Origin of the sequence: Aeromonas sp. MR16 (assembly GCF_022549315.1) — a bacterium.
In the GTDB taxonomy this organism is placed as follows: Bacteria; Pseudomonadota; Gammaproteobacteria; order Enterobacterales; family Aeromonadaceae; genus Aeromonas; species Aeromonas aquatica.
Genome location: NZ_JAKZFK010000007.1, coordinates 1 through 55,844, shown reverse-complemented (window position 1 = coordinate 55,844; position 55,844 = coordinate 1). Strand labels below are relative to the sequence as shown.

Annotated in this window: 58 protein-coding genes, 2 other RNA genes and 2 pseudogenes (1 of these 62 running past the window's edge); 54 read left to right on the top strand and 8 right to left on the bottom strand. The window is 57.4% G+C overall.

The window, feature by feature from the left end; all coding sequences use genetic code 11:
* From MM194_RS07615 to MM194_RS07605, 3 genes are all read left to right on the top strand, one after another.
* Positions 1 to 722: the 3' portion of a porin gene (locus tag MM194_RS07615; protein WP_033131180.1), read on the top strand. It extends 313 nt beyond the left edge of the window; only the last 722 of its 1,035 coding nucleotides appear in the window; its start codon lies off the left edge, out of view; it ends in the stop codon at positions 720 to 722.
* Positions 723 to 932: 210 nt separating this feature from the next.
* The gene (locus MM194_RS07610) at positions 933 to 1,874 is read left to right on the top strand and encodes a hypothetical protein (protein WP_241343222.1); all 942 of its coding nucleotides are present in this window, start codon (positions 933 to 935) and stop codon (positions 1,872 to 1,874) included.
* Between the two features lie 171 nt (positions 1,875 to 2,045).
* Complete coding sequence (locus MM194_RS07605) at positions 2,046 to 3,236, top strand: amino acid aminotransferase (RefSeq protein WP_241343221.1); 1,191 nt, start codon at positions 2,046 to 2,048, stop codon at positions 3,234 to 3,236.
* A gap of 168 nt (positions 3,237 to 3,404) precedes the next feature.
* Here the strand turns inward: MM194_RS07605 and MM194_RS07600 are convergent, their stop codons facing one another.
* The 3 genes from MM194_RS07600 to MM194_RS07590 all read right to left on the bottom strand — a co-directional run bounded on the left by MM194_RS07600 (position 3,405) and on the right by MM194_RS07590 (position 6,093).
* Positions 3,405 to 4,934, bottom strand: coding sequence for a helicase HerA-like domain-containing protein (locus MM194_RS07600; protein ID WP_033131183.1), 1,530 nt, complete (start codon positions 4,932 to 4,934; stop codon positions 3,405 to 3,407).
* A 149-nt stretch (positions 4,935 to 5,083) separates the two neighbouring features.
* Positions 5,084 to 5,581 carry a DUF2062 domain-containing protein gene (locus tag MM194_RS07595; protein WP_033131184.1) on the bottom strand — a complete coding sequence of 166 codons (498 nt, stop codon included), beginning with the start codon at positions 5,579 to 5,581 and terminating at the stop codon, positions 5,084 to 5,086.
* Positions 5,578 to 6,093, bottom strand: a complete 516-nt coding sequence (locus MM194_RS07590; protein ID WP_241343220.1) for a DUF2062 domain-containing protein — start codon at positions 6,091 to 6,093, stop codon at positions 5,578 to 5,580. Before MM194_RS07590 ends, MM194_RS07595 begins: the two co-directional genes overlap by 4 nt.
* A 115-nt stretch (positions 6,094 to 6,208) precedes the next feature.
* Between MM194_RS07590 and MM194_RS07585 the strand changes: the two genes are divergently transcribed.
* Positions 6,209 to 7,570 carry a ComEC/Rec2 family competence protein gene (locus tag MM194_RS07585; protein WP_241343219.1) on the top strand — a complete coding sequence of 454 codons (1,362 nt, stop codon included), beginning with the start codon at positions 6,209 to 6,211 and terminating at the stop codon, positions 7,568 to 7,570.
* 256 nt (positions 7,571 to 7,826) lie between these two features.
* On the opposite strand, the gene MM194_RS07580 is transcribed toward MM194_RS07585, so the two are convergent.
* Entirely contained in the window at positions 7,827 to 8,573 is a 747-nt protein-coding gene (locus MM194_RS07580) for a helix-turn-helix transcriptional regulator (RefSeq protein WP_241343218.1), read from the bottom strand.
* 419 nt (positions 8,574 to 8,992) lie between these two features.
* On the opposite strand from MM194_RS07580, the gene MM194_RS07575 reads away from it, so the two are divergent.
* The 34 genes from MM194_RS07575 to MM194_RS07415 all read left to right on the top strand — a co-directional run bounded on the left by MM194_RS07575 (position 8,993) and on the right by MM194_RS07415 (position 29,927).
* Positions 8,993 to 11,203, top strand: coding sequence for a DNA-binding protein (locus MM194_RS07575; protein WP_241343217.1), 2,211 nt, complete (start codon positions 8,993 to 8,995; stop codon positions 11,201 to 11,203).
* Between the two features lie 49 nt (positions 11,204 to 11,252).
* Positions 11,253 to 11,975 (top strand): ATP-binding protein, encoded by a 723-nt coding sequence (locus MM194_RS07570; protein WP_241343216.1) that lies wholly within the window; start codon positions 11,253 to 11,255, stop codon positions 11,973 to 11,975.
* Positions 11,976 to 12,010: 35 nt separating this feature from the next.
* Positions 12,011 to 12,601: a hypothetical protein gene (locus tag MM194_RS07565; protein ID WP_241343215.1), complete on the top strand. Its 591-nt coding sequence runs from the start codon at positions 12,011 to 12,013 to the stop codon at positions 12,599 to 12,601.
* Positions 12,585 to 13,148, top strand: coding sequence for a transcriptional regulator (locus MM194_RS07560; RefSeq protein ID WP_241343214.1), 564 nt, complete (start codon positions 12,585 to 12,587; stop codon positions 13,146 to 13,148). Before MM194_RS07565 ends, MM194_RS07560 begins: the two co-directional genes overlap by 17 nt.
* Positions 13,149 to 13,204: 56 nt before the next feature.
* Positions 13,205 to 13,435: a hypothetical protein gene (locus MM194_RS07555; protein WP_042074593.1), complete on the top strand. Its 231-nt coding sequence runs from the start codon at positions 13,205 to 13,207 to the stop codon at positions 13,433 to 13,435.
* A 49-nt stretch (positions 13,436 to 13,484) separates the two neighbouring features.
* The gene (locus tag MM194_RS07550; protein WP_241343213.1) at positions 13,485 to 14,105 is read left to right on the top strand and encodes a DUF3164 family protein; all 621 of its coding nucleotides are present in this window, start codon (positions 13,485 to 13,487) and stop codon (positions 14,103 to 14,105) included.
* 13 nt (positions 14,106 to 14,118) lie between these two features.
* Positions 14,119 to 14,316, top strand: coding sequence for a hypothetical protein (locus tag MM194_RS07545; RefSeq protein WP_241343212.1), 198 nt, complete (start codon positions 14,119 to 14,121; stop codon positions 14,314 to 14,316).
* A gap of 2 nt (positions 14,317 to 14,318) precedes the next feature.
* Positions 14,319 to 14,388, top strand: an RNA gene (locus MM194_RS07540) — hammerhead ribozyme type II.
* Positions 14,389 to 14,393: 5 nt separating this feature from the next.
* Positions 14,394 to 14,606: a hypothetical protein gene (locus tag MM194_RS07535; protein ID WP_241343211.1), complete on the top strand. Its 213-nt coding sequence runs from the start codon at positions 14,394 to 14,396 to the stop codon at positions 14,604 to 14,606.
* Positions 14,605 to 14,667: hammerhead ribozyme type II (locus tag MM194_RS07530), an RNA gene on the top strand. Before MM194_RS07535 ends, MM194_RS07530 begins: the two co-directional genes overlap by 2 nt.
* Positions 14,668 to 14,707: 40 nt before the next feature.
* A complete protein-coding gene (locus MM194_RS07525; RefSeq protein ID WP_163156093.1) occupies positions 14,708 to 14,938 on the top strand; it encodes a hypothetical protein in 231 nt (76 codons plus the stop codon).
* 150 nt (positions 14,939 to 15,088) lie between these two features.
* Positions 15,089 to 15,682: a regulatory protein GemA gene (locus MM194_RS07520; RefSeq protein ID WP_241343210.1), complete on the top strand. Its 594-nt coding sequence runs from the start codon at positions 15,089 to 15,091 to the stop codon at positions 15,680 to 15,682.
* Complete coding sequence (locus tag MM194_RS07515; protein ID WP_241343209.1) at positions 15,675 to 16,115, top strand: Mor transcription activator family protein; 441 nt, start codon at positions 15,675 to 15,677, stop codon at positions 16,113 to 16,115. The genes MM194_RS07520 and MM194_RS07515 overlap by 8 nt, the downstream gene beginning before the upstream one ends.
* 114 nt (positions 16,116 to 16,229) lie before the next feature.
* Positions 16,230 to 16,562 carry a hypothetical protein gene (locus tag MM194_RS07510; protein ID WP_241343208.1) on the top strand — a complete coding sequence of 111 codons (333 nt, stop codon included), beginning with the start codon at positions 16,230 to 16,232 and terminating at the stop codon, positions 16,560 to 16,562.
* Positions 16,563 to 16,586: 24 nt separating this feature from the next.
* Complete coding sequence (locus tag MM194_RS07505) at positions 16,587 to 17,165, top strand: hypothetical protein (RefSeq protein ID WP_241343207.1); 579 nt, start codon at positions 16,587 to 16,589, stop codon at positions 17,163 to 17,165.
* Positions 17,166 to 17,188: 23 nt separating this feature from the next.
* Complete coding sequence (locus MM194_RS07500; protein ID WP_241343206.1) at positions 17,189 to 17,470, top strand: hypothetical protein; 282 nt, start codon at positions 17,189 to 17,191, stop codon at positions 17,468 to 17,470.
* A 118-nt stretch (positions 17,471 to 17,588) separates the two neighbouring features.
* On the top strand, positions 17,589 to 18,176 hold the full coding sequence (locus MM194_RS07495; RefSeq protein WP_241343205.1) for a glycosyl hydrolase 108 family protein: 588 nt from the start codon (positions 17,589 to 17,591) through the stop codon (positions 18,174 to 18,176).
* On the top strand, positions 18,173 to 18,475 hold the full coding sequence (locus MM194_RS07490; RefSeq protein ID WP_241343204.1) for a hypothetical protein: 303 nt from the start codon (positions 18,173 to 18,175) through the stop codon (positions 18,473 to 18,475). Before MM194_RS07495 ends, MM194_RS07490 begins: the two co-directional genes overlap by 4 nt.
* On the top strand, positions 18,468 to 18,689 hold the full coding sequence (locus MM194_RS07485; protein WP_241343203.1) for a hypothetical protein: 222 nt from the start codon (positions 18,468 to 18,470) through the stop codon (positions 18,687 to 18,689). Before MM194_RS07490 ends, MM194_RS07485 begins: the two co-directional genes overlap by 8 nt.
* Before the next feature lie 21 nt (positions 18,690 to 18,710).
* Positions 18,711 to 18,938, top strand: a complete 228-nt coding sequence (locus MM194_RS21930) for a TraR/DksA C4-type zinc finger protein (protein WP_277605070.1) — start codon at positions 18,711 to 18,713, stop codon at positions 18,936 to 18,938.
* Positions 18,919 to 19,221, top strand: a complete 303-nt coding sequence (locus tag MM194_RS07480; protein WP_168234779.1) for a DUF2730 family protein — start codon at positions 18,919 to 18,921, stop codon at positions 19,219 to 19,221. The genes MM194_RS21930 and MM194_RS07480 overlap by 20 nt, the downstream gene beginning before the upstream one ends.
* The gene (locus MM194_RS07475; protein WP_241343202.1) at positions 19,218 to 19,514 is read left to right on the top strand and encodes an ArsR family transcriptional regulator; all 297 of its coding nucleotides are present in this window, start codon (positions 19,218 to 19,220) and stop codon (positions 19,512 to 19,514) included. Before MM194_RS07480 ends, MM194_RS07475 begins: the two co-directional genes overlap by 4 nt.
* A gap of 2 nt (positions 19,515 to 19,516) precedes the next feature.
* Positions 19,517 to 20,092, top strand: coding sequence for a DUF3486 family protein (locus tag MM194_RS07470; protein ID WP_241343201.1), 576 nt, complete (start codon positions 19,517 to 19,519; stop codon positions 20,090 to 20,092).
* Positions 20,092 to 21,654: a terminase family protein gene (locus MM194_RS07465; RefSeq protein WP_241343200.1), complete on the top strand. Its 1,563-nt coding sequence runs from the start codon at positions 20,092 to 20,094 to the stop codon at positions 21,652 to 21,654. The genes MM194_RS07470 and MM194_RS07465 overlap by 1 nt, the downstream gene beginning before the upstream one ends.
* Positions 21,654 to 23,288 carry a DUF935 domain-containing protein gene (locus MM194_RS07460; protein ID WP_241343199.1) on the top strand — a complete coding sequence of 545 codons (1,635 nt, stop codon included), beginning with the start codon at positions 21,654 to 21,656 and terminating at the stop codon, positions 23,286 to 23,288. The genes MM194_RS07465 and MM194_RS07460 overlap by 1 nt, the downstream gene beginning before the upstream one ends.
* Positions 23,288 to 24,757, top strand: coding sequence for a phage minor head protein (locus tag MM194_RS07455; RefSeq protein WP_241343198.1), 1,470 nt, complete (start codon positions 23,288 to 23,290; stop codon positions 24,755 to 24,757). The genes MM194_RS07460 and MM194_RS07455 overlap by 1 nt, the downstream gene beginning before the upstream one ends.
* Positions 24,758 to 24,776: 19 nt before the next feature.
* Entirely contained in the window at positions 24,777 to 24,977 is a 201-nt protein-coding gene (locus MM194_RS07450) for a hypothetical protein (protein ID WP_241343197.1), read from the top strand.
* Positions 24,977 to 25,423: a phage virion morphogenesis protein gene (locus MM194_RS07445; RefSeq protein ID WP_241343196.1), complete on the top strand. Its 447-nt coding sequence runs from the start codon at positions 24,977 to 24,979 to the stop codon at positions 25,421 to 25,423. Before MM194_RS07450 ends, MM194_RS07445 begins: the two co-directional genes overlap by 1 nt.
* Before the next feature lie 224 nt (positions 25,424 to 25,647).
* On the top strand, positions 25,648 to 26,787 hold the full coding sequence (locus MM194_RS07440; RefSeq protein ID WP_241343195.1) for a phage protease: 1,140 nt from the start codon (positions 25,648 to 25,650) through the stop codon (positions 26,785 to 26,787).
* Positions 26,788 to 26,831: 44 nt separating this feature from the next.
* On the top strand, positions 26,832 to 27,740 hold the full coding sequence (locus MM194_RS07435; protein WP_241343194.1) for a Mu-like prophage major head subunit gpT family protein: 909 nt from the start codon (positions 26,832 to 26,834) through the stop codon (positions 27,738 to 27,740).
* Between the two features lie 209 nt (positions 27,741 to 27,949).
* A complete protein-coding gene (locus MM194_RS07430) occupies positions 27,950 to 28,321 on the top strand; it encodes a Rho termination factor N-terminal domain-containing protein (protein WP_241343193.1) in 372 nt (123 codons plus the stop codon).
* A 3-nt stretch (positions 28,322 to 28,324) separates the two neighbouring features.
* The gene (locus tag MM194_RS07425) at positions 28,325 to 28,738 is read left to right on the top strand and encodes a phage protein Gp36 family protein (protein WP_241343192.1); all 414 of its coding nucleotides are present in this window, start codon (positions 28,325 to 28,327) and stop codon (positions 28,736 to 28,738) included.
* Complete coding sequence (locus MM194_RS07420) at positions 28,735 to 29,181, top strand: hypothetical protein (protein WP_241343191.1); 447 nt, start codon at positions 28,735 to 28,737, stop codon at positions 29,179 to 29,181. Before MM194_RS07425 ends, MM194_RS07420 begins: the two co-directional genes overlap by 4 nt.
* Entirely contained in the window at positions 29,178 to 29,927 is a 750-nt protein-coding gene (locus tag MM194_RS07415; protein WP_241343190.1) for a hypothetical protein, read from the top strand. The genes MM194_RS07420 and MM194_RS07415 overlap by 4 nt, the downstream gene beginning before the upstream one ends.
* 95 nt (positions 29,928 to 30,022) lie before the next feature.
* Here the strand turns inward: MM194_RS07415 and MM194_RS07410 are convergent, their stop codons facing one another.
* Complete coding sequence (locus MM194_RS07410; RefSeq protein ID WP_241343189.1) at positions 30,023 to 30,403, bottom strand: hypothetical protein; 381 nt, start codon at positions 30,401 to 30,403, stop codon at positions 30,023 to 30,025.
* Positions 30,404 to 30,463: 60 nt separating this feature from the next.
* Between MM194_RS07410 and MM194_RS07405 the strand changes: the two genes are divergently transcribed.
* Entirely contained in the window at positions 30,464 to 30,679 is a 216-nt protein-coding gene (locus tag MM194_RS07405) for a hypothetical protein (RefSeq protein WP_241343188.1), read from the top strand.
* Between the two features lie 83 nt (positions 30,680 to 30,762).
* On the opposite strand, the gene MM194_RS07400 is transcribed toward MM194_RS07405, so the two are convergent.
* A complete protein-coding gene (locus MM194_RS07400; protein ID WP_241343187.1) occupies positions 30,763 to 31,527 on the bottom strand; it encodes a hypothetical protein in 765 nt (254 codons plus the stop codon).
* A gap of 36 nt (positions 31,528 to 31,563) precedes the next feature.
* A complete protein-coding gene (locus tag MM194_RS07395) occupies positions 31,564 to 31,869 on the bottom strand; it encodes a hypothetical protein (RefSeq protein WP_106843618.1) in 306 nt (101 codons plus the stop codon).
* 151 nt (positions 31,870 to 32,020) lie between these two features.
* Here MM194_RS07395 and MM194_RS07390 point away from each other — a divergent pair, with 151 nt between their 5' ends.
* From MM194_RS07390 to MM194_RS07350, 9 genes and pseudogenes are all read left to right on the top strand, one after another.
* On the top strand, positions 32,021 to 34,843 hold the full coding sequence (locus MM194_RS07390; RefSeq protein WP_241343186.1) for a tape measure protein: 2,823 nt from the start codon (positions 32,021 to 32,023) through the stop codon (positions 34,841 to 34,843).
* Positions 34,840 to 35,208: a hypothetical protein gene (locus tag MM194_RS07385; RefSeq protein WP_241343185.1), complete on the top strand. Its 369-nt coding sequence runs from the start codon at positions 34,840 to 34,842 to the stop codon at positions 35,206 to 35,208. The genes MM194_RS07390 and MM194_RS07385 overlap by 4 nt, the downstream gene beginning before the upstream one ends.
* Positions 35,205 to 38,828: a curculin (mannose-binding) lectin protein gene (locus MM194_RS07380; RefSeq protein WP_241343184.1), complete on the top strand. Its 3,624-nt coding sequence runs from the start codon at positions 35,205 to 35,207 to the stop codon at positions 38,826 to 38,828. The genes MM194_RS07385 and MM194_RS07380 overlap by 4 nt, the downstream gene beginning before the upstream one ends.
* An 81-nt stretch (positions 38,829 to 38,909) precedes the next feature.
* Positions 38,910 to 40,109, top strand: coding sequence for a hypothetical protein (locus tag MM194_RS07375; RefSeq protein WP_241343183.1), 1,200 nt, complete (start codon positions 38,910 to 38,912; stop codon positions 40,107 to 40,109).
* A gap of 2 nt (positions 40,110 to 40,111) precedes the next feature.
* A complete protein-coding gene (locus MM194_RS07370; protein ID WP_241343182.1) occupies positions 40,112 to 41,260 on the top strand; it encodes a LamG domain-containing protein in 1,149 nt (382 codons plus the stop codon).
* A 1-nt stretch (position 41,261) separates the two neighbouring features.
* Positions 41,262 to 41,666, top strand: a complete 405-nt coding sequence (locus tag MM194_RS07365; RefSeq protein WP_241343181.1) for a hypothetical protein — start codon at positions 41,262 to 41,264, stop codon at positions 41,664 to 41,666.
* A gap of 26 nt (positions 41,667 to 41,692) precedes the next feature.
* Positions 41,693 to 43,642, top strand: coding sequence for a hypothetical protein (locus MM194_RS07360; protein WP_241343180.1), 1,950 nt, complete (start codon positions 41,693 to 41,695; stop codon positions 43,640 to 43,642).
* Positions 43,639 to 43,863, top strand: a complete 225-nt coding sequence (locus MM194_RS07355) for a hypothetical protein (RefSeq protein ID WP_241343179.1) — start codon at positions 43,639 to 43,641, stop codon at positions 43,861 to 43,863. The genes MM194_RS07360 and MM194_RS07355 overlap by 4 nt, the downstream gene beginning before the upstream one ends.
* Positions 43,864 to 43,992: 129 nt before the next feature.
* Positions 43,993 to 44,361 (top strand): annotated as a pseudogene (locus MM194_RS07350) (MBL fold metallo-hydrolase); the annotation flags it as partial.
* Between the two features lie 207 nt (positions 44,362 to 44,568).
* On the opposite strand, the pseudogene MM194_RS07345 reads toward MM194_RS07350, so the two are convergent.
* Positions 44,569 to 44,912 (bottom strand): annotated as a pseudogene (locus MM194_RS07345) (transposase); the annotation flags it as partial.
* 69 nt (positions 44,913 to 44,981) lie between these two features.
* On the opposite strand from MM194_RS07345, the gene MM194_RS07340 reads away from it, so the two are divergent.
* From MM194_RS07340 to MM194_RS21925, 6 genes are all read left to right on the top strand, one after another.
* Positions 44,982 to 46,144 (top strand): IS3 family transposase gene (locus tag MM194_RS07340; RefSeq protein ID WP_241343178.1). Its coding sequence is split into 2 segments (ribosomal slippage): positions 44,982 to 45,237 and positions 45,237 to 46,144, totalling 1,164 coding nucleotides; the frame shifts between segments, so codons are not numbered across the junction.
* 897 nt (positions 46,145 to 47,041) lie between these two features.
* Positions 47,042 to 49,168, top strand: coding sequence for a type I secretion system permease/ATPase (locus tag MM194_RS07335; protein ID WP_241343177.1), 2,127 nt, complete (start codon positions 47,042 to 47,044; stop codon positions 49,166 to 49,168).
* Positions 49,165 to 50,541 (top strand): HlyD family type I secretion periplasmic adaptor subunit, encoded by a 1,377-nt coding sequence (locus MM194_RS07330; protein ID WP_241343176.1) that lies wholly within the window; start codon positions 49,165 to 49,167, stop codon positions 50,539 to 50,541. Before MM194_RS07335 ends, MM194_RS07330 begins: the two co-directional genes overlap by 4 nt.
* Positions 50,541 to 52,586 (top strand): type I secretion system permease/ATPase, encoded by a 2,046-nt coding sequence (locus MM194_RS07325; protein WP_241343175.1) that lies wholly within the window; start codon positions 50,541 to 50,543, stop codon positions 52,584 to 52,586. Before MM194_RS07330 ends, MM194_RS07325 begins: the two co-directional genes overlap by 1 nt.
* A 32-nt stretch (positions 52,587 to 52,618) precedes the next feature.
* Positions 52,619 to 53,107 (top strand): hypothetical protein, encoded by a 489-nt coding sequence (locus tag MM194_RS07320; RefSeq protein WP_241343174.1) that lies wholly within the window; start codon positions 52,619 to 52,621, stop codon positions 53,105 to 53,107.
* A 12-nt stretch (positions 53,108 to 53,119) separates the two neighbouring features.
* On the top strand, positions 53,120 to 55,844 hold a 2,725-nt coding region (locus tag MM194_RS21925; RefSeq protein ID WP_277605069.1), incomplete at its 3' end, for a calcium-binding protein.

Here is a 55,844-nt window from a genome sequence, read left to right as displayed (position 1 = left end):
ACGGTACCCAGTACGGCAAGATCATCTTCGGCCAGACCGACACCGCGTTCTACGACGTGCTGGAGCCGACCGATATCTTCAACGAATGGGGTGACGCCGGTAACTACTACGACGGTCGTCAAGAAGGCCAGATCATCTACTCCAACAGCTACCAGGGCTTCAAGGGCAAGCTGTCCTATCAGACCAACGACGACACCGCTGTCATCGTTTCTGACGTCGGTGGCGACAGCGTCAGCACCGTGTTCCCCAACCTGAAGCGTAACTACGGCTATGCAGTTGCTGCCGGTTATGACTTCGACTTCGGTCTGGGCCTGAACGCCGGTTATGCTTACTCCGACTTGGAGAACAAGCTGAACGGTGATTCCGGTGATAAGAACGAGTGGGCTCTGGGCGCACACTACGCCATCAACGGCTTCTACTTCGCCGGTGTGTACACCGAAGGCGAGATCAGCAATGACGCCAACGGTAACGGCGGCAAGGGCCACGGTTACGAGCTGGCTGCCTCCTACAACGTAGACGCCTGGACCTTCCTGGCTGGCTACAACTTCAAGGAAGGCAAGGACAAGCTGGCCGGTTCTTCCTACGAAGACCAAGTTGACGAAACTCTGCTGGGTGTTCAGTACAACTTCACTTCCAAGCTGAAGGCGTACACCGAGTACAAAATCCAGGGTATCGACGACCTGGACGACGAGTTCACTGTTGCTCTGCAATACAACTTCTAATCCAGTCCTGGCACTGAGTTAGTGGATAAACGGCCAAGCTTGCTTGGCCGTTTTGTTTTATCTGTTGTCCGCGGTCCTGTGGCCTCGTTTATCCCGCTATTCCCCCTGCGCCAGTTCACGTTGTCTCTTTTTTATCCTTGGCTCGCTTCCCAAAAATCGCTAGATTATTCAATTCGTTGAAAGATGGTCGACCCACAGGGAAGGATGCGTTTGATCGATTTCAGTCACCCCGAATGGCAGGCTCTGGCCCGGCAACTGCTGACCGAGGCCCCGCTGGCTCTTCGTGGCCGCCAGTGGCAGCCGCTGATCGGCATGCTCAGGGACAACCAGCTGCTGATCACCCTTGGTAATCATCGCTATGAACTGACCCCGGCCGGCCGTCGCTACCTCACCCGCGAGCTGATGCTGGCGGAGATGAGCTGCACGCCCCCTGAGCCGGAGGAGTGGTTGCAGGCTCAGGGTTGGCAGCTGGGAGAGCGGGTCAACGAGCGGGTGTTGGCGGCGCTCTATCGCAAAGGCGAGGGGGCGTTCAGCCCCGTTGAGCAGATCAACTTTGAAGACAAGGGCATCAGGTTGTGCGGCGATCAGTCGCTCAGGCTGCGTGCAGCTCGCCCTTTCAGCCTGTTCTTCAGCGGCGGCACCCTGCTCGATGCGACGCCCTGGCTGCAGACCCTGGGGGAGGTGGCGTTGCCTGCGCGCACCCTGGCGGGGCTTGGCAAGATCCTGTGGGGAGAGGGGGGCATCCAGCGGGTGATCAGCACAGATTCCGTCGGTACCTTCACCGAGCTGGCACTGCCTGAAGATGCCCTGCTGGTCTGGGCCCCGGCGCTGGAGCCCGGTGCCCTGCAATCCCTGGTCGCCGCGCTGCCGCCCCACACCCTCTGGAGCCATCTCACCACCCTGGATCCTGCCGGCGTGGACAGGGTACTAGTGCTGGCCCAGCGGCTGGGCCGTCCGGCCAGCTGGTGGCTGCCCCGGGCGCTTGCTTCCATCAAGGCGGCCTATGCCACTCCCTTGCTCGGCTCTCGCCCCTGGGAGCCTAGCCGGATCCCGCGGCCATTGTTGGCACTTTGCAGCGATCTGGTTGAATCAAACCGTGGTTTGTCGGCCGAGGCGTGCGCCCTGGCACCCGACTGGCACGCCGTTGGCTGACATGGCCACAGACCCTCTCGAAAAAGCGGTTTTCCCCTATTGAAGGCGATGGTATAAAGAGTTGACGGAGCGCTTGCCAATCTGGCGTTTTTGTCCGCCGCTTTTCGTTTGCTGCTTTTGTTTCAAAAAAGCGCCTGACACCCACACATTCAATGGAATACAGGGACTACCATGTTTGAAAAGGTTGTTGCCGCCCCAGCGGATCCTATCCTGGGCCTGACCGAAGCTTTCCGTGCCGATACTCGCAGCCACAAGATCAATCTGGGGGTCGGGATCTACAAGGATGAGACCGGCGCCACCCCCATCCTTCATTGCGTCAAGAAGGCCGAGCAGAAGCTGCTCAACGACGAGAAGACCAAGAACTACCTCGGCATCGAGGGCAACATCGAATACGGTCGTATCGTGCAGCAACTCTTGTTCGGGCAAGACTCTGCGCTGGTCGCCAGCGGCCGCGCCAAGACGGCGCAAGCGCCGGGTGGCACTGGTGCCCTGCGCATCGCTGCCGAGTTCGTGGTGCGCAATGGCCTGGCCAAGACCATCTGGATCTCCGATCCCACCTGGGCCAACCACGTCAGCGTGTTCCAGTCCGCCGGCCTCACCGTGAAGTGGTACAAGTATTACGATGCCGCCACCAAGGGGCTGGACTTTGCCGCCATGCAGGCGTCCCTCTCCGAGGTGCAACCCGGGGAACTGGTGCTGCTGCACGGCTGCTGCCACAACCCGACCGGTATCGATCCCACCACCGAGCAGTGGTGCGCTCTGGCCAAACAGAGTGCGGCCGCCGGCTGGTTGCCACTGTTTGACTTCGCCTATCAGGGCTTTGCCCGGGGCATCGAGGAAGACGCCGAGGGTCTGCGCATCTTCGCCGCCTGCCACGACGAGCTGCTGGTGGCGAGCTCCTTCTCCAAGAACTTCGGCCTCTACAATGAGCGGGTCGGTGCCTTCACCCTGGTCAGCGCGAGCAAGGCCGTGGCCGACATCGCCTTCACCCAGGTGAAGACTGTCATTCGCGCCAACTACTCCAACCCGCCGTCACACGGCGCCGCCGTGGTAACCGCCATCGTCAGCGATCCGGCCCTCTATGCCGAGTGGGTGGAAGAAGTGACCGCCATGCGGGTACGGATCCGCGAGATGCGCGAGCTGCTGGTGGAGAAGCTGGCGGCCCTCGGGGTGAACCAGGACTTCGGCTTCATCCGCGAGCAGAACGGTATGTTCTCCTTCTCCGGTCTCTCCAAGGATCAGGTGGAACGCCTCAAGAGCGAGTTCGCCATCTACATCGTCGGCTCCGGCCGGATCAGCGTGGCCGGGATCACCCGCGCCAACATAGATCCGCTGTGTGACGCCATCGCCAAGGTGCTGTAAGCACCGTAGGAAGGGCATCCCCGTTCGATATGGCTCCCCTCGGCGAGGTCACCGCAAGGTGCCGTGAGATCGGCTTGAGGTGATCCCCACTTGGATGATCACAGACTCGACAGCGTAAAAAGCCCGCCAGATTTGGCGGGCTTTTTTATGTTCGTCTGTCTGCGCGGCTCAGCGCCGACTCTTGCCTCCCAGCAGGGAGCCAAGCACCCCGCGGATCAGCTGGCGCCCCACCTCGTTGCCCAGGGTGCGGGCCACGCTCTTGGCGGCGGTCTGCACCACGCCGTCATGCTGGCCACCACGGGGACCGGTGCGGCCAAACAGCATGTCGTTGAGGGCATCGAGCAGTCCCCCCTCGGCGGGGGCGTCGGCCTGGGCGGGGGCCATGGTCGGCTTCTCCTGCGCCACGCCCTGGTCTTTGGTTTCTGCCTGACCGTTGAGGCGCTCGAAGGCGGAGTCGCGATCCTCCCTGACCTCATAGCTGCCGTAGAGCAGGGAGCCCCGGATCAGGGCCTGACGCTCAATGTCATTCAGCGGCCCGATCCGGCTGGCTGGCGGCGCGATAAAGGCGCGCTCCACCACGCTGGGGCGACCCTTCTCATCAAGCAGGGAGACGAGGGCCTCGCCTACTCCGAGTTCGGTGATGACGCCGGCCGCGTCGAATGCCGGGTTGGCCCTCAGGGTGTTGGCGGCGATCCGCACCGCCTTCTGATCGCTCGGGGTGAAGGCGCGCAGGGCATGCTGCACCCGGTTGCCGAGCTGCCCCAGCACGCTGTCCGGGATATCGGCCGGGCTCTGGGTCACGAAGTAGATGCCGACCCCCTTGGAGCGGATGAGGCGCACCACCAGCTCGATCTTCTCCAGCAGCGCCTTGGGGGCGTCGTTGAACAGCAGGTGGGCCTCGTCGAAGAAGAACACCAGTACGGGCTTCTCCGGATCGCCCACCTCGGGCAACTGCTCGAACAACTCGGACAACAGCCAGAGCAGGAAGCAGGCATAGAGCCGGCTGGATTGGGTCAGCCTGGCCGCCGCCAGCACATTGACATGGCCGTGGCCGACCTGATCGGTCTGCAGCAGGTCCTGGATATCCAGCATGGGCTCGCCGAAGAAGTGATCGCCCCCCGCGCTCTCCAGGGTGAGCAGATTGCGCAGTATGGCGCCGACGGAGGCGGTGGACACGTTGCCGTAGCGGGTGGTGAGGAACTTGGCGTTCTCTCCCACGAATTGCACCATGGCGCGCAAGTCTTTCAGATCGAGCAGCAGCAGACCCTCGTCGTCCGCCACCTTGAACACCAGCTCCAGCACCCCGCTCTGGGTATCGTTCAGGCCGAGCAGCCGGGCCAGCAGCAGGGGGCCCATGTCGGAGACGGTGGCCCGCACCGGGTGGCCCTGTTCGGCAAACAGATCCCAGCACAGGGTGGGGCAGGGGGCAAAGGCGGGCGCCGCAATGCCGAGCTGGGCGAGGCGGGCATCCAGCTTGGAGGAAGGGGTGCCTGCGGCCCCCAGACCCGCGAGATCCCCTTTCACATCGGCCAGAAAGACCGGTACCCCCAGGCGGGAGAAGCCCTCCGCCATCACCTGCAGCGTGACTGTCTTGCCCGTGCCCGTGGCGCCCGTGATGAGACCGTGGCGATTGGCGAGGGCGGGTAGCAGGGAGATGGGACGGCCATTGGCATAGGCGAGGATCAGCGGTTCGGCCATGGTGGGCTCCTTGTCTCGAATGGATGATGCTGATGGTGCTAAGGGCACAGAGGGCTACAAGGAGTGTGGTGGTTGAGTCAAACGATGGCAAGCCGGGCACGCAGCCAGCGCAGGCTCAGAGCTTACCATCCCCGTGATGAGTCAATGACTTAGGGAGTGTGGGAGCGACGCTTGACCAGCCTGGCCAGTTGCAACAGCAGCAGGGTGAGCAGGGCGCCGGTGGCGGCGGTCAGCATCGCCAGCAGCAGGCTGCCGAGCAGGAAGGGAGGGACCAGGGTGGCCGCTTCGTGCTCCAGCCAATGCAGAGACCAGGTGAGGTGGAAGGGCTCCGGGGTCTGGTGCAGCACCAGGCAGCCGGTGCGATAGGCCCACAGATACATGAAGGGCAGGGTCAGCGGGTTGTTGAACCAGACCGCCAGCAGGGCCAGCGGCAGGTTGAACCCGAAGGCGAGTGCCAGCACGACCGCGACGAGGGAGTGCATGGGCATCGGAACCCAGCTGGCGAACAGCCCGGCCGCGACGGCGCCGCAGAGCGCCCGGCGGCCGCCCTGCCACAGCGCCGGGGCAAACAGCCGCTCGCCGAACAGGGCGAACCATTTTTGCTTGCGCAGGGAGTCAGGATCCAGCTTGAAGCGGGAGAGGTTCATGCCAGGGCTCTCCAGCGCTGACGCCACCGGCGCACCACGCTCAGCCGCCACAGCAGACGGGTCGCGAGGTAGCCGCACAGCGCACTGACGCACGCCAGCACAAGAGCGCCAAGCAGCAGCGGCGGCGCCACCGTCTCGAAGACGGAGCTCAGCCAGTGCCAGCTGAATTCGATGTCGATATCCTGGGAGGGGCTCCCCAGCAGCAGGCAACCGAGCTTGTAGGCGCCATAGAACATGGGGGGCATGGTGACGGGATTGGCGACCCAGCACAGCGCCACCGCCAGCGGCAGATTGGCCCGGCAGGCGATGGCGCCACCTGTGGCCAGCAACATCTGAAAAGGCACCGGGATCCAGGCCATGAACAGGCCGACCCCGACCGCCGCCGAGGCACTGCGGCGGTTGAGATGCCAGAGATTGTTATCCAGCAGCAGGCTGCCGAACATCTTCAGGTGTTTGTGAGTCTTGAGCGCCTCTTGATCGGGTAGCCAGCGCTGGATGAGATGTTTGGGCATGATTGAAACCTTGCTAAATACTTGCTCCATGGATCTGCGTCTGTTGTCGTTTGCCCTGGGGGCAAGCTCCTCGCTACTCTGGCCATGGTTACCTTCAGTCGCATGGGGGGGCGTCTTGCTGTCCCTCGCCATCCCCCTCGCATATTACCGCCATTGGCGGCTCTTGTTTCTGGTGTTCGGCATGCTCTGGATGCAGGCCAGCTTGCCGTATCGGCTTGGCTGGCTGGAGCGGCTGGCGGAGCAGACGAACCACATCATAACCGCACGGGTACAAAGTACGGAGCCATCAGGTGATAAACCGGGTGATAAATTTGTCCGCCTGCTGTTGCGAGTCTCGACCCTGGACGACAGGCCCCTCAGCCCGGAACCCCTCGTTCGCCTCAACGCCTATCAGGCGCTGCCGCCGATCCCCGCCGGCAGTCGCATCACCCTGGTGAGCAGCCTCAAGCCCGCCCACGGCCTCGCCAACGAGGCCGGAATGGACGGGCGACGGCTGCTGCTTGGCAAGGGCATCACCGCCACCGGCAACCTGCGCCGGATCGTCGAGACAGAGGCGGCGGCCCCGGGCTGGCGCGATCGCTGGCTGGCGCAGGCGAATGCCGGTTGGCAGGGGCTGACCCATGCCCCCTTGCTTGCGGCACTCAGCTTCGGCGAGCAGAGCGGCATCACGGATGCGCAGTGGGAGTTGTTTCGCGGCAGCGGCCTGACCCACATCATCGCCATCTCCGGCCAGCACATCGCCCTGGTGGCGGTGCTCGGCTGGTGGCTCGGGCGGCTGTTCGGGTTGCGTGGCGCCATCCTGGTCTCCTTGCTGTTCGCCGCGACCTACAGCGCCCTGGCAGGCTTTGCGGTGGCGACCGAGCGGGCGCTCATCATGGTCGCGGTCTGGAGCCTGCTGCGCTGGTTGAAACGAGACTGGCCCAGCCATCGGATCTGGCTGTGGGCCTTCGTGGTGCTTTGCCTCTGGGATCCCTTTGCCCTCTATTCGGCCGGTTTCTGGCTCTCTTTCATGGCGGTGGCGCTGTTGCTGCTGGCGGGCTATCTGGAGGCCAAGCCCGGTCTGGTGCGGCTGCAGATCCTGCTGCTACTGGGGCTGCTCCCGCTGCAACTGCTGCTGTTCGAGGGCATGGCGCCGCTGGCCCTGTTGCTCAATCTGCTGGCGCTGCCGCTGTTTTGTCTCGGGATCATCCCCCTCGCCCTCATCGGCGTGCTGCTGGCGCCGCTCTCCACCCCGCTCGCCCACGGCCTGTTCTGGTTGGCGGATCTCGGGTTGGAGTGGGTGCTGTGGGGACTGAGCCTGCTGGCGGCGCATCTGCAGCTCTGGTGGCCGGTGCCCGGCTGGCTGATGCCCGCCAGCGCCCTGCTCATCCTGCTGTGGGCCGGCTGGCAACTGCCGGTGGCGCGCAGCCTGCTGATCCCGGTGGTTGCCGCGCTGGGGCTGGCCTGCTGGCCGGCACCTGTTGTAACCGACCACTGAGAATGAAAAAACCGGGAGCAGCCGAAAGTAAGTGGGATCTTGTGGGACAAACTCAAGGTTGACAAGGCTCAGAGGTGGATCGGGGGGTACCAGGGGCGCGCGGCGTCAAAATGAAAGATTGCGCCGGGCCCACTGAGGTAATGCACCAAAAATGAAAGAACCAAGCTAACTACCTAGTTTTAATATGGGTGTGTTTAATCACATCTTAGGTAGTCCAGAAATTCCAAACACCCAGACTTGTTAGGATGTTTTCAGCTTAAAAAAAATCATGTCCCAGCCAGACCACCTTGCCGATGATGCTAAGCGAATCCAACTCATTGGGTAGTACGGCAAGCGTCTCATACCCTGCTCTGTTATCGCTGATTATGTTGACCCCGCCATCGACCCGCTTCTGTAAACGCTTGGCATAGAGCTCATCGCCCAGGCGCAGGACGAACAGGCCGCCGTCTTTTATCTGATTCTTACTGGTATCGATAAGAATAGAGTCACCGGTGTGAATGGTTGGCTCCATGCTGTCGCCCTGAGCGAAAACCACCGCGAGGTTCTCAGGCTGGAGCTGGCGGAATTTGAGCCACTTGCGGCGAAAGGCTAGCTTGCGTTTAACCTCGTGCTGGTCATTAAACGCACCATGGCCGGCACTGACGGCTATGTGAAAGCCATCGATCAGCGCGTACTCCTCATCAAATGCATCACGTTGCACCATCAGCTCGGCATTCCCATCGGGATGCCTGGGTCCCTGGCCGGTAGTCAGCCACTCCAGATTGACATTGAAAACCCGAGCAATCCTCAGCGCTTTGTCGATGGTGGGCAGTGAATTGAAAGGGGGGAAGTATTTACGCATCCCCGACTCACTCATTCCGACCATTTCGGCGAACACCTTGTAACTGAGATTCCCTCGCAGCTCATCCAGCCTATTGCTGAGTGCATCTATTCCATCAGTCAAAAAAGAATCCCCAGCATCTTTTTGGGTTGTAAGGATTTTTTCTTCGTAAGACTTTGACATATAAGAAATTCTCGGTAGATGCCCATTCCTAGAAGTTGTGTCTGAAAAAATTCCAGCACAAAAAGACTTGCCAGTCATATGGAGTTGATCAATCATTCATATGTGACGCATGACGACACAAAATCATTCATTTAAGAATGATAAGTTTCGTATAGCGACACTTAGAAGATATCTAAATGATATCTAAATGAGGTGAGTATGTCAGGAAAAAACCCGCAGTGGATTAGGGCTGAGCTCATCAAACGCGGCTTCTCGCAAGCCTCGTGGGCCCGATCTAAGGGGCTACACCCAAGGGCGGTCCAGCGGTGCATAAGTCGCTATGCCCCGTCCAAAAGTGTTAGTCCAAAGAGAAAAGAAAGCAGGAGCATCATGATCCTGCTGTCAAAAACACTTGGCGTTGATTTGTTGGGAGGTGAGCTATGAGCTCCTGGTGGACAGCACAGGCGCTTGCTGGCCTCAATGGAATGCCTGCCTACCCGGCTAGTGTGCGTAAAAAAGCTGAACGCGAAGAGTGGCAAAGTCGCGACCGCGAGCAGGGCAAAGGTCTTGAATACCATATCAGCTCATTGCCTGCAGAAACCCGCCGCTATCTGGCGGAGCAAGCGGTGGCCGAACAGGGTCAATTAGTGACTGCTCATGTGGCCGGTGCCCAGGCAATGACCAAGCTGCTGGACCGCGAGGTGCCGGTCAAGCCGGATGCGGGCCGCAAGCTGCTAGCTCTGAGTGCAACCGCTCGCAAGAAGGTGGATGCCAGACTGCTTATCTTGCAGGCTGCCGATCACTTTTTGGCTCCTTATCAAGCCTGCCAACAGGGGGAAGTGGGGCGCCGCGCCTTTATCGATGCGTACCGCGCCCGAGCCCTGCGGCTACCCGCCAGCATTTATGAGCGGCAGCGGCCATTTAGCCTGATCACCCTGCGCCGCTGGCAAGCCAACCTGGATCGGGGGGGGCCCGCAGCCCTGGCTGGTAATTACGACCGAGAGCGCCCGTTCAGCTTGGACAAGAGCCCCGAGCTGGCCCAGTTCCTCACCGCCCTGGTGGTGGAAAAACCGCATCTTGCTAACAAATGGGCGGCGTTGCATGAGCTCGCTACCCATTACAACCAGATGAACGCCTGCGGCTGGCTCATCCCCAGTGCCAGCAGCCTGCGGCGCTGGCTGGTCAAGTGGCTGGCGGCTAACAAGGTGGCCTTTACCTATGCCACTAACCCGGATGCCTACAACAACCAGTACCGCACCGCCGTCGAGGAGATGTACCCCTGGATGAGCCGCCCGAACGACGTATGGGAGTTCGACTCAACCCCGGTGGACGCCATGCTGATCGAAGGCCGTCACAGCATTATCGCGGTGATCGACGTCTACACCCGCCGGGTAAGGTTGCTGGTTGCCAAGTCCTCTAGCAGCGAGGGGATCTGCCTGCTGCTGCGCAAGACGCTACTCAGCTGGGGCACCCTCAATGAGAACGGGGTGATGCGTACCGACAACGGCTCGGACTATGTGAGCCAGCGGGTTATGTCGATCTGCTCACTGCTCGGCCTCAATGTCAGCCGCTCCAACGCTTACTCCGGCTGGGAGAAACCTCATATCGAGCGATTCTTTCGCACCCTAAGCCACGGGATGGTTGAACTACTGCCCTCCTATATCGGTCATTGCGTGGAAGATCGCAGCGTGATCGAGGCGCGCAAATCGTTCGCCCAACGGTTGGAGGAGAAACGCAAGCCAGATGCCGACAAGGAGATCTTTGCACTTGCGATGACGGCCGCCCAGTTACAGACCCTGCTCGATAGCTGGCTGGAGGCCTATTACCACAACCGTAAGCACGGCGGCCTCGGGATGAGCCCCAACGAAATGTACTTGCAGTCGCGTTACCAGCGGCAGGCTGTAGCCGATGAGTCGGCGCTGGATCTGCTGCTCAACCATATCGGCGAAGCCACGGTCGGCAAGGGCTTTATCAAGGCCGGCGGCATTCGTTACACAGCGCCGGAGCTAGCTGAACATAGCTGGAAGGCGCAGAGGGTCTCGGTGTTTCTCGACCCTTGCGATGTGGGTCGCGCTTACCTGTATCGCACCGGTGACTGGGGTGAGCGGATCGAGGCCATCAATGCCGATCTGCTTGGCAACGGGGTGAGCCCAGAGGCCTGGCGTGCCGCCAAGAAGGCCGATGCCAAGGCGCTGGCAGGGTTCCGGCGCGAGATGCGAAGTCTCGCCAAGAGCTTTGGCATAGATGAGTTGCACCAGGATGTGGTCAACCACTTCGTCGAGCAGGCCAAAGAGACTCTGCAGTTTCAACAAGCTGATCGTCCGCTCGATAACGCAGCCCTGGCAGCCCTGGCCGGCGTGGTAGGTCAGCAGGCCGAGACAGGCTATAGCGCCGCTGAGCTCGTCGCCATTGAGCAGCAGCGCGAAGCCCGCGCCGCCCGGCAGGAAGCCGAGGCCAAGGCCGCTTACCCGCAAATCAAAACCGAATACCAGATCGCGCTGGATCTGGCCGAGCGGCAGTTGCAGGCCCCCCTCGATGAGCGTGATGCGCAGTGGCTCAAGCGCTACCTGCACAGCCATCAGTTAATGGCTAAACGGCTCGAAAAAGATCTGCTCATCCAGCAGCAAAAGCGAGTCCGTACAGCAGAGTGACGATATGACGTAACGATATAAAACCCATGTTTAAACAAGGAGCAACACGATGAAAAACAAAGTAGTTGAAGTGAAAAACATGATCAAGACCGAGCAGTTGCTCGACAACCTGCTGAACCGCAGTTCTATCGTGCCAGGGATTGGTCTTATCCATGGAGAAAGCGGCTTTGGCAAGACCACCGCGACAACCTGGTTGTTTAACCAGGACTCGGTCAACGGCATCTTTGTGCGTTGCTACAAGTCAGACACCTTGACCAGCCTACTCGAAAGCATTGCAAGGCAACTCGCGGTACCGGTGCGCCACAACCTGCGGGGCACAGTGGACGGCATTGTCGAGGCTATCCGTAAGGAGGAGCTAACCCTGTTTATCGATGAGGCGGACCATGTGGTCAGTAATGCCCGGATCATGGAGACCCTGCGCGATATCTACGACGCCACCGAACAGCCGCTGATCCTGGTGGGGATGGAGGAGATTGCCCGCCGGATCAGCCAGCGCAAGCAGATGTTTAACCGTATTTCCCAGTGGGTCGAATTCAAGGCGGCCGATCTGGAGGACGTCAGCTTGTTCGCTCGGGAGCTGATGGAGGTGGAGGTGGAGATCGATGAGGCCTTGCTGGATCTCATCCGTAAACGCTCCAACGGGGTGGTGCGCAGCATCACCTCGGCGCTCGACAAGGTCGAGAAAATTGTTCTTGCCACTGGGGTGGACCGTATTGGCCTAGAAGATATCGACGCTAGTCAATTGACCCATGACGTTCGACGCGTGCGCTAACCGGCCCCCAGCAGAACAAGAACAAGGAGTTTACATTGAGCACGGAAACCAAAACTAGGGTGGCGTGGCACTGGTGTTGTCAGCAGCCGCATTTCACCAGCCAGCAGTTGCAAGATGCGGCTGCGATGAAAAAAGGTCATAGCAATAGAGTGATCACTAGATGGGTCAATGCAGGTGTTATCGAACGTCTCGCTGACACATACCGTCCAGCCAGCTATCGCGTGGTCAATCCACAACAGCCTCCTGTATTTGGGTCTGGTTCCAATCAAAAGGGGCGCAGTTATCGTCGCTTTCGCACTTGGCGCAAGACCCAGCAGCAGAAGATGTGGAACACCATGTTGATCAACCGCACCTTCGGCCAGGACGATCTGGTTATGACTTGCGGTGTCGATTCAAGGAACGCTCATGGCTTTATTGAAAAGCTAATTAGCACTGGTTACGTCAAGGTTCTCCATCGCAAGGAAAAAGACTTCCCCGTCAGTGAGCGCAAACCATCGCGTTTTCAACTGGTGCGCGATACCGGGCGTCATGCCCCTATCTGCCGCGAAAACGGCTGCTGGGATCAGAACGAGCAGCGGTTCTATCCGTTCCTGACCGAGGAGAATGAACATGGATACGTGGCTTGAGGTGCTGCGCCAAGCGGTGGCGTCGAGCAGCCTGGCGGTGATGGCCGAGAGGTTGGGGATAAGCCGCACCACCATCAGCCAAGTGTGCAACGAGAAGTATCCCGGCGACTTGGTGCGGATCCAAGGACTGGTCGAGTCTGTGTTGATGGGACACACGGTGGAGTGCCCGATCCTGGGGCGTATTCCCCAGCACCAGTGCCAGGCCCATCAGCGGCGCAAGGCTGGAGATGTTGGCAGTACTCCCAACGAGATCCGGCTTTACAAGGCATGTCGAAGCGGTTGCCCCCATAGCCAGCTTGGCGAGGAAGAGCTGCTGCGCCGCCCGATGCGGCTACCGGTCAAAACCATCGACTCGGAACCTGTGGCTGTCGCCCAGTATGACGCTGATGCAGTGCTCGGCCGGTTACGCCGCCAGGCCAGGACCGATGGTGGCGACAACCTCAGCCGCCAGAACCTAGCTCTGTTAGCGCTGCTGGAAGAGGAGATCAAGATCCTGGGTATCAGATTCAACCGGCTGCTCGTAAAAGCCGGTAAGAACAACCAATAAACCCGCGGGCTCGGTGTGTGCGGTGGGCCCAGTGACGAGATCATAAGGAGAACGGGATGAACAGAAATCTGCAGAACACGGCCGACCAGCTGCGCCTCTGGCTGACGGCAAACGGGTGCAAGGTACGCACCGGTCAGGTGCGCGATACCCCGCTGCTGATGGTAACGGGCCCCTTGCCCCCGGAGATGACCCGGCGGGCAGTGTGGGGGCGGGAATACTTGGCCGGGGTGGTCAGCGAGGTGGCCATGGTGCGCTTTGGCGGCTGTGTATTGCACTGGCGCCAATGAGGGGCAAGTAGCTCACCGGATAACAACGAGATCCATCAAGGAGTATTTCATGCAAGAAGCACAGACCAGCAACACCACCCCGATGCGGCAGAACGCCCAGGGGCACTGGGTACCGGAAGACCTGATCGCCCCGGCGGACAAGCTGCGTGACGAGGTGGTGATGGCCATCATCGCTGCTGCCCGTGAAGAACGTTCCCGCCTGGTCACGTTCAAGATCGGTGCCATGCAGCAGATCGCCGACTTTGTAGATCTGTCGGCAGAGCAGTATGGCGTGGCCTGGGGCGGCACCAAGGGCAACGTCACCCTGCTCAGTTTCGACGGTCGTTACAAGTTGATCCGGGCGGTGGGCGAGCACCGCAAATTTGATGAACGGATCCAGGCGGCCAAGACGCTAATCGACCAGTGTATCGCTCGCTGGAGTGATGGTGCCAGTCCTAAGCTGCGGGCCTTGGTGGACCACGCCTTTAGGGTTTCTAAGGCCGGTCACATCGACGTTAACCAGGTGCTCTCCCTGCGTCAGCTCAACATCGAGGACGCCGACTGGGAGCAGGCCATGCAAGCGATCGCCGACGCCATTCAGGTGACCGGCACCAGTCAATATCTGCGGTTGTATGAACGGGACGGCCAGGGCCGTTACGTTCAGATGAGCCTGGATCTGGCCAAGTTGTAAGGGGGCATGCGCGATGGAAATCAACGTAGAACAGGCCGAAGAGCAACTGCAGCTGTGCGAGCAGATCAGCGAGACCGAGGGCACCTGCTATCCCGATGACACCTATGAGGATGGCATCAAGGCTGCGCTGCTGTGGGCGCTAGGACTGGGCCCTATGCCGCTCAATGCAGAGGAGTATCAGGGGTTGATGCCGCTGCAGTTTGAGCAGTAACGATGCGAAACAGGGTGGCAGCGCCGCCCTGTCTTCCCGACGTGGTGGTCGGGTACTGATGAGCAGCCGGAGGAAGAATGGAAAATGTGAAAGCCCTTTTGAACACCAGCGTGGCCGATGCCAAGAGCTCCCTGGAATGTCAGCTGATGAGCAATCCACAGCGGTCTCTGGATGATGCGCAACTGGCTATCGACTTCATCAACCAGTACGGCCAGGCCGCCAGCCAAAAATCCCGGCTGACCATGTTATCCGCCATTGTCAACAAGGCGCGCAAGCGCCTGGCCAAGTAAGCGAAACGGGGCTTGCCCCGTCTACCCGGCGTGGTGGCTGGGTACTGATGAGCAGCCGACCTGGGCCCAGGTCTTCACCGCCTCGATAAAGGAGCACGGCGATGACCAAAACAGAGATGGATATTCGGCTTACCAAGATTTTCAGCGCGGCCGCTATTGCACTGGCGACCCCTGACAAACGGGCTGTGTGCAGACAGCTCAAGCAGTTTGATAAAGAGGCTCGCCTGCAGGGCTTCCATGCCCTGGCAGGGGAAGCATGCCAGATGCGTTGGCAGCTGGTGGGGGAATTGCAACAGGCCAGAGCGGCAGAGGTCAGCCATGGCCGCGTCTAACTGGCAGCTGTTGCTGGCTTATGTAATGAAGTTCGGCCCATTGAACCAGCAAGAGGCCGAACAGTGGCTGGATAACCATTGTCCGCAGTGGCGTAGCGGGGCCGAGGTGCCAGCCGGTCAAATCTGGGTAGCGAAAGCAGGGAGGGGAACATGACAGCGAGCAGTGAACGCACCCGCCTGATCCGGTTGGTGCAGGTGGGCCGCCGCTCTTTGGGTCTGGATGAGGAGACCTATCGAGAGCTGCTGGTCCAGCAGAGCGGTAAGCGCTCAGCAGCCGATCTGACGCTCCAGCAGTTGGACAAGGTACTGGTGGCCATGAAGGCTGCGGGTTTTAAACCAACCGTTAAACGCCCTGTTAAAGAGACCGTCAGCAAGCGTTTAAGCCCGGCTCGCGGGGCGCCGGTCAAGACGGCCGAGATAGGGGTGATCCGGGCTATCTGGATCACCATGCACCGCCACGGCCTGCTGCGTGATGGCAGTGAGACGGCGCTCAATCACTATGTGGAACGTCAGACGGTGCGGCTGAATAAAGGGGTTGGGGTGGCCGAGGTGGCCTGGCTCAGTGAGGTGCTGGCTTACCCAGTGCTCGAATCCCTCAAGAACTGGCACAAGCGGTGGATGGTCGAGGCGCTGCAAGCGGCCAAGCGAACTGTCCCCATCAATGAGAAGACCGGACGAGTGGCAGGCTATCAGGCCGTTGTGGCAGCCTTTGAGCAGATGCAGGCGGAGGTGCAACATGGATAGCAGCCAAGAGAATCTGGACCTGTTCGCCGATGACCATGAATCCTTGGGGCAGTTGGTGGACCGACTGGATCAGATCCCGGCGGCCGAGCTGACTGCCAAGTGGCCCAAGGCGCTGGCTGAGCTGGTCGATGTGCTCGCCTGTGAACTGGGACGCAGCGGGATGGCGGCGGATAAGGCCTTGGCCCAGGCCCGCAAGTTGGCGCTGGTGCAGGCTCATTATATGGGGGGCCGGGCCTACTACATTCCGACCGGGGAGCACCTCAAGGCGGCGTTGCGGGATCGGGCCATCTGGGACGAGTTCAACGGCCGCAATATCGATGCGCTTGCCCGCAAGCACGGGCTCTCGGTACCGCAAACCTATGCTGTCGTTGCCATACAAAGACAGCTTGTTCGCAAACGCATGAATCTAGATTTATTTGACGATAAATCTTAGAGACAAGATGTGATAAAAGTAGAGTTACTCGTTTGCTACAGGTGCTTTACCCTATCTATAGTGTTATATTTATGACCATTTTGATATTTTGGTTCTCATTTGAGGCTTGATGTAATGATGCAATCAGGGCGTAAAGAAGTCGAACAGCCTACTATTGAGCATGATCGGAGCTCGACCTACCAAGTTCATGTTGCTAGTGGCGGCGCTATGAACCAAATGGATGGCAGAATTGAATTGTCGTTTTTTGCTGATCGAGTCCGTTACATTAAAGAGGGTTTGGTCGCTCATCCAGAGGACCCTAACTTGATGCGCCCGAATGGCCAGATTGATGCAACTCTTCTTCGGGAGCATGTAGTCGGCATCAGTATGTCACTAGAAGGTCTGATTGGGCTCAGAGATTTGCTCAACACTGTTGCTGTTGATACTACATCCCCTCACAAAGGTTGAATCATTGACTGGAGCTAGTTTCGTATGTCTGTGATCAGGGTAGAAAGCAGCCAACAGAGAGTGTGGGATAATGGTGGGTCCACATTCGATGATCATGCGTTGAATTCTTTTTATGAAAAAGGGATTCGAGTGAGTCAAAATGATGGGCTTAAGATTTTGACTTCATGCGCAGCTGTGGTTGTTATCAGCTTGGTTGCCGGACAGCCAACGGCAGTATCTAATTCTCGGGTTGCACCCACTTCGATACCAGGTCCAAGTGAACAACTGAGGCCTCTGCGTTCTAGCCAACGTGACAGAGCTGATGTTGAGAGTTATTTTGATGTTACAAAGGTTTTAGCAAACAGCTTAGTGTTTGGTGATAAGGTTCTTGAAGAGGTAAGGGAGGAGACAACTATGTTGAATACTACCGAACTTAACCGTCGTGAACGGGTCTTGAAAACCACAATCAATGGTACGGCATTTTTTATGATTGCGGGGCTATCAGTCGCTTTGTTTGGTGGTTTTAGCCTTCTCGAACTTATTCCTGGATTATGCGCTGGTATAGGCGTGTTAGGATCTTGTGGTATTCAGTTGAACAAAGTCGATGCGCATCGTAATCGTTAATTATGGAATGCAGGTTCAGGTTAATGTTTGATTTTTCAAAATTATTTGATTTTATACCTAATACAATTCAAGCATTTGCTTCTTTTGTACCTACAAAAGATAATCATCGTTTCAATATAATTTGCGACATCATTGGGTTAATGATTGCGGTTTGCTATAGCGTGTTAGTGCTATATGGCTTGCAAGCAGCAAAGCTGGAGGGATATCAGCTTACTCTGGCATTATTCGAACGACTTGATGTGGCTTGGATCACACTATTGCTGTTTGCCGCCATATGCTGGGCAACAACATTGTTTAAAAAATAAACGCTACCTAAAGGTAGCGTTTTTCATTATGCGGTTCTTCAGCACTAACCCACCATAAACCCCTGCCCACAAGGCCCCTCGGTACGCTGCGATAACGCAGTTAATCGAGGGGCCTTTTATGTTGCCTGATACCTATCCCATTGCACTTGCCTGGTTGCTTCGTCCCGATGTGGAAGGGGGAGAGGTCAACCATCCCAATGACCGGGGTGGCCACACCAAGTTCGGCATGGCCGATGCCGCCGACGGCAAGAAAGACGGCATGCTCGATCTCGATCGCGATGGCCGGCCGGATATTGCCGTCGGCGATGCGACCCCTGCCCACGCCAAGCTGTTTTACCGCGCGAATTACTGGTTACTCGCCCGCTGTGATCGGGTCGATAGCGTCTGCCCATTGATTGCCATCGCCCTGTTCGACGGCGCCGTGCATCACGGCCCTGGGCGTTCGGTGCGCCAACTGCAGCAGGCGCTCGGCATCATGGCCGATGGGGTGCTGGGCTCCCAGACCCTGCGGGTGCTGGCCGCCAAGACGAGCCGGGACGGTGGCCGTGCCCTGCTGCTTGCCCTGCTTGAGGTTCGTGCCAGCTTCTTACTGAGCATCGTGCGCAAAGACCCGAGTCAGTGGGTCAACGCTTGGGGCTGGATCAACCGCCTGCTGCGCCTGCAGGGTTACCTGCTTTCGGCTCAGTTCGGGAAGGTAACGCCATGAGCCGCACCAGCCTCACCAATAAACACGGCCGAGCACAACAACGGATCCAGGCTGCCGGTTATTTCGGTATCCCCGAGCTGAAAAATCCCCGTTACCTCCTCTGCTTCAAGGATGGGCGCAAGGCCCATTTCAAGGCGGTGTTAGCCGGTGCCGACCTGCAGGCGATCCCGCTTTACAGCCATCACGCCACTCGCCAATCCCTGTTTGCCCAGGGCTGGCAGTCGGTGACCGAGCTGGATCGCCTGCGGGCCGTTGCCCGTCTCTCCCAACCCCAAGATAAGGAAACCCATCATGCCTGATTCCCTGCTACCTCAAGCAAAGCCGGCGCTCAAGAGTCGTGCCGTGATCGGCGGTGTGATTGCCGTGGGGGCCGGTATCGCCGGCCTGTTCGGCATTGATATCGACGCCCAGACCCAGAGCTCGCTCGCCATGACCGCCGTTGATGTGGCCAGTGCGGTGGGTGGCCTGTTGGCGATCTGGGGCCGCCTCAAAGCGACCCATGTCATCAAGTAACCGGTTCGCAAGGAGACGCCCTTGAGCGACCCCATAGACCGCGCCCAGCAGCTCGACGCCGAGCGAACCGGGCGCCTTATTCAGTCCCATCGAACAAGGGCAAGGCCCCAGGGGGATGGCATCTGCTGCGATTGTGATGACGCTATCCCACCCTCGCGCCTTGCTGCAGAACCGGGTGCCGAGCGCTGTATCGAGTGCCAGACCCTGTATGAGCGCAAGGAGGCTGTCCGTGTGGGAATTCATCGTTAAGAACTGGGGGCCGCTGTACGCCCTGGCCAGTCTGGTAGGGCTGGTGGTTATCATCCTGCTCTCCAAGACCTACGCCAAACGGGAGGATCTCACTGCCCTGGTACAACGGGTGCAGCGGGTAGAGCAGGTGTTGGCCGACCTGCCGAGTGAGAAGGAGCTGCACAAGCTGCAGTTGGAGATAAGCGAGCTACGCGGTGAGCTGCGGGAGGTCAAGCCGGAGCTGCGCCAGGCCCGCCGGCTCGCCGATCTGTTGCTGGAAAATGAACTCAAGGAGAGAACATGAGCATTCAAGCGATATTGGACGCCCAGCAACGCCTGGTGATCTTGCGTTCCCTGCTTGATATCGGCGGTGCCGCCAACGAGTCGATCCTCAATGATTGCCTCGATCAGCTGGGCACCGGTCGGGTGACCCGGGACCGAGTCAAGACTCTGCTGGCCTGGCTGGAAGAGCAGGGGCTAGTGCGCATCGAACGGCTCGCCCAGGTGCAGGTGGCTCATCTCACCGGTAGGGGTCAGGACGCGGCCGAAGGGCGCGCCTCTGTGCCTGGCATCAAGAAGCCCCGAGCGGAGGATTGACCATGGCCGAGAAACCGACCCGGGGCCGTGCCAGCAAGGTGTGGCTGCTGCCCGAGGGCATCCGCGATGCGCTCAATGCCATGCTGCGCGACAAAGCCAACAGTCAGGCCGCCATCCTGGATGAGATCAACGGCCTCATCGAGGAGGCGGGGTTGCCCGACGATCTCAAGCTCTCCCGCTCGGGGCTGAGCCGCCACGCCAGCCAGGTGGAGCAAGTGGGCCAGCACCTGCGTGACCTGCGCGAAACCACGGCGGCACTGACCAGCCAACTCGGCGACAAGCCGATGGGGGAGACCACCAAGCTCATCCTGGAGCTCGGCCGCTCTCAGTTGTTCAAGGCGATGCTGGCCCAGGTGCAGAACCCGGAGGAGGCGGTGGATATCGACATGCTGAAAAACGCCATGCTGGCGGCCCAGCGGTTGGAGTCCACGGCCATGCAGAGCCATAAGCGGGAGAAGGAGATCCGCCAGGCATTTGCCGAGGAGGTGGCCACCAAGACCGAGGCCATCGTCACCCAGGCAGGCCTGAGCGGTGAAGCCGCTGCCGCTATTCGCCGTGAAATCCTGGGGATTGTCTGATGACCGCCATTGCTCAGACCCCTATCGCCCAGCAGTTGGCCCAAACACTCGGTACCGAATACAACTCCGACGAGGTGCTGCTGCCCTACCAGCGCATCTGGATTGCCGACGAGAGCCCGCTCAAGATCGCTGAGAAGAGTCGCCGTACCGGCATCACCTGGGCGGAGGCCGCCGATGCCACCCTGACGGCTTCCAAAGCCAAGTCGGCCGGCGGTGGCCACCACTTTTACGTGGGCAGCAACAAGGAGATGGCGCGCGAGTTCATCGACGCTGTGGCCATGTGGGCTAAGGCGTACAACAAGGCGGCCGGCGAGATCCAGGAGGAGGTGTTCACCGACGATGAGGACAAGGCGATCCTCACCTTCGTGGTCTATTTCGCCTCGGGCTTCAAGGTGCAGGCGCTCTCCAGCAACCCCTCCAACCTGCGGGGGATGCAGGGCAATGTGACTATCGACGAGGCCGCCTTCCATGACCGGTTGGCCGAGGTGCTTAAGGCAGCCATGGCGCTGACCATGTGGGGGGCCAAGGTGCGCCTTATCAGCACTCACAACGGCGTCGATAACCTGTTTAACCAGCTGATAAACGACAGCCGGGCGGGTCGTAAAGACTATTCCATTCACACCATCAGTCTGGACGATGCCTGCCGTCAGGGGCTCTATCGCCGCATTTGCCAGGTCAAGGGCACACCCTGGACACAGGAGACGGAGGATGCCTGGAAGGCGGGCCTGCTCAAGGCCACCGCCACCGAAGAGGACGCGCTGGAGGAGTATTTCTGCGTGCCCAAGCAGAGCAGTGGTGTCTACATCAAGCGAACCCTGATCGAGCGGGCCATGCAGCCGGATATCCCCATCCTGCGCTTCACGGCGCCCAAGGATTTCGAGCTGCAAAGCGAGGAGACCCGCAAGGCGGTAGCGGAGCTCTGGTGCGAGGAACACCTCAAGCCCTGCCTGGAGGCGCTCGATCGCAGTTGCCGCCATGTGCTCGGCGAAGACTTCGCCCGCAAGGGGGATCTCTCGGTGTTTGTTCCGCTATCCATCGCGGCCAACCTGCGTAAACGGGTGCCCTTCGTGGTGGAGCTGGTCAACGCCCCCTATGAAACCCAACGCCAGATCCTGTTTTACCTGCTGCAGGGGCTGCACCGCTTCACGGCGGCGGCCTTCGATGCCACCGGCAACGGCGGCTATCTGGCGGAAGCCGCCCGGCTGCGCTGGGGGGCCAGCATGATCGAGTGCGTGATGCTGAGTGACCCCTGGTACCGGGAGTGGATGCCCAAGCTCAAGGCCGAGCTGGAGGACGACAACCTGATTATCCCGCGCCATGCGGACGTGCAGGATGACTTGGGCAAGATCCAGGTTATCAACGGCATCCCCAAGATCGACAAGGGCAAGAACACCGGCCAGGGCGGTCAACAGCGTCACGGTGACTTTGCGGTGGCCCTGGTCATGGCGGTGCGGGCCAGCTGGATGGAGGGGGGCGCCATCGAGTTCACCCCCTTGCCTGGCAAGCGTGATGAAGAGCGCAGGGATGACGACTATCACCGATATGAACGAGGTGCCTGGTAATGAGCGGGATCATAGATATTCACGGCAACCCCCTGCGCCTGCAGAGAGAGCCGCAGAGCGAGAACGACGCCAAGCTGGCCCAGCTGCGCCGCCACTACAGCGAACACCCGACCGTTGGGCTCACCCCCGGCAAGGCTGCGGCGGCACTGAAAGAGGCGGAGGAGGGCAGCCTCATCGCCCAGTGCGAGCTGGCCGAGGACATGGAGGAGAAGGATGCCCACCTGCAGAGCGAGCTCGGCAAGCGCCGCCGTGCCCTGCTCGGGGTGAGTTGGACCATAGAGCCGCCCCGCAACGCCACCCCGGCCGAGAAGCGCGACAGCGAGATGATCCGGGAGCTGCTGGAGGACTTCACCTGGCTGGATGATGCCATCTTTGACGCCACCGACGCGGTGCTCAAGGGGTTCAGTGCCCAGGAGTTCAGCGGCTGGGAAATGGTGGAGGGGCTGCAGCTCCCCAAGGGCATCGTCTGGCGCGACCCCGCCTGGTTCCAGACCCACCCGGATGACTGGAACCAGTTGCGGCTGCGCGATGGCAGCAAGGAGGGGGCTGGCCTCAATCCGTTTGGCTGGCTCACTCACAAGGCCAAGTCCAAGTCGGGCTATCTGGCGCGCACCGGCCTTATCCGCACCCTGGTCTGGCCCTTCCTGTTCAAGAACTACAGCGTGCGGGACCTGGCCGAGTTTCTGGAGATCTACGGCCTGCCGGTGCGCCTGGGCAAGTACCCGGAAGGGGCCACCGAGAAGGAGAAGGCGACCCTGCTGCAGGCGGTGCTCTCCATCGGCCACAACGCCGGCGGCATCATCCCGAGGGGGATGGAGATCGAGTTCGAGAACGCGGCCAGCGGCCAGGCCGAGCCCTTTGTGGTGATGATGGATTGGTGCGAGCGCTCCATCAGCAAGGCCGTCCTGGGCGGCACCCTGACCTCCCAGGCTGACGGCAAGAGCTCAACCAATGCGCTCGGCAACGTGCATAACGAGGTGCGCCAGGAGGTACGGGATGCCGACCTGCGTCAGCTGGCCGCGACCCTGACCCGGGATCTGGTGTACCCGCTGTTTGCCCTCAACGGCAAAAGCTTCCAGGGCCCGCGCCGGGCCCCCCGGCTGGAGTTCGACGTGACCGAGCCGGAGGACATGCGCGATCTGGCCTATCCGCTGCGCGCCCTGGTGGGGATGGGGATGCAGATCCCGGCACAGTGGGTGCGCGACAAGCTGCAGATCCCGGCCCCCAAGGCCGGGGAGGAGGTGCTGGTCATTGTCGATAAGCAGGCAGGAGCAGGGGAGGCAGCACTCAAGGCGCAAGGTCTGGCGGCGCTCTCTGCCGGTAAAGAGACTGCGGGCAAAGAGGCTGCGGGCAAAGAGGCTGCCGGTAAAGAGAAAGCGACCAAGACCCCGGTCCAGGGTGATAACCACGACACCCAGCTGGCCAGGCTGCAGGCCGAGGTGGCGCCCCTGCTGGCGAGCATGACCGATGCGGTCCAGGCGTTGGTGATGCAGGCCTCCACCCTGGAGGAGATCCGGGATGGCTTGCTGGCGCTGGAACCCAACCTGAGCCATGACGAGCTGGGGGCCCTGCTGGCCCAGGCCATCGCCGCCAGCGAACTGCTCGGCATGTTGGAGATGGAGGAGGGCAACTGATGCCGGTGCGCTATGGCTCGCTCCCTTTTACCGATGCGATCGCCTTCTTTCGCCAGAAGCTCGACATGCCGAGTGAGCGCTGGGCCGATGTGTGGCGGGATGCCCATAACCGCGCCTTCATGGTGGCGGGGGCGACCAAGACGGACTTGCTGGCCGACCTGCGCGGGGCGGTGGACAAGGCGATCAGCGAGGGGCAATCCCTCGGTGCGTTCCAGAAGGCGTTCAAGGAGATCGTGGCTCGCCACGGTTGGGAGCACACCGGCCCAGCCTCCTGGCGCTCTCGCGTCATCTTCGAGACCAACCTGCGCCAGAGCTATAACGCCGGGCGCGAGGTGCAGATAGAGCGCATCAAGCACCAGCGGCCCTATGCACTCTACCGGCACGGGGATTCGGAGCACCCCAGGGCGTTACACCTCAAGTGGAACAACCTGGTGCTGCCGGTAGACCATCCCTGGTGGGATACCCACAGCCCCAGCAACGGCTATGGCTGCAAGTGCAAGAAGTTCCTGCTCTCTGCTGCCGACGTCAAACGGCGCGGCCTGGAGGTAGGCAAGGCGCCGGAAGATGGCGACTATGAGTGGGTGGACAAGGCGACCGGGGAGATACACAAGATCCCCCGTGGCATCGACCCGGGATTTGACTATCGCCCGCAAACCCCAGCCGCACTGACCAAGGCCGTGGCCAAGCGGGAGGCGGCCAAGCCGGCGCTGGCGCAGCGACTGCCCGAACGGATGGTGGAGAGCGCCTATTCCAGCGCCAAGGGGGTGACCGCCCAGGGCCTGAGTGACTTGCTGACTCAGTTGCCAGCGCCCCAGCGTGACGGGTTATCGGCGTTCCTCAAGGCGCACCCGGTCAAGACGCTGTTTATCAAACAGACCGAGATGGGCAAGGGAGCTGCGAGTGTGAAGGTAGCCCCGGCGATAGGTGAATATCTCGGGATCGACCCTACCCGTGTGAGGTCTTGGTACACCACGACGGGCGCTGCGAGGACAAACGGGTTTACGTATGTTCAGGCCGACCACGTTGTGATCAAGGTGGCGGCGGGGGATAAACTCAATGGGGTGGATATGCAGGCGGTGCAGGCTGCAGTCTCCCAGGTCATCGTGGATGGCAAGGCAAACCGAGGCCCGCGAGCATGGCAACCGAGAGGTACCAGCGGCGATACCTTCCGCCTACACTGGAGTGTGTCGGCGAATGTAGGTGAAACCGTGGGGCCTGCCGCACAACGGGTCTCTACCTGGTTGCACGAGCTTGGCCATCAAGTGCATTTTTGGGCCGGCGAGCCCGATCTGAGTGGCAGGCTGTTGTTGACCGAGTATGGTAGTAAGAGCAAGCGAGAAGCGGCCGCCGAGGCGTTTTCCGCCTGGATGTTGGCCCCAGAGCAGCTGGCCGAGCACTACCCGGCATTGGCTAAACAGGTTGAAGAGATGCTGGCCAAGGCGGCACTGGCCACCACCAAATCGAGATGAAGGCGAAAAGGAACGAGGCATGAAACTACTGGCCAAAGCCAATACCCTGTTTGAAAAGGGTGACCTGCTCACCCTCGCCGACGTTCAGACGCTGGAGGCGCTCTGCGCGCAAGCGTCTGGCAAAGAGGCGGAGTACCTGGGGGACCTCTGGTCAGCTGCGTTGCTCAATAGTGATGAGCAGGCATTTGCCTATATGACCCGAGTCGAGGATGAAGCCTGATGGCGGGCAGCTTTATCGCCATCAGTCACCACGGGGTGGCCGATGCTCATGAGCTGCTGGCCAAGCTCTACCAACGGACCGGAGATCTGCGGGAGCCGCTGGCGGATATCGGCGAGGGGCTGCAACTCTCCCACCGGGATCGCTGGGATGCGCAAGAGACCCCAGAGGGGGAGCCCTGGGCCCCGCTCTCGGACAAGTACCGCGCCCGCAAGCCCCGCCATGCCGATGAAGTCCTGCGCCTCAACGATGATCTGCGTGACACCCTCAACTATCAGGCCGATCCCCAGTCCCTCTATTTCGGCACCCCGCTCGAATATGGCGCGGCTCATCAGTTCGGCCGTCCCGAGATCGACCTGCCCGAGCGCCCCTATCTGGGACTGTCGGACGCCGATCAGCAAAGTGTGCTGGAGACGCTAGAGGGCTATCTGACCATCGCGGCTCCCTGAGCCCCTGGGCGCGTTTGGCGGGCTTGGGCTGCTACGATGGCATGACCCACTCCCCACCTGAGCAGCAAAATGGCGTTTAAACAGCATTAAACGGCATCCACACCCTTAGCCCCTCCCCACATTCGATCCCATGATGCAGTAACCCACCATAAACCCCACCGCTTTCTCCACTCCCTGACACTGGCAACAGTGATTTTTTGCTGTGAACAGCCGGAGTGAGAGTGATGCCCCAATCTGCCATTGCCCTGGCCATCTTGAACACGCGACCCACCACCCTGGGGCTGGCCGTGCTCGATGCCGCGTTGACGACTGAGGCCGATGGTTGGCAGCAACTCCTGCCCATGGGCCCCTTCAAAGCCCGCGATGGTCGCCCCTTCGATGTGCCCGGTGGCCACTGGCAACTCGACAAGTCCATCGCCACCACCCTCATCAATCGTGTGAGGGAGATGGGGCAAGACATTCTGATCGACTACGACCACCAGACCCTCAAGACCGACCAGAACGGCCAGCCAGCGCCGGCGGCCGGTTGGTACAACAGTGACGAGATCGAGTGGCGCGAGGGGGCTGGCCTCTTTATCAAGCCGCGCTGGACCGATCGCGCCGCCGCCCTGGTGGCTGCCCAAGAGTACCGCTTCCTGTCGGCCGTCTTTCCCTATGACGCCCAGGGTCGCCCCCTGGAACTGCGCATGACCGCCATCACCAATGATCCCGGTGTGGTGGGGATGCAGGCGTTGGCGGCGCTCAGCGCGCTGCCTTTGAGTTCCCAACCCGGCCAGCTGGCCACCCCCATCAAGGAGACCTCCATGAATGAACTGCTGAAAAAGCTGTTGGCCAAGCTCGGCATCGAGCTGACTGGCGACCCGACCGACGAGCAACTGCAGAAGGCGCTCACCGAACTGGACAGCCTGCAGGCCAATGCCAAGAAAGCCCCGGAGCTGGAGGCGGCGCTCTCGGCCGAGAAGGCCTCGCTGGCTGCGCTCAAGGCGCAACCGGGTGGCCAGATTGACCTGGCGCAATACGTGCCGGTAGCGACCTATAACGCCCTGGTCACCCAGGTGGCGGCCCTCAGTGCCAAAGCGGATACCACCGATGCCGCGACCCTGATCAAAGAGGCCCGCACCCAGGGCAAGGTGGTGGCCGCCGAAGAGGAGTACCTGACCGCCTACGCCGCCCAGAAGGGGGTGGCCGCGCTCAAGGCACTGCTGGATCCGCGCCCGGCCATCGCGGCGTTGGCCGCCAGCCAGACCGCCGCCGTCACCCTGCCCGAGAAGAAGGGGGATGCGGTGCTCTCGGCCGAGGACCGTTACGCCGCCGATCAGCTCGGCATCACCCATGAGGCGTTCGCCAAGGCCAAGCAGGCTTAAGCGCGCGACTCAGCACCTCGTTTATCCAGAGAAGGAACACATCAATGGCCATCATTACACCCGCGTTGCTGCAGGCCCTGTTCACCGGCTTCAAGAAGAACTTTGAAGACGCCAAAGGGGAGGCGCCGACCCAGTACACCGAGATCGCGACGGTCATCAAATCGACCACCAAATCCAACACCTATGGCTGGCTTGGCAAGTTTCCCAGCCTGCGCAAGTGGGTCGGGGATCGGGTGATCGAGTCGATGAAGGCGCACGGTTACCAGATCGTCAACGAAGACTTCGAGGCTACCGTGGGGGTCGATCGCAACGATATCGAGGACGATGAGCTGGGTATATATGCCCCCTTGTTCCAGGAGATGGGCCTCGCGGCAGGGGTACATCCCGACGAGCTCTGTTTCGGCCTGCTCGGGGCTGGTTTCACGACGCCCTGCTACGACACCCAGTATTTCTTCGACACCGATCACCCGGTCTATCCCAAGGCCGATGGCACCGGTACCCCGGTACTGGCCGCCAACCTGGTGGTGGATGGCGCCTATACCGGCGAGCCCTGGTTCCTGCTCGATACCAGCCGCGCCCTCAAGCCCATCATCTTCCAGGAGCGCAAGGCGCCGCAGCTCATCGCCATGACCAAGATCGACGATGAGGCGGTGTTCAGCCGCAAAGAGTTCCGCTACGGGGTGGATTGCCGCGATGCCGCCGGCTTTGGCTTCTGGCAGCTGGCGTTCGCCAACAAGCGCGCCCTGACCCCCGACTCCCTGTGGGATGCCTTCTCTAGGATGCGGGCCTTCGAGGCGGATGGCGGCCGCAAGCTCGGCGTGAAGCCCACCTTGCTGGTGGTACCGGCTTCGCTGGAGAAGCTGGCGACCCGGATGCTGGAGCGGGAGCTGTCTGATAGCAGCAGCAACGAGCTGAAAGGCAAGTTGAAGCTGGTGGTGGCGGACTACCTGTAAATCCCACCGTTACGCGCTGTTTAAGAACGGGGTTAAACGGCCAGGGGGTCGGCGTTTAACCCCCGTTTAAACAGGCCTCGACCAGATATGAAAGAGGGAAACATGAGATGGAACACGAGATGGAACAGGCTATTCGAGTTGGCATTACATCAACGCTTCGTCAGGTCTATTTCCGCGCGGGCCTGCCGATTGATCCAGGCAAGTCTGAGATGGCTGTGTCGCCTCTGCAGTGCGAGACCCTGGAGGCCGATCCGCGTCTGGTGGTCATGCGGCTGGCTGAGGACGCCCTCCTTCCGGCAGGTGATGCACCGTCGCCGGATGGGGATCTGGATCCAGCGTTGGGCGACCTGAGCCAGGGGATGGCCACGGGGTCCTTGGCTGGCATGGCCACCGCCGATGGCAAGGTCACCCTGCTGGCCGAGATGAAGGTCGATGAACTGCGCGCCCTGGCCGTGGAGATGGCGATCCCTGATGCGGCCGGCATGAAGAAAGCCGAGCTGCAGGCCGCCATCGTCGCCACCCAGGTGCAGCAGCCGGTGGCAGCACCCGGCGCTGAGTCCAACCAGCAGGGCGGGGAATAAGCCATGTACGCCAGCGTCAATGACATGGTGACCCGGTTTGGCGAGGCGGAGTTGTTGCGCCTCGCCATGACCCCGGCCGGTGAGCTGGATCAGGCTGCCATCACCATCGCCCTGCAGGATGCCGGCGCCTTGATCGATGGCTACCTGGCGGGGCGCTATCCCTTGCCGCTGGCCCATATCCCGAGTGCTCTGGTCCCCCTCTGCGCCGATATCGCCCGCCACCGCCTCTACGGCGAGCAGGCGCCGGAGCAGATTGCCAAACGTAACGAGGCGGCCCTGGCCTTCCTCAAGTTGGTGGGCAAGGGGGAGCTGGCGCTGGGACTGGCGGCCGATGGCGAGCAGGTGGAGAGCCAGAACCTGGCCCAACTGCAATCCGATGGCCGGGTCTTTGGCCGGGGCAGTGGGGGCTTCTTATGAGTGGGCCCACGCTGACCACGCCTGAGCTCGACTACCTGGCGGCGGGGGAGCGGTTGCGGGAGTTACTGCTGCCTTTGAAGGAGCGGGGGCTCAGGGAGGTGTTTGTGGCCACCGACCTGGATGCGGTGGCCAACCTGGGTCAGCACAACCCGGCCATCCATGTGATTTACCAGGGAGAGCGGGAGAGTGAGACCACCCAATCCGGGCGGCAAAGCTCGTTCGATCAGGTCTGGTTGTTGGTGCTGGTGCATAGGGCTGCCCCGAAGGAAACCAGCGCCGGGGTATGGATGGGGCGGATCCTGCAGGCCATCGCTGGCCGCCCCTGTGGTGACAGTACCTTTCGGCGTGAAACCGCACCGGTGAAGCCGAGTTACAAGGGTGGGGTGGTGTATCTGCCCCTTGCCTTCAAGACGACAGTGAAATTCAAGGGAGAACGGTCATGAGCGAAACACTACACCTGGAAGGGGATCTCTATATCGAGACCTTCACTAACAACGTGTCGAACGGGGTGATAGGCCCGGTGGACGTCAACAGCCTGGAGGTCAAACCGGACAGCGATAAGATCAGCATTCCGAGCAAGCGCAAGGGCAAGCTGGGCCAGGCGCGGGAGACCTACTTCGTGCCCAAGCCGGCCACGGTCACCATCAAGACCAGCGAGATCCCGCCGGTGCTGCTGGCCGCCGCCTTTATGGGGCTGGAGAGCCCCATAAACCAGGGGGCGGGGACGCTGACCGAGGTGGCGCTGACCCTGCCGGCGCACCCCAAGTGGGTGAGCCTGGGCAAGACCAATCTCTCGGCCACCGGCCTGGTGGTGAAGGAGGGCGCCACTGCTCTGGTGCTCGGTACTGACTTCGAGATCAATTATGCCCTGGGGCTGTTGCGGGCTACCAAGGTCGGGGCGGTGGCCGATGGCGGCCCCGTGACCGTCAGCGCCAGCTATAACGCCGTTACCGGCACCCGTATCGCCGGCAACGTGCAGCCGGAGGTGAAGGCGAAGCTGACCCTGGATGGGCGCAGCGTGATCGGTGGGGAGTCCATCATCCTGACGGTGCCCCGTGCCAGCCTGGCCCCCAAGAAAGCGGTGGATTTCCTGAGCGACAAGCCCATCGAGATCGAGCTGGAGGGGGAACTGCTGGCCCTGGATGGCGAGACCGCGCCTTTCTATGTGGATCGGCCGGAGATGGTGTGATGAGGGGGAAGTAGAAACGGCGGGGAGACCCGCCGTTTTCACCAACCCCAACCGTTTGTCTGCATGGAGTCAATTGATGTCTTTAGCTAGATTTTTTAACTCAATTTATAACTCTTTCCTTCAATCAGCCCCCCATATGAGAGTGTGATATCTAACCGTTTAAATAGCGCAAGGAAGTCAGCAATATTCATATCAAGGCAAATTTCTTTGACCTTGATTGGTTCTCCGGAAGATTGAAGCATTTCTGGAATGCTTGTATACCCGTTTAATCCAGTGACTAGGAATGTAACACTCACAGGGTCTCTATGTGTGCCACGGTTTTCCCCCGCCCACATAGAAATACCAACAACAACATGGTCATCATTGATATGACCATTATCTTTTAGCCATTTTTCCGCGTCAGTCATATCAGCACGATCAGCCGCAGCGCTACCTTTTAGGTGATTGTATTTAACCGATGCTTTGAAAATTTTCATTTGTTATTCTCATCATTAATGGCCCGTGGAGTCAATCATGTACACTGTAGTCGAAAGTTTATGCAGCCGGAGGTGAGGGCGAAGCTGACCCTAGATGGGCGCAGTGTGATCGGCGGGGAGTCCATTGTACTGACGGTACCCCGCGCCAGCCTGGCCCCCAAGAAAGCTGTGGACTTCCTGAGCGACAATCCCATCGAGATCGAGCTGGAAGGGGAGCTGTTGGCCCTGGATGGCGATAGTGCGCATTTCTATGTGGATCGGCCGGAGACGGTGTGATGTTCGATAGCAGAACGGCGGGGAGACCCGCCGTTTGTTTGTTGTTAACGTCCGATTATGCTGCGCTAATCGAACCTACGACTTTAGGAAACAACATTGGATCTATTCCATATGTCTGTGTAAATAGCCTTTTTGGCTGCTGCAATAGGTGATGAAAGGGGAATCAAATAGGTTGCTTTTTTACTACCGGCATCTTTGATCGAACCACCCATTATCCAGGCTGAGTCGTCATCGACTAGGATGAGGCGGTCATGCAGCTCCTTACTGGACCTGAGTTCGAATGAACTGTTGTACTGTAGACGATGTTTGCTAATGTAGGTCGCTACATCCCCCGCGTAGCGGTCTGCAAGGACACGAACAGCAATACTAGAAGGAACCGATGATAGATAGGCATTAAAGGCGGTGCCGTCGAAATAGGGGTCAATTATTATGAGGCCCTTCTTAGCACTATTGACGATGTTCTTCAGGTCGGTGAAGAAGCGGTAAACATCTCCTGGCGCATAAGCGCTTCCTATTTCACTTCGACCATCAAGTTCTAATTCCAACTTCAATTCTTCAATGGCGTCGAGAACCTGACCTTGAATCATGTTTATCGCTGGTTTCCAATATTGGGCCAAAGTGACATAGCTTGCTTTGAAGCTTGTTTGATGGCTGAGACCAAGGCGAGACAAGATAGCTCCGACAGTTGCTAACCATTGGCGCTGCGGTGTGCTGACCTCGAAGATCGGTACGTCACCAAAGGTAGGTGCTTGATCAAGGGCCTCACGCAGCTTAAGGAGCAAGATGTGTTTTTCAACCGGTCCGTCACCCTCAAGCTTTTTCATCATTCTCTGAAGTTCTGCTGACATCTTGCCTCCGATGCTATGAAATTTATTATGTGATCGTTATGCTTCTGGGCATGATTTAAGTTGGGTTTTTAAAGATGATATGCTCCCAAGTGCCCATACAATATGCTGAGAACTATCGTGACCGTTTGTAATATCGTACCCAACGGCGGCACAGATATGAGTACAGGCATATAAGACTTTCTCTAGGGTGTAGCTATCGAAATCTTCTTCGGCAGCATCAAACTCTGCCTGGATTGATCGCGTAGCGGCATACACAGCAGCTTTTTCGAACGCTGTGTTTGCCTGTTCGGCCAGTTTAGCTAGTTCCTTTAAACGGTTGGCCAATAACATTGGGTCATTCATGTAGGGTTCCTTTTGGGGTCTAAGTTTTACTAGTACAGCGTACTCGAACGTTCGAAGCCTTCATGTGACATATCTCTGTAAGATGCAATAAATTCCCCCGTTTCGTCATCTCTTCAAAATAGGGCATATCCTAGTTTTTCAGGAATGCCCCATGTCCACCTCTTCCACCCTCAAACTTGCCCTGGAGCTGGCGGCCAAGGTCACCGGCCGCGAGGACCTGGCCGCGCTGGCGGGGCAGGTGCAGGAGTTGGGCCCCCTTTCTGACGAGACAGCCGCCGAGACCGAGCGCCTGGCGCAAACCCTGGAAGGTCTGACCCAACAGCGCGACCTGATCGCCCAGTTCGAGGCCAGCGGCCGCGCCCTGACCCAGCTCGAACTGGCCACCATACTCTCCCGGGATAAGTTGGCCGAACTGCGCCGCGAGCAGCAGGGGGCTGCAGGTAGCGCCCGCCAGCTCACCGACCAGGAGCGGCTGCTGGCCTCCGAGCTCAAACAGCTGGAGCGCCAGCTGGTCGCCCAGGCTGCCGCCCATACCCGCCTTCATGCCGGTCTCACCCAGGCCGGGCTTGACACCCGCAACCTCGTCCAGGAGCAAAACCGGCTGCAGCGTGAGCTGCGCGAGAGTGCGGTCCAGACCGAACGGCTGGGCCGTTCTCTGCAGCAGGGTGGCCAGCAGGCGGGCGGGTTCCATGGTGCCATCGGTAGCCTGACCGGCCGCCTGGTGGCCATGGCCGGCACCTGGTTCGGTATCCAGACACTCACCTCCCAGCTCGTGGCTATGTTCCAAACCGGCGATCAGGCCGAGCGCCTCGATGTGCAGCTCAAGGCGGTGATGGGGTCGATTGCGGGTGGCGCCGAGGCGAGCGCCTGGATCCAGGACTTTGCCAAGAACACCCCGCTGCAGCTCGATGAGGTGACTCAGGTGTTCGTGCGCCTTAAGGCGTTCGGCATCGACCCCATGAATGGCGCCATGCAGGGCATCGTCGATCAGGCCTATAAGCTGGGCGGCGGCTTTGAAGAGGTGCAAGGCATCTCGCTGGCGCTCGGTCAGGCGTGGGCCAAGCAGAAGCTGCAGGGGGAGGAGATCCTGCAGCTGATTGAGCGCGGGGTGCCGGTCTGGCAACTGCTGGAGCAGGTCACCGGCAAGAACACCGCCGAGCTGCAGAAGCTCTCCGAGGCGGGCAAGCTCGGCCGAGACACCATCGCCGCGCTGATGAACGAGATAGCGGCCCAGTCGAGCGGGGCGGCGGCCAACAACATGAGCCTGCTCTCCGGGCTCATCTCCAATGCCCAGGACAACTTGGCCAAGTTCTACCGCTTGGTGGCCGAGAACGGGGCGCTGGCCTGGCTCAAGAACCAGCTGGCCAACCTCAACGCCGAGTTTGCGGCGATGGCCAACGATGGCCGCCTGCAGGCCTGGGCCAAGCGCATCTCTGACGGCATCGTTTCACTCGGTGAAACCCTCAAGTCCTTTATCCAGACCGTCTATGAGTGGCGCGATGCCCTGCAGGTGATGGCCCAGGCCTGGCTTGGCCTGAAAATCGCGGGCTGGATTGCCGACCTGCGCGGACTCTATGGCCAGTTTATCGCGCTGCCTGCCGCCACGGCGACCGCCGCCGGCGGCATGACCACCGCAGGTACGGCAGCGGCGGCGGCCTCGATAGGTGTCAGGGCGTTGGGGGCGGCGGTTCAGGCGCTGCTGGCCGCCATGACGGTGGAGGCGGTGAGCCAGATCATCCGCATGGCCGGTGCCCTCAAGGAGTGGATGCAGGCCGAGCTGGCCCTGCGAGAGTCGCAGCGCCTGCGCTCCGAAGCCCAGGCCCAGCTCAATGGCCAGTTGGCTGCGCTCTCGGCAGAGCTCGGGATAGCCATCACCAGTGTTGCTGATATGGATCGCGCCATTGCTGAGGGCAAGGTGCATTACGACGAGGCGACCGGCAGCTATCGGAGCGGGGCCGCCGCCGTCAAAGAACTGGGCACGGAGGCCAAGCAGGCTCGCGATTACTTAAGCGAAATCAACGCCGTGGCCAAGCAGACCGCCGCAGATGGCCCGGCCGCCCTGGCCAAGGCTTTCGACGAGCTGGGGCTGGACTTCGAGCGGGCCAATGGCCGTATCGGGGCAGGTTTTCAGAAGACCCTGGGGGCCCTGGATGTGTTGGTGCAACACACCGGTGCCAGTGCCGCCGCCATCGAGGAGGCGTTGGCCAGCGCCTACAACAGCGCAAAAACCAAGGCCGAGATCGATGCGGTGATCGAACGCCAGAAGCAGCTGGCCGCCCAGGGCAAACTCACTGGGGATGCACTGGCCAGATCCATGTCTGTCGCCGCCGACGCCATGAACAAGGTGAAGGGGGGCAGCGGGGAGGCCAAACAGGCGGTGGCCGCCCTCGGCGATGGCTTCGATGAAGCCGCCGCGCGGGCCAAGGGGGCCACCGATGCCATGCGCCAGGGCTTGCGCGGCGTGCAGGATGAGGCCGAGCAGACCGGCAACGCCGTAGCCTCAGCCGGGGGCAGCGCGGGCAGTGGCCGGGGAGCGGTTACCCGCACGGCCGATGCCGGCTCCTTCTTCTACAAGACGGTGGATATCAACGGCCTGCGCGGCAACGCCGATGCCCTGGCCAACACCCTCGCCGGGGTGGAGGAGGAACTGGCCCGCTACAGCCAGAAGGTCAAAGACATTCCCGCTTATAGCGAGTGGAGCAAGTATTACGGCGAGAAGTTCCAGAAAGAGATGGAGGCGATGCGCACCAAGCTCCAGCAGGAGCTGAGCAAGGCCCAGGCCAAGGAGGCAGACAAAGCCGCCCCTGAGCCGAGCCAGTCGATCGCCAATGCCAACCAGCCAAGCCAAGGCCAGCCCCAGCTGATCATCATCGAGCTGCGGGCCCCGAACGGGGACAGGGCGCGAGTGCAGGCCGATGAAGCCAATGCCCAGGCCTTTATCAGCCTTCTTACACAGCAGGGATTGCGCCAATGAACGTGACCTTAAACAGCGTGCTGTTACCCGATGATCTGGTCTGGCGCGACGAATTCGACTGGGCGCCGGTCGAGCAGGTGGTGACCCCCACCCTGAGCGGGGCGCTGCTGGTAGAAGAGACGGCCAAGCCGTCAGGCCGTCCCATCACCCTGGTGGGTCATTGCCCCCGCGCCACCGTGCAGATCCTCAAGGCGCTGGAGGCCGTGCCGAGCCAGCTGCTGACCTTGACCCTGCTCGACGGCGTGGCGCGCACCGTGTTCTGGCGCCGTCCCGGCGTGGTGGTGACGGCCCTGATCGAGATGGCCGACCCCGAGGCGGGCGAGCCCTATGCCCTGACCCTTAACCTGACCGAGGTAACTGCATGACAACCGGCATTTTATCAGGCGACATTCGGCTGATGGCCAGCCAGCGGCTGACTGACACGCCCGATGGTGGTGGCCGGGTTACCGGTCACGAGATCGTGAGCGGGGAGCATAACAGCGTCTTTCCCGACATTTCAGACCTGGATCGCGCCTATGGTGTGGTGAACCTGCGCAAGCTGTTTCTGGCGGTACAGACCGACGACACGGCCACCTACTATGGCGCCAATGCCACCGTGCTGTTGCCGCCGGCCGATCCCAACGTCGGCCTGTGCCTGATGAGCAGCAAGGATCACCACGATACTCGCACCGAGGCCCGCGACCTGCTGGAGCGCTATCTGGCGCGGGGGCCAAAGTGGCGCGGCTTCCTCTACGACACCCAGTTGCAGGGCCAGCGGGCGATCCGCTTCTTCCAGCGGGTCGAGGTGCGTCTGCCGGAGATCGGCGAGACCCTGGTGCTGGTCGGCAACGAGGGCAAGGCCGGGGAGTTCGAGCAGTACGTCAGGGTGCTGGACGTAGGCCAGCAGTTGGCCAAGTTCCAGATCCCAGGGGTGCCGGAGTTCACCCGCAACGTGGTGACCTGCACCCTGGCCGATCCCCTGCGCTACACCTTCGAGGGGGAGCAGCCCACCCCCTATGACGTGGTGACCAACCCCAAGACCGCCCTGCGCGAGACGGTGGTGGCCGATGCGGCCAACTACTTCGCCACCACCAAGCTGGCCGAGGATGCCCACTTTGGCGCGCTCCAGGTGAAGGCGAAAACCATCTTTACCCAGCTGGTGCCGGCGGCCCGCTCTGAAACCCCAGCCGTGGATCTGACCGCTGCCGGCGAGCTGGCCAGCCTGGTGGATTCGGGCAAGGGGCAGGTGTCTTTCAGTACCGTGGCCAGCATCGCCCCCAGCCGGGGCCTGTTCCTCGGCACGGGCGCGCTGCCCGGCACGGTGAGCATCACCATAGGCGCGGCGCTGATCACCGACCGGGGCGGCTCCCTGGTGGTGGGTGGGTCCGTGATAGGCGCCATCGACTACGGCCGGGGGCAGTGTGAGTTCAATGCCCAGTGCCCGAACTACGGCACCCAGAGCAAAACCGTCAGCTTCTGGCCGGCGGCCCGCCCGGCCCGCATCGCCGATACCGTCAGCATCGAGATCAAGGCCAACAACCGGGGCTATGCGTTCACCAACACCCTGCACCCGACCCCCGCGCCAGGCAGCTTGACCATCAGCTTTATGGCGCAAGGCAAATGGTACGACTTGAAGGACAACGGCCGGGGCGAACTGCTGGGGCAAGACAGCTCTTATGGATCTGGTCTGCTGAACTTCGCCACCGGCTCGGTGCTGTTGACCCTGGGCGCCCTGCCGGACGTGGACACCAGCATCATGTTCAGCTGGGCCACACCGGTGAACTACACCAACCGGTCAGGCCAGCCGATCAGCATCGGCAAGAGTGCCTGGCAGCTGCCCCACACCGGCATCACGCCCAAGAGCCTGGTCCTGACCTGGGGGGTGGACAAGACCGCCAACGACGCGGTGGGGGATGGCAAGATCCGGGGCGACATTACCGGCATCATCAACTATGCCGAGGGCATCATCGATCTGGAGCACATCACCCTGCCCGCCCTGGGCCAGGAGTACGTGGCCCAGTACCAGTATGGTGAGCCGGTGACCGAGCATCACGTCGAGCCTGGCCGCCTGAGTACGCCCGGCATGGTGGGGCACCTCTCCATCACGCTGGACGGCTTGGACGGCGGCGGCGCCCACAACCTCACCCCCGGCAGTCTGCGGGTGAAGTTCAACGCGCTCTATCACGCCTTTGATGTGGACGATCAGGAGCTGGTGATCCAGACCCGCGATCCCATCATCACCTTGCAGGATGACGGGCTTGGCAAGTTGCGCGATGCCAGCGGCAATGAGCTGGGGGCCATCGACTACGCCGCCGGCACCCTGCATTTCATGCCGGACGGCAGCGCCCCCTTGCCCAAGCCAACCTATGCCTGGGTGACCGTGGGCACCCGCTGGGAGGGCAACCAACAGCTCGCGGTGCAGCGCTGGACCATGACCGGGATCCAGTACCACAACACGGCCTACACCTTCCCCGATGGTCAGCAGGGGTGGGTGGATGTGACCTACCGCAACAACAACTCGGCCCAGGCGCAAAACGCCACCCTGACCGCCCAGGCGCTGCGCATCGACGTGACCCCCGGCTTTGCCGAGGCGATCCTGGAGGGCTCGCTGCGCTTCACCCTGGGGGGCAGCACCTACGTGGATCGCCAAGGCCTGATCTACCGCAACCCCGACCCGGAGACCGGCGCCGGCATTCAGGCGGGCACCATCGACTACTCCAACGGGGTGGCGGTGCTGGCCGACTGGTCGGCGGGGCAGACCGCTCAGCCGCAGCTGCACTCCCTGGCCACCTCGTTCAGCGCCCAGTCGGTGGATGCGGTGACGTTCAGGACGCCGGGCGCCCCGTTGGCCCCCGGTAGCCTCTACATCAGCGCCAACACCGCCAGCGGACGCCGCATCGAAGCGACGGCCGACGGCGACGGCTACTTTACCACCCTCGACATGGACGGGCGGGTGGACTACCAGACCGGCATCGTCTCGGTGCGCTTTGGCCGCAAGGTCACGGCCGCCGGCAACGAGGCCCAACCCTGGTACGACGCCGAGCAGGTGGGGGAGGATGGCAAGATCTGGCGCCCTGTCAGCGTGGTGGCCGACACCATCCGCTTTAACTGCGTGGTGTTCAGCTACCTGCCGCTGGATGCGGATCTCATCGGGCTGGATCCGGTGCGGCTGCCGTCTGACGGTCGGGTGCCGTTCATCCGCAAGGGCAACATCGTGGTGGTGCATAGCACCCAGCGCAGCGCCTTCCCCATGGGAGTAACGGCGGGGCAGCAGCTCAACACCACCCGCCAGCGGCTGGCGTATGCCCATGTGGAGGACAAGAACGGCAAGCAGCTGGCCCCGGCGCTCTACAGCGTCAACCTGGACAGCGGGATCGTCACCTTGGCCAGCCCGCTGAACCTGACCGGTTACGTGGAGCCCCTGGTGGCGGTGCATCGCATCGAGGACATGAGCCTGGTCTCCGACGTGGAGATCTCGGGCCGCCTGGTGCTGGCGCGGCCGCTGTCTCACGACTACGACGCCGCCGACACCCTGGTATCGAGCGCGCTGATCATGGGGGACCTGTGGGCGCGCTATACCGGGTTGTTCGATCAGAGGGTCTGGACCAACACCTGGTCTGATTTCCTGATCGGCGACCCCTGCACGGCGCAGTACAACGACACCGCTTACCCGCTGCTGGTGACCAACCGGGCCACCCTGCAAGAGCGCTGGGCCATCATCTTCCAGTCCAGCACCAGCTTTGTGCTGGTCGGGGAGCATGTGGGCCAGATCGCGGTGGGGGACGTTAACAGCGACTTTGCGCCGCTCAACCCCAACAGCAACCAGCCCTATTTCTTCATCGACAAACGAGGCTGGGGAGCGGGCTGGGCCTCGGGCAACGTGCTGCGCTTCACCACCCAGGCGGCCAGTTACCCGGTGTGGGCGATCAGGACCATCTTGCAGTCGGTGGCAGCGATGGAGTCGGACAAGTTCGAGCTGCAACTGCGCGGCAACGTCAACCGCTGATGTGGCAATGACCGGGTGGGGCACCGTGCCTCACCCCCTTATTCAAGTGGGGCATGACGCCCCGCCCATGGAGAGAATGCTATGGCTTTTCCGGTGAAGTGGTTTGCGAGCAACATGCAGGGGGCGCCGAGCCTGGGGGATACCACTGCCGGCGCGCTGACGGCGCTGCTCAAGGCGGTGCTGGTGACCGGCTTTGGCAACCTGACCATCAACGCCCTGGTGTGGGATGCGACTGAGGGCGCCGCCAAGGCCACCTTCTCGGGTGGCCATGCCTATCTGCAAGACTCGGTGATCGAGGTGACCGGCGTCAGCCCAGGCGGCTACAACGGCGAGCACCGCATCAAGAAGGTGAGCAGTACCGAGGTCTGGTTCGAGTTGGACGCCGGCAACCCCGGCATGGCTGGCAGCGGCGCGGCCATGACCATGAAGGTGGCCCCGCTCGGCTGGACCCTGACCTTTGAGAGTGGGGACGGCATGGTGGCCATCTACCGGCCGACCAACGTCAGCGAGTCGGGCAACGTGAGCCTTCGCATCGACAACACGGCGTTTTCTGGCTGGACGGGGGCGACCTACAGGGCTTATTTAGCCAAGGCTCAGCTTGTGGAGGATGTCGTTGATATCAACACCTACACCCTGATCTATGACCACCGCTGGCCCTGCACGGGGCGCTACTCCGATAAGCGCTGGGATTTGATTGGCGACAGCCAGCTGATCTACTTCCTGCCCGCTTATGCTCAGCACAGTTGCCAGCCGGTGTTGATGTTCGGCTATATCAAGTCGGTTCGCCCCGGTGACCGCTATCATGCGGTGCTGAGCACCTACTCGACGACTACGGCGGATGATTCTAGTCGCCGCTGGGATCAGACCGGTCTTTCGCAGAATTACGCTTACGTCTATAACAGCCTGCTGGCCTTCGATGACAGCAATCATAGGGCGATGGCACGTCCCTATCATCAATTGTTCGGGGTGACAGGGTGGTGGTTAAAGGGGTTGTTCGGCCGCTTCGGCAATGGGATGAATATTCCCAACGGGCCGGATAATGCGTTCTATATGAGCACCGATCCCATCATGGTGATGGAGACCAACAACCATTTGCGCGGCTATCTGCCGGGTTTGGTGGTCCCCTATGCCAATGTCGCTGCCTTCACCCGTAAAAACTTTGCCAACATGCCGGCCTTGCCAGGCAAGATCGTGCGGTTTATTCAATCCACCTACAACGAAAACAGCGTGGCCGCCCCCGCTTCCCTGATGGGGTTCGATCTGACCGGGCCCTGGAGGTAATCATGGCAAGCGATCAAGCGCTACGAGACCTGATCCTGGCCAGCAACCCGGTGGGTTACTATCCGTTGGACACCGCCGCCGCTCTGGGGCGGGATATCTCCTCCTATGCCAATCATGGCAGCCAGAGCGGCACTTTCCAGCAGAGCATATCGACGCTGGCGGGCATGGACATTCTGATGACCAAGGGCATCAGCTCGCCGCTGGTGGCCATCCCGGATCGGACCGAGTACAAGGGCCGCACCTTCACCCTGGAGTGCATCATCAGCCATAGCGAGGATGCCAACCTGGTGATCGCCGAGCGGGGCGGCGACAACAAGAACTGGTCGTTGCAGAGCATAGGGTTGGCGTTTGGTGCCACACCCCCCTCATACCAGTTCATTCTTGGCGACCAAGCAATTGGCCCAGGCAATGGCCGAGCGGGTCCGAGCATGATAGGGCATATGATTTTCACCAGTGCCTTGGGCTTCACCAAGATCTATTTGAACGGTGTACCGCTCAAGGAGTGGACCGTCGCCACCGGCAACGGCACACAAGCCAACCAGGGCACTCTGCCCATCCATCTGTTTTCCCGTGGAGGCAGCTTTAACACTTCGGCATATATGGCTCATGTGGCGTTCTATGACCGCGAGCTGACGCTGGCCGAACGGCAGGCCAGGGCGGCCATGTTCGATAAGCCTTTTGAAATGAAGCCGCATCGACTTACCGCCACCCTCGCCAACCAGGAGCCCCGTAGCCAATTCCAGCCGCAGGACGTGGCCTGGCGCGGCAGCCCGCCATTGTTTGCCGGTCCGGTGCTGGCTCAGGAGTTGATCCAGTTCCCGATGATCAAGGGGCGGGACTATTTCTGGCTACGGGATGGGGTGCGCAATGTGGAGCAGGGCTACATCGAGAGCACGGTGACCATCGACGGCGAGGGGGTGGCCCGGCGGGTGCTCTGCTTCACCCAGTCCGGCGAGCTGGTAGCCGAGACCATGAGCCGGGCCAGCGATGGCAAGTACCGCTTCGATCTGCTGTGGCTGAACCGCCGTTACATGCTGGTCGCCCAGGATGATCCGGCGTTCGGCCCCGCCGATTACAACGCCGTGGCCGCCGACTTCCTGCTGCCCAAACCCTACGCCCCCGGTGAGGGGATCGGCCTGACAGGAGCATGACATGCTGACATTTTCGGACCCCTTGCGCACCAGTCGCGTCCAGCTGTTGGCCACGGCCATTGACGCCGGCAGCACCGGCCCGGCGACCCTCAAGATCTACGCCGGCATCCGGCCTGCCCCAGGTGCTGCCATCACCGGCTCGGCTCTGCTGGCGACCCTCCAGTTTGCCCACCCCTGCGCCCAGACCGTCACCGGGGGCATGCTGACGCTCAAGCCCCTGGCCGAGCAGTTGGTCACCGGCAACGGGATCCCGAGCTGGGGGCGCATCAGCGACCGGGACGGCAGCTTTGTGGCGGATCTCGACGTGGGGCCGCCCGGCAGCGGCGCCGACATAGAGATCCCCGCCGATGAGTTGTTTACCGGTGCCATGCTGCGCATCAACAGCGCCACCATCACCGAGCCCTAATCCACCCCTGACCCACCGAGGCAAGCATGGCCAGAACCGATCCCGCCCTGGAGCTGCGCAAGGCCCGCCAGAACACCGGCGTGATGGAGCTGAACCCCAGCGCCATCCAGCGTTATGCGGCGGTGCTGCGCGGCACCAGCCTGCCGCCGGTGCTCGCCTGCTCGCCGGGGTTGGTGCTGCCTGCGGCGCTGCACCCGGTGCTGGCCAACCCGCAGGCCGAGGTGGTGGCGGGGCTCATCCACCAGGGCAGCCTTGCCAGCACCCCGGCGGTGCCGGTTGCCGACCTGGTGGCGACCGTCATTATCGAATGCGCCTGGTCCAGTACAACCCAGCCGGTGAGCCATCACCTGCAAGCGGGTTATGACATCAACGTATTTCGGGGGCCGAGCCACACCAGCCAAGACGACTGGCAGCGCGCCGCCCTGCTCACCGAGGCCGTGGCCAGTGACTGGCAGACGCCCGCCGTGATGGCGGTGGCGAGGGGGAACGACTGGCAGGAGGGGGCAGCGCTGACCGATGGGGTCACCGAGCACAGCGGCATCATGCCCAAGCGCTACCAGGTGCATCAGGGTCGCTTTGACGAGGGGCAGCCCCTCGGTGCCCAGGCGGGCCACTCGTTCGACAGCCTGCCCCCTGGCCATGCCGTGGTGGGCGCCCTCTGGGTGGAGGCGGCCAAGGCCGACAGCTGGCACCTGTCTGGCTACCGCTACCCGCCCAGACTGGACCGGGCATGGCAGGCCGACACCTGGCAGCAAGGCGCCCCGCTGGGCCAAGCACTGGAAAGCGACTGGCAGCTCGGCGACCAATTGCACAAGGGCTGGCGGGATGGCTGGGATGAGGCAATCCAGCCACCGCCCGGCACCAGCCCCTACCCCGAGAAGCCGGTGGAGCCCGCCAAGCCGGAGCGGCGCAAGCTCCAGCTGGCCTTTAACCGCCTGCGCGGTGATGCCAGCCTTGAGTTCGTTTGGTACGGGCAAAACGCCCGCATCGTGATACCGACCCGGAGGGTTTACCTGGTGAGCAACACAGCAAGCATTGTACGGGTGCGCGATGGCCTCGACATTCCGGCCACCTCGTTAAGCATCGAGCTCGACACCGACTCCTGGGCCTGGCAGTTCAGTGCCCAGATCCCGCGCATCGCGGCGGCCGAAATGACGGACGAGGAGGAGGTGAGCATCCACATCAATGGCCAGCAGTGGGAGTGCGTCTGCGATGGCTGGCAGTCGAGCCAGAGCTTTGCCCGCGAATCCGCCACCCTGACCGGTCGTTCTCGCACCGCCTACCTGTCGCCGACCCATGTCTTGCCGCACGCGGTGAGCGAGAGTGCGGCGGCCACCATGGCCCAGCTGGCGGCGGCTCTACTGCCGTTTGGCTGGACACTGGACTGGCAGGCGCCGGATTGGCTGGTACCGGCCGGGTTTTTCAGCCTCGACAGCCAGACCCCAATCGAGGCGATCAAGTACCTGGCCGAGGCAGCCGGGGGCTTTGTGCTGCCGCACCAGCGCAGCCAGCACCTGGTCATCAAGCCGCGCTATCCGACCGTGCCCTGGCAGCTCGATAGCGCCCTGGCCGATGTGGCCATCCCCCGGGCCATCATCACGACGCTGGGCAGCGACTTCCAACCGGGGCAGGCGGCCAACGGCATCTGGGTCAGCGGTGGCCATCAGGGCATCAGTGCGCGGGTGCTGCGCCAGGGGTCGGCGGGCGAGCGGCAGGCACCGACCATCACCCACCCGCTGGTGTGCGATGTGCTGGCGGCCCGTGCCCAGGGCGTGGTGGCCCTGGCCAAGACCCTGCCGAGGCGCACCCAGACCATCGAGCTGCCACTGTCGGCAGATACGGGTCTCATCCTGCCGGGGGCACTGCTCGCGGTGGATGGCTGGAAGGGCTATAACCGGGGCGTCAGGGTCTCTGCTGCACTGCAGAACAGGGCCATGACGGTGCGCCAGCAACTGAGCGTGGAGCGTTTTGTATGAACCTGTTTAAGCGATTCATGGAGCTGGTGCCCGGCGCCGATCCATTGCTGGTCGGTACCGTCACGGCGACGACCGGCACTAGCACCACGTTGGAGGCGTTGGGCGGTGGCGTGGTTGTGGTGCGAGGGGGAGGGGTGGCCATCGGCCAGAAGGCATTTTACCGGGCCGGTGCTATCATAGGGACCGCCCCTGATTTACCAACCTATGAAATCGAGGTTTAACCCTCTGTTAAACGTCTATCAAACTCGGTGATTCTGAATCCGCCAAGTTTGATAAATGTGACCTGAGCTCTGTTTGTCGTTTTACCCGGAATGGTTTTTCATTTTTCGCGGCGGGCTACACCTGTGCCCTGGCAACTGCGAGTGCTGGACGTGGGGCAGGGACTCTCTGTGCTCATCACCCGTGGGGAGCGGGGCGTCTTGTATGATACCGGTGATCGCTATCCCGGCGGCTACAACATGGCCGATGCCGCCATCTTGCCCCAGCTCAACCGGCTCGGGGTGCGGGTGCTGGACGTGCTCATCATCAGCCACAAGGACAGGGATCATGCCGGCAATCGGCAAGCCATCTTGCAGGCGGTACCGGTGCGGCGCGAGCTCTCCTCGTTCAAATTCGCTCAAGGCACCGAGTTGTGTCGGCGCGGCCAACAGTGGCGCTGGCAGGGGCTCGAGTTCGCCGTGCTCTGGCCCGAGCGGCCCGGGGGCGGCCACAACAACGACATCGTATGGTGATAAAATAGTAACAAATCAGGCTATATGACCGATTTCTCAATACATAAATGCTAATGAAAACAAGCACATTTCACTTTAATTTAGTTACATGTTGCTGACTAGATGTTATTTAATAGGTTGTTTTCGCCCAATAACAGCTATTTTCTTACATTTTCGGGTTGTGCCTTAGCTCGGTTGCGCAGCTAGGCTGTGTTCTCAAAATGCTGGTTTTCTGTCCACCAATAGTTCCCGTAAGTAACGAAGGCAGAAAGTCAGCTTGATGAAGGCTGCAAAACTTCCCGCCAGCTTTTCATATCTCGTTGAGAATCGGCGAAACTTCTTCAGCCATCCGAAGCACCGCTCTACCACATTTCGCCTGCGATAACGTGTATATCTAACACCAGTGGGCGTCCCTTATGGTACCGCTGCTGGTCGCTGCGCTGCGGGATGACCGCTTTTATCCTTCTGCGTCGGAGTTCGGCTTGCAGAGCCCTGCTGCTATAGGCCTTATCGGCGGCAAGATGTGCTGGACGCGTGCGATAACGGCCTGATGAGGTCGGTTGTAGTGGTCTAATCATCCCGGACACCGTTTTAGGTGGTACAGTAGCCACCATGACTTGAGGTGTTCAATGACAAGATTACGTCGCTCATTCACTGCCGAGTTCAAGCTGGAAGCCGCATCCCTGGTGCTCGACCAAGGCTATTCAGTCCCCGAAGCCAGCCGTTCACTGGATGTCGGTGAAACCGTGCTTCGCCGATGGGTTCAGCAACTTCAATCAGAACGAAGTGGCGCCACGCCTGCTAACCGGGCACTGACCCCAGAGCAACAGAAAATCCAGGAACTGGAAGCCCGCATCAACCGGCTTGAACGCGAAAAGGTCATTCTAAAAAAGGCTACTGCTCTCTTGATGGCGGACGAGCTCGAACGTACGCGCTGATAGACCGATTAAGGGAGCAAGCCCCCACCACACTGGTCTGTTGCGCTTTCGGCATACCCACCGCCTGTTTTTACGACTATCTCGCTCGCAAGCGCACAATTAACCGTGAGCGGGTGCAGCAACGAAGCGAACTGCGACGCCTGTTCAAGGAGAGTCGGTGCTCCGCTGGTAGCCAGGCTTTGACGTCGATGATGCGGGCACTCGGGCATCTGGTTGGCCGATTCAAAGTGCGTCGCCTGATGAAGGAGACCAAGCTGGTCTCCAAACAACCGGGAACCCACCGCTATCAGGTCGCGCGGTCTGAACGACCGGATATTCCCAATCTCCTGGCGCGTGAATTTGATGTCCAGCAACCCAATCAGGTGTGGTGCGGCGACATCGCTTACGTATGGGCAGGTGGCCGCTGGCATTACCTGGCCGCGGTGCTCGACCTCCACACTCGACGGGTCGTGGGCTGGGCGATGCCTGACAGACCTGATGCTCACTTGGCCGTGAAAGCGCTCGACATGGCGTATCAGCAACGGGGTTGTCCGTCTGGCGTGCAGTTTCACTCCGACCAGGGCAGCCAATACGGCAGTCGGGCATTTCGGCAGCGGCTGTGGCGCTATCGTATGACCCAGAGCATGAGCCGACGTGGCAACTGTTGGGACAATGCGCCGATGGAGCGGTTGTTCAGGAGTTTGAAGACGGAATGGCTTCCGGCGACGGGTTACATGAGTCTGCGGGAAGCGAAACGGGAAATCAGCCACTACCTGATGGATTACTACAACTGGCGGCGACCACATCAACACAATGATGGGATACCGCCAGCAGAGGCCGAGAATCGGCTTAACTGTGTGTCCGGATTTAGTTGACCACTACAGTCAGCAATCGTGTATTTATCGGATAGAGTAGACAATGGCCAGGAGGGGGGAATTACTGGAGTAATTCGCCTATGGAGCGACTGCCTCACAGCCTGAAAAAGCGTGTGTGTGTTGGCGTCGGGGTATCGGTAAATGTTGTATGCTCAGCAATCAATAAGCGAGTAACTGATGAGATATTACAGCGACATCAGAGGCTTCATAAGTACAGCGGGGACTAACTTCCCATGAATCTATGCATCTCTACTGGTGTGTTCATAAAACCATAGCCAGTTTGTTTGACTACTTCATACTACAACCCTAGTTGTGAGGTTGTGAGCCTCAAAAACGTTCTGCCATTCCCCACAGTAATTAAGTTACCTTGATTAAATTGCATTAGCTCCAGCTACTTTAGTCTTTGCCGCCCACCCGAAAATCAGGTGAGCGAATTGGTCGAGTACTAAGTCTTTCTTTTTTGAGAAAAATTATAAGTAATTTCAATGACTTAGGGTGTGGGTAGTCTGCAATTTTAAACATATATGCCAGCGTGTTTAGGGCCGCTTGCTGTTATAAAGCCATCCCAAAGTATGAAGTTTATGGCTGAGGAACTTGCCGGATTGACATTACAGTATCTCTATCATAGATTACCATCATCGATGGATTCGCATGACGCTAGTTATTGATGTATTAATAATTGTAGTCACATTGTAATTTGATTAAATTAGCACCATAAATATTGGCTTATGGCTGTGATTGAAATTTTATGTCGGCCTGATTTTGTAATCATACTTACCTAGCAGGCTATTTGTTAATAAAGGTTTTAACGTATATGTGAAAGAGATAGAGAGCCATGAGTTTATATTGTTTATTTCGGTTTCTATAAAAATGTAAAAAGCTATAGAGCTATATTTTATGTGTGAAAATGATGATTTATCTATAATAAAAAGTGCTTCAAGATGTTCAGGAATAATTTTGGAATTATCAGGTGTGCACTATAATGTGCAGCAAGAGTGTTTTTTTGATACAATTGACTCAATGCTTATCAGTCTTTCAAAAGAAATTGATGGCCATTTAAGCTTAATAAAATTAAATGAAAAAAAAATATCTTCTTTTGACCTTCCACTTGCATATAGACAACGCAATGGTGGATTTGTTGTGCTTGCTAAAATTAGTGATGACCAAGTACTTATACAGAGGCCAGATGAGAGAGCGCCCAACATTATCTCAAGAGAAAAACTGAAAAGTGAGTGGTCTGGAGAGGTAATTATATATAAGAAAAATAAAAACAAATTTAGTATCTCATGGTTTATCCCAGAATTTGCTCGTTATCGAAAACTTCTGGGGGAAATACTTATCTTCTCACTATTTATACAATTACTTTCACTTGCACTTCCATTATTCTTTCAAGTTATTATGGATAAAGTGCTTGTTCATAATGCTACTTCTACTCTCGATGTGTTAGTTATTGTATTAGTTATTGTGGGGTTTTTAGAGGTTGTACTAAAGGGGTTACGTGAATATCTCCTGGTTCATACAACAACTCGTATTGATATAAGGCTTGGGACAAGGTTATATAAGCATTTACTGAGTGTGCCAATTTTATATTTCAAGGCCCATCACGTTGGAACGATTGTTACACGAGTGCGTGAGTTAGATAGTATTCGTAACCTACTATCTGGTGCATTTTTGACTTTACTTATCGATGTTTTATTTATCTTTATATCCCTAGGAGTCATGTATCACCTGTCTACGCCCTTGATGTTACTAGTGATTACAACCTTCCCTCTTTATGGCCTGATCGCTTGGGCAAGTTCTGAACCATTAAAATGTAGAATTGAGCATCAATTTAGTTGTGGGGCCAAAAATACAGCGTTTTTAACAGAGTCAATCAATGGTGTAGAGGCATTGAAGAGTCTAGCGCTTGAGCCTTGCTTTAAAAATAAATGGGAAAGGCAATCCCAAGAGTTAGTCAATGCTAACTTTAGCCGTCAAAACTTTCAGACAATGGTAAATCAATCTATCACATTATTACAAAAAGCCACTTCTGCGGTAGTATTGTGGATAGGGGCACAAATGGTAATGTCTTTAGAGCTTACAATAGGTCAACTTATTGCATTTCACATGATGGTAAATCATGTAAGTCAACCTATTGCTAAATTGGTAGAAATATGGCAGCAATTTATACAAACTCGTGTTGCAATTGAAAACCTCGGAGAAATACTGAACCTACCCACGGAACGAGACTTAACTAGCCACAGTTCTGAGATTCCTTTTCTGGGGCACATCCAGCTTAAAAACGTATGGTTTCGCTATCAAACACAGCTCGCACCAGTCTTAAAGAATTTTTCTATTTCTATTCTCCCTGGTGAATCAATAGGATTTGTTGGGCCATCAGGGTCAGGGAAAAGTACTGTTACTCGAGTCATTCAAAAACTGTACCTAGCTGAAAAGGGGCAAGTGATCATCGATGGCATTTCTATAAATGAGTGGTCAGCAACCGCTCTTAGAAAAAATATTGGTGTTGTTCTACAAGAAAACTATCTATTCCACCGTACCATACGCGAAAATATAGCGATCCGTGTTCCAAGTGTTTCACTTGAAGAAGTTGTCGATGCAGCAAAAATGGCAGGTGCTCATGAATTCATAGTTAAAATGCCAAAAGGTTATGACACGGTATTATCGGAAGGCGGTAGTTCACTTTCTGGCGGTCAGAGACAGCGTATAGCTATTGCTAGAGCCTTAATGACAAAACCACGCATACTTATATTTGATGAGGCGACCAGTGCGCTTGATGAAGAGTCACAGAGTATTGTTAACGAGAATATGAAACAAATAGCAAAAGGAAGAACGGTGATTACCGTTGCCCATAGGCTTTCAGCTGTTCAAGGCTGTAATCGTATCGTTGTTATTGAACAAGGCGAAGTAACAGAGATTGGCTCTCACGATGAACTACTAAAGCGTAAAGGATGCTATGAAAGACTCTGGAAAATTCAGCAATCTATGCAATCTGAGAATGATATAAGAGAGGTTGCTATATGATCCGAGGTATCTTAACTGCTCTAAATAAAAGAAATAAAAATGGTTCAGTTCAACTAGTGCGCAATACATATGACTATGAGTTCTTACCTGCATATCTTGAAATTATTGAAAAACCACCTTCTCCATGGACTCGCAGAACAGCTATTGCTATTACAACTTTCTTATTAATAGTTCTGATTTGGTCTGTATTAGGGAGGCTTGATATTCATGCCAGTGCTCAAGGAAAAGTCATAATCTCAAATTATAGTAAGATTATTCAAGCGTTAGATAAAGGGGAGATCATTTCGATAAATGTTCATGATGGAAAGTTTGTCCGTAAAGGGGAAGTTTTAATTCAGCTCAACCCTGTTGGTGCTGATGCAGAGTCAAGACGACTATCCGAACAATATACTCGCTATCAATTGGATCGTGCAAGGCTGCTTGCTTTGTTATCAAAAGATCCAATGAATAATTTTTTACCACCACATGATGCTAATAAAGAGCAAGTGGAAATAAATAGGCGCCATCTAGAAAGTGAATATAATGATACCCATCAGCTGCTAAAAAAACTCAAAGCAGAAGAGGATGTGACGCATGCAGAGCTCCAAGCAAACTTACATGAAACACTTGCACTATCTAGGTTAAAAAACAACATAGAAATAAGGTTGAACGCTCGAAAAGCGTTGATGGCATCAAACGCAATAGCCAAGGTTGAATTGCTTGAGCAAGAGAAAGAGTCTCTTGAAGTCGAGCGAAATATTAGTAACATACATGCACAAAGAACTATTTTAGAAGCTAAGGCTAAAAGTATTTTTGAACAAAAAAATACCCTATTATCTCAAAAGCAGCTTGAGTATTATGATGAGCTAAATCAGCTTGATGGACATTTAGCTGAAATTACTCAAGAGCTCATTAAAGCTAAAGAATTGCAACGAATACAAGCTCTGCGATCTCCTGTTGATGGTACTGTACAACAGCTAAGTACTCACACTATCGGTGGTGTAGTCACTCCAGCCGAGTCTTTAATGGTCATTGTTCCAAAAAATACACCACTGGAAGCTGAGGTAAATGTTCTCAATAAAGATATTGGCTTTGTCAGAGTTGGACAATCAGTAGAAATTAAAATTGATAGTTTTCCTTTTACTAAATACGGGACGATCTCTGGAATATTACTACATGTATCAAAAGATGCTGTTGAGGATGAAAAATTGGGTTATGTTTTCCCTGCTAGAATTCGCTTGGATAGTCCGCAAATTCAAATAGATGATAAACTGGTAACGCTAGGAGCAGGGATGAGCCTAAACGCAGAAATAAAAACTGGTTCTCGTCGAGTCATTGACTATTTACTTAGCCCACTACAACAATATCAGTCAGAAGCTATGAGGGAAAGGTGATGGTTTCTAAAACGTTGTCTATTCCTAGTGGATTACTATGCTTGGAATATATCGCAAAGAAATTTGATAAATCCGTTGAGGTTGGTTATTTACAGTACAGGTTAGGTGAGCCTGTGACTGAATTGAATGGTATTCACCTGTGTCGATGTGCCAACTGGATAGGATTAAAAGCAAAGGGGGTTTTCTCGACTGTTGAACAACTAGGAACAACGCCATTACCTGCAATTGTTGAGATGCCTGGCGGATACTACGTGTTGAATTCTATATCATCTAAGGGGCTAGTACTTTACTGTCCTAGAATGGGAAATACCAAGATATATACAACAAGCCAATTCTCTCAGCTATGGGGAGGGACGATCTATCTGCTCGCTGACGGTGGACTGAGATCATCAGATGTTTCGTTCGGCTTTAATTGGTTTTTACCATCAATAGTTAAACATTATAGCCAAGCAAAAAAAATTATATATTTATCATTTTTCATTCAGTTAATCGCTCTAGCCACTCCTATTATTTTTGAAAACGTGGTGGACCGAGTACTGGTAAGTCGTAGTGTATCTAGTTTGCATGTTCTTGGGATTGCATTATTTACAATGGCGTTCTTTGAGCCTCTATTTGGCTATATGCGTAGTTGGTTATATTCCAATCTGGCGAGTAAGTTTAATGCAGAGCTAAGTGCTAAATTATATTCTCACCTAGTGTCATTGCCATTAAGTTATTTTGATAGTAGGCAGACTGGTCAAATTACGGCTAGGGTTAGGGAAATAGAACAAATTAGGCAGTTCTTGTCTGGTTCTGCGCTAACAATGATATTGGATTTGGTGTTTATTGGCATATTCATAGCGGTTCTTTTTGCTTATGCACCTTTATTGACTTGGGTGGTGATAGGCTCATTAGTATTATATTTTATCTTTTGGGTGGTGATTGGACCTAGTCTGCGCTCAAAGGTTAATAACGAGTATGAGGAAACTGCCAATAATACAGCATTTTTAACAGAATCCATCACAGGAATAGAAACTGTTAAGACTAATACATTAGAAGTTGGATTTGAAAAACAATGGGAAAATCGTCTTGCTAGTCAATTAAAGGCTGCTTTTAAAGCAAGAATTATCTCTATATGGGCACAGCAAGGAATTACTGTCATCCAAAAGTTAACCTCAGCATTGACGCTGTGGTGGGGTGTACAGCTGGTTATGGTTGGTGACTTATCCTCAGGAGAGTTAGTCGCGTTCAATATGTTAGCAGGTCAAGTGACTCAGCCCATCTTGCGACTTGCGCAGGTTTGGCAAGATTATCAGCATACATTGATATCTCTACGCCGAGTGGGTGATATATTGGATGAGCCTCAGGAGGCGGGTTCTCAAGGGATGGCGTCGATCCCAGAGATACAAGGTGAGGTGGCATTTAACCGAGTTCGTTTTAGATATGATGTTGACTCTCCCGAGGTGCTTAAAAATCTAAGTCTGACGATCAAGGCCGGTGAGTTTGTTGGTATCACAGGCCGTTCCGGCTCAGGAAAAAGTACATTGACCAAGCTTTTACAGCGGTTATATACCCCAACCTCTGGCCAGATACTAATTGATGGGTTGGACTTGGCAATTGCAGATCCGGTTGAGCTCAGAAGAAATATGAGCGTTGTTCTTCAAGATAGTCGTTTATTTTCAGGCACAATAGCGGAAAATATCCGCCAATGTGTACCTTCTGCAACTGATGAAGAAGTTGTTAATGCATCAAAACTAGCTGGTGCGCATGATTTTGTCACAACCCTACCAGCTGGTTACGCTACTCCGGTGGGAGAAAATGGTAGCAGGCTTTCAGGTGGGCAAAAGCAAAGAATAGCTTTGGCAAGAGCATTAATCACTAATCCAAGAATTCTGATATTAGATGAAGCTACCAGTGCTTTAGATTATGAGTCTGAGGCTAAAATAATAGAGCGGTTGCCAGAGATAGTTAAAGGTAGAACCGTAATTAGCATTGCTCACAGATTAAACTCACTCACTGGGTGCGATAGAGTTATTAACCTTAATGACGGACATTTATCAGTATGATTCCATATTATATTAATATTCAGGGAATTGAGATGTATCTTACTCTAGGTATTGTCACATTGATTTTTATAATTTCCGTTAAAAAATCAAGGGTTAAATATAGGGCGAGGGCTCATAAACTACCTAAGATTTATCACGGTGCGCTATTGTTAATTGTTAATGCTCTTTTTGAATTTATTTATAGGCAGTTTTTTGTATCTCAGCATGATATTGATGAATCGGTTTTTGTAACCTATTGGCTGCCTCAAATAATATATTATTTATGCCTCATAACCGTACTTCTGGTACTTTCATTTCTATATGGTCTCTTCATATGGCCTGATGGTAAAAATGAAGTAAATAAAAACCATTCTTTCAATATACCTATCCTTTTTTTACTGTCTCTCTTTATTTTCTATCCCTCACTTGGGCGACAGGAGTTAGTAGAAATTTCACCATTTATGCTTGCCATGATTCTTGTTGCTGATGGATTTACCTCTCTATATCTAGTGCGGATGCTTGTCATTAAATTTAACAAATAAAAGGAGGCTGTTATGGAAAATGAAAAAAATATAGAAATTACTCAGGATGGTATGGAGCAATTCCTAGATTTCATGCATGAAAATGGCATTGAAAAAGTTCAGTCATTATATGACCAACAAGGTTTAGAATGGGGAGATTACCTGGGTGCTCCTGGCGCAAGCTTCGCAAAATTTTATGGCGAAGCAATAGCTCAGCTTGGTAATTCCAAAAAAATCTGGGACTCAACTTACGAGTTGTCAAAAACAAGAGATATCGCCAAGTACAGTCCTGTAGCAAGCGCAGTGTCTTCTAGCCTTTTTGGCTCAGTAGTTGCTGCTGCAAATTTGGCTCATGATTTATATGTTAGTGAAGATATCAAAACAGTGGACCAATTCTCCAAAGCATTGACAGACTCTTTTGTTGGTGTCGTTGGAGGCGCATTAATTGGTGAGGCAATTTTGGGGCTTGTTGGTGCACTCGGCCTGGCCTCTGTTGGTGCGGCTGCTATTCTGGGCGGAGCCGCCATATTAGCTGCATCAGCTATATTCTATGAAGTATACGATCTATTAAAAGAAAATGGTCTTATGGACCCATTTTATGACCTCACCGAAGATGCTCTAAATGCGTTATATAATTGGAAACCTACACCGCCTGTTCGTCGAGATCCATTGGTATTGGATCTAAACGGGGATGGGGTTCATCTTATTGATAAAGTCTATTTTGACCACGATGGAAATGGCATAGCAAATAATGGGCAATGGGTTTCGCCAGAAGACGGACTATTAGTCTTAGATCGGGATAAGAATGGGAAAATTGATAGCGGGATCGAACTCTTTGGTGATCACACACCTTCTGAGGAAGGCAGTACGTCATTAAACGGGTATATGGCTTTATCTCGTTATGACAAAAATAATGATGGTGTAATTAATGAGAAGGATGATGTTTTTAATGAGCTTAAGGTGTGGGTAGATAAAAATAGTGATGGAATAAGCCAGAGTAGTGAGCTTCATGGGTTAAATGAGCTAAATATAAGTTCTATTTCACTATCCCATACCAATCTACAGGGGAGCTATATTGACGGTAATGGTGAACAACATATTACAGAAAGCGTAATTTTAACCAGCAATAATTTTGACCGCGTATTTTTAGATCCTATTTCAGTTTCGGACTCAGTGGCGGCGATGCCAAATGTACGAGGAACAGGCACGGTTAGAGACTTACATGAGGCAATGGAAATCGATGCCAACCTGAAAATTCTGATTGAGAAATTTCAAGCGAGTGCTGATAGAAATACGCAGCTTCAACTAATTGAAAGTATCTTCTTTTCCTGGGCAAAGACCAGCGAATATTATAATGTTTCAGGCCCGATGCCCGAGAAACTGTTTGCACTTGAGGCTTATTATGGTCAAAGAATGCCCTGGAGTATCTCTGTAGGTACTAGTGGTGCAAGCCTCCAAATTCCGACCGGATTGATAGACAGGGGGTACGACCTAATCACCAAGATGATATATTTTGAACTGGTTGGTCAGACTAGGTTGAAGACGTATTTTGATGAAATACGCCTTTGTTTTGACGGTGGCCAATTTGGCCTTGATTTAACCGGGGTGGTCGAACATTTTAGGCAAATACCAATCACCCCGGAGCTTTTAGCTGACGCCCTCGACTTCTCATCTGCCATCCAGAATGCCACAAATGCACAAATATCTGGACTATATGCATTCATAGCGGACTCAATCTACTTGCTGCCTAGTGATGTTCTGAACACGTTACAATCGGCATTAATATTTAATAATGTCAAAGTTACCACAGTTGGGGAAACCAAAAAAATATCATTCAACGATGGTCAGTTGGTTTTTACACAAGGGTCATCAAGTATTGAAATATTTGGGACTACTAATAATGATAAATTGTCAGGTACCCATTCAAATGACGTGGTCTTTGCTGAGGGCGGCAATGACACCGTATATGGCGAAGAGGGCAATGACACCCTGCATGGTGGGGATGGCAATGATCAGCTGTTCGGTGGTGTTGGCAATGACGTTCTTACTGTCAACGGCAATGGCTCCAACACGCTGGATGGTGGTGAGGGGGATGACAAGCTGACGGTTAATCGCAGCGGGGACTACTACTACCAGCAGAACATCGCCCAGCACATGCGCAACACTCTGCGCGGCGGGGCTGGCAATGACCGCCTTGAGGGCAGTGCCAGCGCGGAAACCTACCTGTTTAACCGGGGTGATGGCCAGGACGTGATCAATGACTTCGACCACAATGCCTGGTCGAGTAACACGGGTTGGGGAAAGACCGATCGCATCGTACTGGGTGAAGGGATCACCGTGAGTGAGCTCAGTATTCTCCGGAATGGCAACCACATGGTGTTGTTGATAGGAGGGGATGCATCAGGAGATTCGATCACGATAGAGAATGCCTATACCGACGCACGATTCCGGATTGAGCAAGTGGTTCTGGCCGATGGAACGGTGATCGCTCCGGAGGCATTGCCGCTGTGGTCATCGGACGGCAATGATGTGCTGCAAGGCGGTGATTTTTCCGAGCAATTCAATCTGGGTGGGGGAGATGACACGCTGCATGCCCTGGGTGGTGATGATGTGATCCACGCAGGGACAGGTAATGACGTGGTCTTTGCTGAGGGCGGCAATGACACCGTATATGGCGAAGAGGGCAATGACACCCTGCATGGTGGGGATGGCAATGATCAGCTGTTCGGTGGTGTTGGCAATGACGTTCTTACTGTCA

What these genes read in the sequence shown, in the direction of transcription:
- MM194_RS07605 (WP_241343221.1), top strand. Translation starts at nt 2,046, where the DNA reads ATGTTTGAAAAGGTTGTTGCCGCCCCAGCGGATCCTATCCTGGGCCTG.
- MM194_RS07325 (WP_241343175.1), top strand. Translation starts at nt 50,541, where the DNA reads ATGGTTTCTAAAACGTTGTCTATTCCTAGTGGATTACTATGCTTGGAA.
- MM194_RS07380 (WP_241343184.1), top strand. Translation starts at nt 35,205, where the DNA reads ATGACAACCGGCATTTTATCAGGCGACATTCGGCTGATGGCCAGCCAG.
- MM194_RS07550 (WP_241343213.1), top strand. Translation starts at nt 13,485, where the DNA reads ATGCAAGAAGCACAGACCAGCAACACCACCCCGATGCGGCAGAACGCC.
- MM194_RS07600 (WP_033131183.1), bottom strand. Translation starts at nt 4,934, where the DNA reads ATGGCCGAACCGCTGATCCTCGCCTATGCCAATGGCCGTCCCATCTCC.
- MM194_RS07435 (WP_241343194.1), top strand. Translation starts at nt 26,832, where the DNA reads ATGGCCATCATTACACCCGCGTTGCTGCAGGCCCTGTTCACCGGCTTC.
- MM194_RS07355 (WP_241343179.1), top strand. Translation starts at nt 43,639, where the DNA reads ATGAACCTGTTTAAGCGATTCATGGAGCTGGTGCCCGGCGCCGATCCA.
- MM194_RS07500 (WP_241343206.1), top strand. Translation starts at nt 17,189, where the DNA reads ATGTTTGATTTTTCAAAATTATTTGATTTTATACCTAATACAATTCAA.
- MM194_RS07445 (WP_241343196.1), top strand. Translation starts at nt 24,977, where the DNA reads ATGGCGGGCAGCTTTATCGCCATCAGTCACCACGGGGTGGCCGATGCT.
- MM194_RS07335 (WP_241343177.1), top strand. Translation starts at nt 47,042, where the DNA reads ATGTGTGAAAATGATGATTTATCTATAATAAAAAGTGCTTCAAGATGT.
- MM194_RS07555 (WP_042074593.1), top strand. Translation starts at nt 13,205, where the DNA reads ATGAACAGAAATCTGCAGAACACGGCCGACCAGCTGCGCCTCTGGCTG.
- MM194_RS07425 (WP_241343192.1), top strand. Translation starts at nt 28,325, where the DNA reads ATGTACGCCAGCGTCAATGACATGGTGACCCGGTTTGGCGAGGCGGAG.
- MM194_RS07475 (WP_241343202.1), top strand. Translation starts at nt 19,218, where the DNA reads ATGAGCATTCAAGCGATATTGGACGCCCAGCAACGCCTGGTGATCTTG.
- MM194_RS07460 (WP_241343199.1), top strand. Translation starts at nt 21,654, where the DNA reads ATGAGCGGGATCATAGATATTCACGGCAACCCCCTGCGCCTGCAGAGA.
- MM194_RS07420 (WP_241343191.1), top strand. Translation starts at nt 28,735, where the DNA reads ATGAGTGGGCCCACGCTGACCACGCCTGAGCTCGACTACCTGGCGGCG.
- MM194_RS07485 (WP_241343203.1), top strand. Translation starts at nt 18,468, where the DNA reads ATGCCTGATTCCCTGCTACCTCAAGCAAAGCCGGCGCTCAAGAGTCGT.
- MM194_RS07570 (WP_241343216.1), top strand. Translation starts at nt 11,253, where the DNA reads ATGAAAAACAAAGTAGTTGAAGTGAAAAACATGATCAAGACCGAGCAG.
- MM194_RS07590 (WP_241343220.1), bottom strand. Translation starts at nt 6,093, where the DNA reads ATGCCCAAACATCTCATCCAGCGCTGGCTACCCGATCAAGAGGCGCTC.
- MM194_RS07535 (WP_241343211.1), top strand. Translation starts at nt 14,394, where the DNA reads ATGGAAAATGTGAAAGCCCTTTTGAACACCAGCGTGGCCGATGCCAAG.
- MM194_RS07415 (WP_241343190.1), top strand. Translation starts at nt 29,178, where the DNA reads ATGAGCGAAACACTACACCTGGAAGGGGATCTCTATATCGAGACCTTC.
- MM194_RS07405 (WP_241343188.1), top strand. Translation starts at nt 30,464, where the DNA reads ATGCAGCCGGAGGTGAGGGCGAAGCTGACCCTAGATGGGCGCAGTGTG.
- MM194_RS07520 (WP_241343210.1), top strand. Translation starts at nt 15,089, where the DNA reads ATGACAGCGAGCAGTGAACGCACCCGCCTGATCCGGTTGGTGCAGGTG.
- MM194_RS07375 (WP_241343183.1), top strand. Translation starts at nt 38,910, where the DNA reads ATGGCTTTTCCGGTGAAGTGGTTTGCGAGCAACATGCAGGGGGCGCCG.
- MM194_RS07410 (WP_241343189.1), bottom strand. Translation starts at nt 30,403, where the DNA reads ATGAAAATTTTCAAAGCATCGGTTAAATACAATCACCTAAAAGGTAGC.
- MM194_RS07395 (WP_106843618.1), bottom strand. Translation starts at nt 31,869, where the DNA reads ATGAATGACCCAATGTTATTGGCCAACCGTTTAAAGGAACTAGCTAAA.
- MM194_RS07505 (WP_241343207.1), top strand. Translation starts at nt 16,587, where the DNA reads ATGTCTGTGATCAGGGTAGAAAGCAGCCAACAGAGAGTGTGGGATAAT.
- MM194_RS07490 (WP_241343204.1), top strand. Translation starts at nt 18,173, where the DNA reads ATGAGCCGCACCAGCCTCACCAATAAACACGGCCGAGCACAACAACGG.
- MM194_RS07470 (WP_241343201.1), top strand. Translation starts at nt 19,517, where the DNA reads ATGGCCGAGAAACCGACCCGGGGCCGTGCCAGCAAGGTGTGGCTGCTG.
- MM194_RS07575 (WP_241343217.1), top strand. Translation starts at nt 8,993, where the DNA reads ATGAGCTCCTGGTGGACAGCACAGGCGCTTGCTGGCCTCAATGGAATG.
- MM194_RS07515 (WP_241343209.1), top strand. Translation starts at nt 15,675, where the DNA reads ATGGATAGCAGCCAAGAGAATCTGGACCTGTTCGCCGATGACCATGAA.
- MM194_RS07465 (WP_241343200.1), top strand. Translation starts at nt 20,092, where the DNA reads ATGACCGCCATTGCTCAGACCCCTATCGCCCAGCAGTTGGCCCAAACA.
- MM194_RS07440 (WP_241343195.1), top strand. Translation starts at nt 25,648, where the DNA reads ATGCCCCAATCTGCCATTGCCCTGGCCATCTTGAACACGCGACCCACC.
- MM194_RS07455 (WP_241343198.1), top strand. Translation starts at nt 23,288, where the DNA reads ATGCCGGTGCGCTATGGCTCGCTCCCTTTTACCGATGCGATCGCCTTC.
- MM194_RS07545 (WP_241343212.1), top strand. Translation starts at nt 14,119, where the DNA reads ATGGAAATCAACGTAGAACAGGCCGAAGAGCAACTGCAGCTGTGCGAG.
- MM194_RS07365 (WP_241343181.1), top strand. Translation starts at nt 41,262, where the DNA reads ATGCTGACATTTTCGGACCCCTTGCGCACCAGTCGCGTCCAGCTGTTG.
- MM194_RS07330 (WP_241343176.1), top strand. Translation starts at nt 49,165, where the DNA reads ATGATCCGAGGTATCTTAACTGCTCTAAATAAAAGAAATAAAAATGGT.
- MM194_RS07370 (WP_241343182.1), top strand. Translation starts at nt 40,112, where the DNA reads ATGGCAAGCGATCAAGCGCTACGAGACCTGATCCTGGCCAGCAACCCG.
- MM194_RS07430 (WP_241343193.1), top strand. Translation starts at nt 27,950, where the DNA reads ATGGCTGTGTCGCCTCTGCAGTGCGAGACCCTGGAGGCCGATCCGCGT.
- MM194_RS07320 (WP_241343174.1), top strand. Translation starts at nt 52,619, where the DNA reads ATGTATCTTACTCTAGGTATTGTCACATTGATTTTTATAATTTCCGTT.
- MM194_RS07580 (WP_241343218.1), bottom strand. Translation starts at nt 8,573, where the DNA reads ATGTCAAAGTCTTACGAAGAAAAAATCCTTACAACCCAAAAAGATGCT.
- MM194_RS07525 (WP_163156093.1), top strand. Translation starts at nt 14,708, where the DNA reads ATGACCAAAACAGAGATGGATATTCGGCTTACCAAGATTTTCAGCGCG.
- MM194_RS07385 (WP_241343185.1), top strand. Translation starts at nt 34,840, where the DNA reads ATGAACGTGACCTTAAACAGCGTGCTGTTACCCGATGATCTGGTCTGG.
- MM194_RS07400 (WP_241343187.1), bottom strand. Translation starts at nt 31,527, where the DNA reads ATGTCAGCAGAACTTCAGAGAATGATGAAAAAGCTTGAGGGTGACGGA.
- MM194_RS07390 (WP_241343186.1), top strand. Translation starts at nt 32,021, where the DNA reads ATGTCCACCTCTTCCACCCTCAAACTTGCCCTGGAGCTGGCGGCCAAG.
- MM194_RS07360 (WP_241343180.1), top strand. Translation starts at nt 41,693, where the DNA reads ATGGCCAGAACCGATCCCGCCCTGGAGCTGCGCAAGGCCCGCCAGAAC.
- MM194_RS07495 (WP_241343205.1), top strand. Translation starts at nt 17,589, where the DNA reads ATGTTGCCTGATACCTATCCCATTGCACTTGCCTGGTTGCTTCGTCCC.
- MM194_RS07450 (WP_241343197.1), top strand. Translation starts at nt 24,777, where the DNA reads ATGAAACTACTGGCCAAAGCCAATACCCTGTTTGAAAAGGGTGACCTG.
- MM194_RS07510 (WP_241343208.1), top strand. Translation starts at nt 16,230, where the DNA reads ATGATGCAATCAGGGCGTAAAGAAGTCGAACAGCCTACTATTGAGCAT.
- MM194_RS07595 (WP_033131184.1), bottom strand. Translation starts at nt 5,581, where the DNA reads ATGAACCTCTCCCGCTTCAAGCTGGATCCTGACTCCCTGCGCAAGCAA.
- MM194_RS07560 (WP_241343214.1), top strand. Translation starts at nt 12,585, where the DNA reads ATGGATACGTGGCTTGAGGTGCTGCGCCAAGCGGTGGCGTCGAGCAGC.